Here is a 57671-nt window from a genome sequence, read left to right as displayed (position 1 = left end):
TCGTCCTGTTCTGCACAGTACCGTTCTATTGCTTCCATTGATGATGAAACTTTTGCCTGTGTTTCAGTTGCCCCTTTACCGGCGTAAACACTTATAGCTCCCTCTTTAGCCTCGGGTCGTATTGAGGAATAAACAGGTACCCCAATTCGGTCAAGTCCATCAATTCTTGCGGTTCTTGTCACACCAATCCTTTTTAAAATTGGTTCAATTTTTTCAAGGGTTTCCTCTGGAGAACACAACCTATAAGCTGCTAATGTGTAATTTATTTTGGTATTTTTTTGCAAATTATCCATACTATCACAATAAATATTTTATCATTATAAACGTATATATTTATAAATTTTATATAAATTTTATATAAGTTTAATCAAGTTAATCAAGTTAATCAATTGAGTTTAGTAAATTTAATTTTTTCAAAATCGTATTTTTATCCAAATCTTTGAAAAACAACGTCTTTTGACTATTTGTAGAGCCAGTTGCTATTTCTACGTCTGTTTTTAGATTTAATTCTGATTTTATAAATTTTAATATGGCTTTATTTGCCTTACCTTCAACAGGTTGCTGTTTTATACGTATTTCCAACCTTTTTCGCCATTCGTTGATTTTTCCGATTTCATTTTTTTTGGCATTTGTGCTAACGTCGATATTAACATATACGCCGTTGCTGGCTTCTTTTACAACTTCATCCAGTAATTTTGTCAGTTCTGCGGATTTACTCATCTTATCTCTTTTAATATCGTTTCAAAGAATTTTGATAATACTCATAATATTATATCTCATTTAATAATGTATAAATTATCAAATATCTTGTATAAATTATTAATTATTAATTATTAATCATTAATTATTAATAATTACTTATCGTTATTTTAAAAAAATAAAAATTAAAAAAATAACTAAAAATAAATTTAAAATTTAAACTTTAAAATTTAAAAATAGAATTAATATTTACAAAATAAAAAATAATTGAAAAATTATAATAAATGATTTGGCACCCTATCTTTAGCAATTAAGTCTGATAAGGACTCTCTTTCACGTATTAAGCTAATTTCATTTTCATTAGTTAAAACCATTGCTGGTTTTCCTCTTGAATTGTAATTATTTGCCATACTGATACCGTAAGCACCTACGTCAAGTACTGCAACGTAATCTCCAACTTGGATTGTAGGAATTTTCCTATCTTTTCCGAAAACGTCTGAACTTTCACACAAACCGCCTGCAATATTTAAAACTTCCTCAGTTCCTTCTCTGATTGTACAAGGCGTTATTTCGTGGTATGCTTCGTAAATTGCCGGTCTCATCATATCGTTCATACCTGCATCAATCATTATCCAGTTAGCCACTTTTGTTTCTTTTCTGTGGATTGTTTTACCAACTAAAATACCTGAAGTACCTACAATACTCCTACCAGGCTCAATTATCAAGTTTGGAAGCTCTATTTTATCGCTGTAGGTCATAATCGTATCAATTACAGCTTTTGCGAGGTCATCTTGAACTGGGATTTTTGTATTTTTATCGTATGGGATACCTAAACCTCCACCGATATTAAGGTCTCGCATTTTTATTCCTTCTTCGCTTAATGAAACAATGAATTCCATTAATTTATTTGCTTCTTCAATGAATGGGTCAATTTGAGTTAATTGTGAACCAATATGACAGTGGATACCTACTACATTTACATTTTCCATTTCTAATGCCATTTTAATAGCTTTTAATGCAGTTCCGTCTTCTATATCCAATCCAAATTTATTTTTCTTTAAACCAGTTGAAATTTTAGGGTGTGTTTTTGGGTCTACGTTTGGATTTACCCTAAATGAAACATTTGCTATTTTACCCATTTCTTTGGCAGTTTCGTTAATAAGGATTAAATCGCTTATACCGTCTACATTAAAAGCTCTAATATCAGTTTCGATTCCCATTTTTATTTCTTCAACTAATTTACAGTTTCCGTTAAATACTATTTTATTTGAAGGCACTTTGGATAATTTTGCGATGTAGAGTTCTCCGCTACTTACCACATCCGCCCCACAGCCCATTTTATTCAAAAGTGTGGTTATTGCAAGATTTGTATTTGCCTTGTATGCAAATGAAAATATTACTTCTTTTCCTGTTTCTTCGGTGTATCTATTAAATGCTTGAGTGTATTTTTCGAAATTATTTTTTATTTGCGTTTCACTCATAATATACAAAGGAGTACCGTATTTTTCTGCAATTTCTTCTATTTTATAGCCGTCAATATGCAATATACCGTCTTTTTTGGATATCATCTCATTTCCGAGAAAAACATTTTCTTGTGAATTTTTTACCACAGTTTCACCATAAGTAGTTTCTAAAACATTTGCATAGCAAGTATTTAAAGTTTTTGTAGCCTTCTTATTAAATTTTTATGGAGAGTATCTTCCTATACACTTGTGTATAAGGGCATATGATAAAGTATATAACATATGATAAACTAATTATATAATCTGTAATAAAATTGAAAAGACATAACTATATTCAAAAATTAAAATTTAAAAATATATTAATGTGCATATATAAATAAACAAATGTATATATCACAATATTTGGTAATTTAATAGTTATAATAGGCTGAAAATATGGTTTCTCAAGATAAAATATTAACCGAATTCTATAAAAACGATGGTATTCTGTCCACAAATGATTTAAAAGAATTAGTGGGCGTTTCTAAGCACGAAACACTTCGAAATGTGTCAAAATCTATGAACACATTAATCTCTAAAAAAATTGTTGGAAAAGTAAGGGGTCCAAAAAATACCTCCATATATTTTTTAGTAGCCCCTTATGAATTTATTATGGACGAAAAAGAAAAAAATAAACTAATAGAAGACTTTTGTATGAATATTATTAGGAAAGTTGCATTAGAATACAATAATTGCAAAACTTTTGAAAAAAATGGAACTATTATTTTAAAATATGGTAATTCATATCAAATAAAAAATTATTTAAAAATCTTAAAATTGATTATGGATTATTTTAATAAGCCTATTACATATATACTCCACGATAATTACCTTTTAATTACTAAAAACTTACATATTGAGATAGATGTTTATAATGTTGAATCATTAATCTCAGAAATGGATAAAACACTTGAAAAAAATAAAAAAGGATTAAATTTACTCAATACAGACGTAAAATACACATTTAATCGTAAAAAATCATTAGAAGAATAAAATAATAAATAATAAATAATAAAATAATAATAAAATAATAATAAAAAATAAAAGTTATTTTAAATTAATATACTGTTTTTTTATTTAATTTATAATTTAAAGTATCTAATAGACCCACACAGCCAGTAATCATTACATCACCACCAGAATAGGCGTATTCACCATAATCTTTGAATATACGTCGGTTAGGTCCTGCAATATAAGTTTTGGTCAAATTTGTATTTAGAGATTCTAAAGAACAAGCTCCATGACCTTCGTCATTGTATATCTCTTCAGTTGTTAGAGTACAGTTTTTAAGCTTTTCGTTGTAATCCAATAACTTTTCTGTAGTCAATAAACGAGTATGGTGTTCGTATAACCCGTAAATAAGATTATTTTTAATCGAAACTCCTAAAGTATGACCATTTCCGATATCTAAACCGATATATTCATTTATTTTTTGTTCATTTGCATAGTTCATAATCCCACAAACTGATGCTATTTTACTGTCCATTACAAAACCCTTGTAATTTTCGTTTTCTGATTCTAAAGAACTTAATATGGCATTAAATCTTGTAAAATACCCAGTTTTCGAATTTTCAAAATAAAAATCATATGGATTTCTCGTTTCTGAAAGTTTTTCCTTAAAATATTTAAAGCGAGTAATTCTATCACTTTGACCTTTTACAAAACCGTGGTCTTGACAAGCTACACATACGTAATCAGGGTCAAAATCCATATTTAAAGTACTAAAAATGTTTTTATAGGTGCTAAAATCTAAGTCTTTCAATATAACATTTGGATTTTCAATATTATCCTTTATAATAACTCCTTTTTGCCTAACTTGGTCTAAATCATCCCTTATCGTCCTTGCGCACCTTTCGGAAATTTCTACAGTATAACCCTGTTTAATTTTTTTTAATATTTGAAAACTTACAGCACCGCCACCCATTATTTCACCATCAATTCTTAAGTTTTCCTTTAGTTTAGATATTTTACTACCAAGTATTTGAGTAGGAGATGGCAATATTAATTTTACGGCGTTTTCGATGTTCTTTTCATCGTTGTAGTATAATATATCCTGAGTACCATTTCCGATATCTATGCAAAAAACATTCATAATCTCACTCCTAATTAATTACTTCATACAATCAATAAAATTATATAAACTTTTATAAATTATACAAAGTATACAAATTTTAAAGTATTTTTAAAACATTTTAATTATATTATTTACCCTATAAAAAATATGATGTTCTGTAATTAATTAATATTACAAAAATTAAAAAATAGTAATTATTTTAAGTTATTATCGTAATTTTTGATTTAAAGTATTATCTTAAGTTATTTGGCAAATAATTAATTAAACTTAAAGGCATACTTAAATGACGTCTTGCAGAAGGTGGCACTTCGTAAAATCCTTCTCTTAAATTTCTAACAATTTGTATTTTTGGAATTTCATCATATTTTAAACGCTTACCACATTTATTACATTTATAACCGCTTGATACGCCCTTAGATTTTAGAGTACCGCCACATTCACACTTTTTAACTTTTTCATAGAGATTATTCAATTTTACAACGTTTATTTTTTCAATATTTAACTGATAAGGTTCTTCCCTAATTGTGCCATAAACAGTTATTAAATCACCGATTGCCAATTCTCTTATGATGTGCCTAAATTTTTTAGTTGGCTCATATGCAATACAGTTTATACTACCAGTACTATCCGTTAGTTCAATTAACACGTGTCCGCCGGTTATTTCGGTGAATTCCTCACTAATGTATCCCGATAAGATTGCTCCCGTATTTTCCCTTGCGTCTGCAATATTCATTATCCTTAAATGGTGGTCAGTTCCCTGATTTGTCCGATATATCATATATTTATCAATATTTTCAGATTCCACAATCTCTTTTGCATTAAAAAGTATTTCTTTTGAAACTCCCCTTATGCCATACAAAACCGGACATTTTGTATTTGGAGCAATTATATTTTTATTATTGTCCACATTATTAAAAGTATATGGATAAGTCATTTTATCCATTTCCACTACCGAACTGTCGATTACATATCGTTCAGTACCCCATTTATCATTTTCTCGGTATGCCAAAAGTTCATATGTGTAAGTTTGATTTTCTGAGAAATAGGAGGAGATTGCACCTAAAGAACCGATTATACCGAGTCCTTTTTTATATTTTATATATTCTGCACCCACTTTTTTAATGATAGCTTCAGCTTCATCTAAACTTACAATTTCGGTTAAAACACTGTTATAATAATTTTTTAATATTGCCTTTTTTTGCCTTGTTAACCTTGAATTTATTAAAACAATTCCGGGATTAGTTGTGGAACAGTCAAAATCAGTGTATTTTTCCACAATACTTGATACAATTGTTTTTACTTCTAAATATTCAGATTTTGATAATTTATAACTTTCTTCAGTGATTTCAGGATTTAGTGTCGTCCTATATGACTTAAGTGATTTAAGTGATTTAATGTGTGATTTCAAGCTTGATTTACAATTGGATTCTTTTGAAAGAGCTTCATAATCAATATTGCCTCTGTTAAAATCTTCGAGTGCTTGTTTATAGTCATATTCTATATTTTTGGGAGTACCATTATTAGAATTATTTTTATTAGAATTATTTTTTTTAGTATCTTCTGCCCCAATTTTTCCAACAATTTTAAGGCAAACTCCACCATTTCCCCGGGTTTTATACTTCACCATAGGGTTCATTCTTATTAAACGAGGTTCTTCAAGTATATAACCTAATTTAAGTAGTTCCTCTACGATTAAAGTACCCACATATGTAGTACAGTACTTTTCCCTACTATCCGTGTCGTCAATTCCAATATACATTAAATCACCACGTAATATTTTATCAGACATATTATTTTTAGTATTTTTTAATATTATTCCCATTTTTATTTTGTTTTAATGACCTGTACAATACCATATTATATTGAAGTAAATTATAATACATCATTCACTAAAAATTATCAAAGATATCTAATATCTAAAATCTAAAATATAAAATATAAATACGTCATTTAATAAATCGTAATACAAAATATAATAATTCGATATGATAATATTAAATTTCTATTATATATATTTATATTATATTCATCCTAACTAAATAAAAATAAAAATAAAATTCAGTTTAAATTAATTATTTTTTCTTTTTTATATTTTCTTTTTTATAATTTCAATTTCTTGTTTTTTAAATGCAATCGTATTATTCTCGATATCTTTATCAACTATTGTATTTGCACCTATCCACGAATTACTTCCGACTTTTACCCCGGGCATAAATGAAACTTGTATGCCGGTTTTTACATTATCACCCATTATAACCCCCATCTTGCGAGTACTTGGTGTCGGAACTCCTTTTATAATGACTTTCGGAGGTTTGTCATCAAATCGCAAATTTGCAGTGATGGTATTACATCCAAAATTACAATTTTTGCCGACGATACTATCGCCCACATAGGATAAATGTGGAATCTTACTACCTTCCATTATAAGCGAATTTTTAATTTCAGAGGAGTTTCCTGCGTGAGTATTTTCCATAAGTATTGTATATGGTCTAATATGTGCCAAAGGACCGATATCTGCACCTTTTTTTATAATTGCGGGTCCTTCAATTACAGTATTTGGTCGTATTATGGCACCTTTTTCTATTATTACATTGCCCCTAATTACGACGTTTTCTTGAATTTCTCCCCTAATATCGGGCTTTATATTATTTAAAAGCTCCTTGTTTGCCTTTAAAATATCCCAAGGTCGTCCAATGTCATCCCAATAACCATTTATGGTTATTGCTTTTATTTTATGGGATAATATTAGTTCATCGATTGCGTCAGGTAGTTCTATTTCATTTCTAAGAGAAGGCTTTAAATCTTTCAAAATATCGAATATATCTTTTTTAAATCTATATATCCCCGCATTAACTAAATTAGAGTTCAAAGAAGGCAATTCCTCTTTTGAAGGTTTTTCTACGATTTTTAAGATATTATTATCATTATCGGTGAGTATTACTCCAAAATTTTCAGGATTAGGAACTCTTAAAGCACCCATATAGTTTTTAGAATCATCGATATCTTCATTTATAAAGTCATTGAGATTATCTTCAAATACTATGTCCCCATTTATCACTAAAAAATCATTTAAATCTTCCAAAGCATTATTACTTTCCAAATATTCTTTTAACATTAAAACAGCGTGTCCCGTCCCAAGCTGTTTAATTTGCTCAATAAACTGAATATTGTAGTTATAATATTCCTCATTTGATGTAAAATAATTAATTATTGCTTCTTTTTGATAACCAACGAGTATATAAATATTGTTTACACTATCCTTTATTTTATCAACCAAATGCACAACTATAGGTTTTCCAGCTATTGGTATCATTGGTTTAGGCGTATTGTCCGTTAAAGGTCTTAAACGAGTTCCTTTACCTGCACATAATATTAAAGCATCCAATTTAGATGTTTTAGCATTGTTAGTATTTTTAGCATTATTATCATTATTGATATTATTGGTGTTGTCATTTCCCTTTTTAATCATAATTTCACTTTACAGTTATGATACATTAAAAATTATATCTGTAATTTTTCATTGTTTAAATTATTTAAATCGTGTATATCACTGCCTTTTACAAAATTTAAAGATATATCTTCATTTTTTGCTAAATTAATCCAATTTTGATAAGGCAAATTATATTTTGAATTTATTTCAAGTAATATTTTATTTTTCTTCATCGTAATAAAAATTTCTTTTAAAATATCTTCATCTAATTCATTTAACAAATTAGGATTTTTTTGGAAAAATAAACCAGGATGTGCCCAAGTGTTTAATCTCTTTGCAAATTTAGATTTTGAAACAATACCATTCAATGTTTCAAGATATGTAGTAATATCTTTTGGAAAACCGTGATATGCAAAAATAGGATAATCCACAGTATTTAATATATCATCTAACACGTCAAGAGTCCCATCTGGCAATACCTTTGCTTCTAAACCACTTAATATTATCAAATCAGGAAATTCATTCTTACAAGTATCTATGTCAGTCAAAAAGTCGTTAAAATCATAATTAAGATTTTTTCGAACGTGTTCAGTGAATGCAATCAACGGAATATTAAGAGTAGTTGCTTTTTCGCACAAATCTTTAACCGTATTTTTTCCGTCAGTATAATTCGTATGCACGTGCCACTCTCCTGTTAAGAGGTAATCTTCGTATTTTTCCCAAATTTTCATAATATAACCAAATTATTATTATTATTATTATTATTATTTTATAATTAGTTTATAATTAGTTTATAATTAATTTATAATTTAAACTCACCTAAATCATTTACACCGATTCCGCCCCAATATCTATAAAATTTCGTATTCCATTGGACATCAAAACTTGGTATTTTTTCATCTAAAGCCATCTTTATAGAGCTGTAAATGATATTTGCGTTTGCAAGTGTCGACATTACCATAGTACCTTGAATTCGTGGATTACTCTCTAATATCTTTGGAACGTTGTCTTTGTCTAATTTAAACTGTAATCCTGTGCAATATTCTAAGTTTAACTCTTTTATAAGCTTTTGAGAGTATTCTATCAAATCATTATTTTTTTCAACAGTCCCATTAAATGTAATTCCTGAACGTATTAAATCCCGTTTTCTCGGGATAATCGTTTCAAAATACTCATTATTTGAAGTACCTGAAAAAATATCGATTGTATATTCTTCATTTGGCAAATATTCGGTTGCTATCAATTCAGGGAACTCATCGCCGATTATATCATAAAGTTGAGCAATCGTAATATTTACATTATTTGGCTTTTCGTTGTAAAAAGCTTTTTTCTGGTCAAATTCTTTGTGAATAACTCTAAAACCTCTCATACCATTAGATACGGGCGGTTTTACAATAAATGGAAATTCTAATTTTTCGGCTGCTTTTTCTAACTCATCCCACGTTTTAACGAGATAACATTCTGGATATGGGATATCGAGCTTCTTACACGTTTTTATCAATTCAAATTTATCATTTGCAAATTTTATTGATTTTTCGCTGGAAATTGCGATTTTCGTTCCGTTTTTATTATCTTCTAATTCATTGAATAATTTTTTATTTTTAGATAAAGGCAACAATTCATTTGTCACTTGCGGTAAAATTACATCAATTTCTTCTTTTTTGCAAATATCTATTAATTCATTTATAAACTCTGTTTCATCTTGTGGATAGGGCACTTTTAAGGTTTTATCGCATAAATATTTCCCGATAGTGTCTTCTTTAACGTCAGTACCGATAATATTCAACTTCCTATTATCATAATTGTTTCTTAATGAGTAAAGACTCCCTGCAATCCCCGGAGCTCCTGCACCAGTAATTAATACGTTTAAATCATCCATCTTACCACCTCAAAAGCCTCTGCATAATCGTATTTAGTTTGAATTCCTCTCGTTCTTGCCCATCCTTTGATAAACTCATCTGCAAAATAACTCCTATTTAAAATCAGTTGACTTTTATAATTTTTTAGAAGTTCTATTTTCTGATTCACTTGATTTTCTGTAAGCCCTACAAACAGTTGAGTATTAAATTTAACGTGATTCCAAGGTAATTCATAACTTATTATTGAAGCAGTTGTCTTAAAAGCTCGTATCATCTCATTTGCAACTACCTGGTGGTCTTGATGGTGGTCATTTAATGAAGGGCCCACTATAAGGTCAGGATTAAAATCTTTTCTCATTTTGATTAACTCATCGAGTACTTCTTGTCTATGCTCATTTAATCTTCTGACTTTAAAGTGATTAATCACATATTGACTTTCTTTTAAGCCTATGCTTTTTGCAACGTCTTCAAATTCATTTTGAAGCATATCCTTTGGTTGACCTTCAGGTACACTGTCCTCAGACGTTGAAAAAACCATCCATTTAACATTGTATCCCTTTTCAAGGAATTTTAAAAGAGTTCCGCCTGCCCCCAATTCTACATCATCAGTATGTGGCGATAAAAATAAAACATTCATAAATACACCCAAGTTCCATATTTTATGTTCGTATATTATATTACGTTATAAATTGTATACATCATATAATTTATTATATTTAAAAGATATAAAAATATTATCATATAATTTTAATTATTCTTGGATATTATTGGAATTAAACAATTCAAAATCTAATTTATCAATCAAAACAGTTTCTCCGCAAGTATCACAATTTACAGCAACATAATCCGTGGTTTCTTCCACAATATTATTTAAATCTAACTTTAAACCACATTTACATGCAAAACCCACTAATTTAGCAGGATTTCCGACAACTAAAGCATAATCTGGGACATCTTTTGTTATTACACTGCCTGAGCCGACCATTGCATATTTACCGATTGTATTGTTGCATATAATTGTTGCATTTGCCCCGATACTTGCCCCTTCTTTTACGAGTGTTTTTTCGATTTTCCAGTCATTATTAAACGCTCTTGGGTATAAATCATTTGTAAATACCATATGTGGCCCTAAAAAAACGTTATCTTCAATTTCTACACCTTGATAAATACTTATACCATTTTGAACCTTTACACCGTTGCCTATTTTTACATTTACGTCGATATAACAGCCTTTTCCAACGTTGCAGTTATCCCCAATTTCACTATCTCTTCTAACGTGGCAAAAATGCCAAATATTTGTATTTTCACCTATTTTTGCGCCTTCTTCCACAATTGCGGTCTCATGAATCATATTACTCCCCCTGCAATGGTATTTTAAAACAATAAATGTATATCTCCAATTATTGGATATAATGTTATTGTAAACTCATTATACATTATTATAAAATTATTATAAAATTATTTATATAATCTTTTATATTATAAATACTAAATAAATATTCTAATTACAAATATAATTAATTTATTAATTTTGATTGGTGGATAAATTGGTAATGATAACAGGTGGTGCAGGATTTATTGGTAGCCATATTGTCGAGGAAATACTCAAAAATTGCCCCGAATGTGATATATCAATTTTGGATAATTTAAGCTCTGGAAATATAAATAATTTAAAAGATTTGGAAAAATTAAGCAATAATAATAGTAATAAGGATAATAAGGATAATAAGGATAATAATGATAACAATTGTAATGATAAACGCAATTCAAAAGTAAATTTCATAAAAAACAGCATATTAGATGAAAATTTAGATAAAATATTTTCTGAAAAAGAATATAGTACTGTTTTTCATACTGCTGCCCAAATTAGCGTAAGTAATTCACTTAAAAATCCATTAAACGACGCCAATATAAATATTATTGGTATTTTAAACTTATTGGAAGCAATGCGAAAAAATGATGTTAATAAAATAGTATTTTCATCTTCCTGTGCAATTTACGGAAATCCACAATATTTACCAATAGATGAAAATCATCCATTAAAAGCACTATCGCCCTATGGATTAAGCAAAATAACTGGGGAAGAATATATTAAGCTTTATAGCGAACTTTACGGGATTGATTATACAATATTACGATACGCTAATGTCTATGGAGAAAGACAAGACCCTTATGGCGAAGCTGGGGTAATTAGCATATTTATAGACAATATGCTAAACAACAAGATTTCCAAGATATATGGCAATGGTGAACAGACCAGAGACTTTGTAAATGTTAAAGACGTTGCAAAAGCAAATTTAATGGCTGTTAATTGGAAAAATCAGATTCTTAATGTAGGTACGGGCTCTAAAACCACCATTAATGAATTATACGCAATTATTTCCAATATTTTGGAATACGGAGACTCTCCAGAATACTGTTCTGAACGAGAAGGCGATATAATAGATAGCTACGTAAATATTGATAAAATCAAAAGTTTAGGTTGGAATCCATCTATTACCTTAAAAGAAGGTCTTAAAAATACTGTAGAAAGTTTTAAAAAATAGAAATATGATTATTTTTATTTCTCTTTTTTTATTTTATATTTACTTTGATTTATTTTTATATTTATTTTATTAGTTTATATTTATTTTATTAGTTTATTTGTATTTGATGTTGTAATATTTTTCAATATAATTGATATGTTTATTCATAAATCCATTTTGCAAATCATATTCTAAGAATTTTCTAAACTCTTCGGAATCATAATACCAATATGTAGCGTCATAATAAGTATCCATCTTTATTAAAGGCTTTTCAAGTTTATTATTGGCCAAATTAATCATTTTATTTTTAAAAGCTTCGTAATACTCACCAAATTTACAAACTTTTGCAGACTTGTAGCAATCAACACCCCAACCGGATTTGTTTATCCCTGCGTATTTTGGGAATCTATCAATTAAATATTTCTTATACATATGGTGTTGTGTCTTTAGACTATCATCAACCTTTAGGGCTGTTTCAAACATTCTGTATGCAAAGAATGGGTGTATAAATTCTGAAAAGCTTCTCGTTGCCAAACATCCGTTTAAAACGTGCCTATAAACACGTGTTAAATATTGAAAATGAAGATATACATCCAAATAATTTTCATAAGTTATTTCATCCATAATATTATTTATTTCATTTTCAACGATTTTTCTTAAGTTTATTTCTTTAAAATCTTTGTATTTTTCCTTTAAAATTTTTTCTTTACTAATTCCCAAATTTTTTAAAATTAAATTTATACAATCCTCTTTTGTATTTATCTCCCCAATTAAATCTTTCAGAAATACTATTTGGTCAAATATACTTTTAATATCAAAATTACGCCTTGTATAAAAAGTTCCGCCAAGTACTGCATCACCAGCATAACCATTATACAAATAACGTACATTGTTATTTACCGCCCAATCTTTAAAATCTAACAAATAATCGCATTCAAAATTTTCAAATCCTTCATTGATATTATAATATTCTTCTGCATTTTTGATGATATTATCTTCGGTTAATTCATTAATCGTTAAATTATTAGTATTATTTGACAAATTTGCTATTTTAATTGCCAATTTTGTTTCAGCACTGTTTTCATGACCCATATTTAATAGAAATGGTTTTATAGTTAATTTATGCATTTGTGCGAGTATATATCTTGAATCTAAACCGCCAGAAATCATAAGTCCGGTATTCTTTGAATAATTACTTAATAGAGTTTTTTGAGAATCGTCAAATATATCAAATAATTCAGCGAATTTTTCTTCAGTCATTGACTCTTTTTTATATTTTTTTGTATAATCATAAGTGTAATACCTTGAAAAAGATATTTCCTTAGATTTTAAGTCAATTGTTATTTTTCTACCTTGTTTTAAATATTTTATTTCCTTAAAAAACGTATAATCGCCAATAAAATAACCACAAGATGCAGATAAATATTTTCCAGTATTATCTTCGATTAATGTCTTATCAATAGCTTTTAAACGTTCTAAAATTGGTTTCATCTTTGTTGCGATTATAAAAATATCCTCGTCTTGATAATAATACATTGGCAACATTGCAAAGATATCATTGTAAATAGTTATAGAATTTTGATTTTTATCAATATTAACTATATTGAACGCCCCATAATCAATATTCTCCGTATCTTCTGGATTAAAACGTTTTTCCGCAGGTAATATTTCGCCATTTAAAATTGAAATCTGTGTCGGGTTTTTAATATCGCTACTGTTAGGTTTATTTGTATTTATGTTATTTTTAATTACAGAATCAACTTTCCAATCAAAATCATAGAAAAATATAGAATAATCTTCCGTAATTTCTTCAAAAGAATTATGTGGGACGTAAAATTTAAAATTGGGAGTATATTTTTTAAATTCATCTGTTTTTACGCTTTTTAAGTTTTTTAAGCTTTTATTTTTGTAATATTCAAGATATAATTCGGGCATAAAATCACCAAATTCGCTAAATTGCTAAATCACCAAATAATAAATTAATTATTAATTATTAATTATTAGTATTATTAATTATTAATTATTAGTATTATTATTATTATTATTATTATTATTATCCTTATTCTTAATTATTTAGGACTTATTTCCAAAATTAAAACATTTCGCATATGTGGGAAGTTATCTACAATATTTCTGAACAGTTTTCCTTTAAAAGTTAATTTATCAGTACTTGCTCCCGAATTAGTATATGTAATTTTTTTAACATTGTAGCCAGAAAACTCGCATAATTTCGTAAGTGTCTTTGCAGAAGTCCAAAAACAATGGTCTGGGTGAACGCTTTCTTCGTTCTTAAAATGGTTTTTTAACTCCAAAATCGACCAAGCATTTGGTGCAGTTATTATTATTCTTGTGTTGGGATTACAAAATTGAGTTAAGTTTTCAAGAGCTTGCCCAGGCTTAGATAAATGTTCTATCACGTCAGGGAATACGATTATATCGAATTTCTGAATAATAATGTGTTCATCGTATTCATTTTCTACAATATCGCCGTAATAAACGTTATTTACATCATTTTCACGTAATATTTGTATGGCATCTCTACTTATATCTAAACCAATTACTTCCGCAACTTTATTCAATTTTTGGTGAAGTAATGTACCTTTTTTTACTCTTTCTTCGTGGTAAGGGTAATCACTTGCTCCGATATGCAATACCTTTTTACCCTTGCACGCATTTATTAAATAATCGTGTTTATACTTTGATATTAAATCATTTGCCATAAATTCACCGATAAAATATAATTCCTTAAAAATAATTGAAAATTTAATGTAATTATTAATTATTGATACTTATTATTGATACTTATTATTGATACTTATTATTGATACATAATTATTAAGTAATAATTAGTAATTATTAAGTAAATTGATTTTTGTGGTTGTAATTTTAAAGCCTGCACTGAATAAGGGCATAATAAGGTCTTTCTTTATTCTTTGCCATCATACAATTTTTACAGAGGTCAATACTCTTTATATCTTTAGATACTAAATTTCTAAAGTTTTTATACTTCTTATTTTCCCATATCTCTTGTATAGTGTTTTCATTACAATTTCCAAGTTTTATTTTGCCATCAAAATCCAAACAACAAGGTACTACATCACCATTTCTTAAAATAGTCATATATTGATAAACGTCTATGCAACCATTTACATTGTTGTTAGCTTCTTCAGATGACCAATTATGTAATTTTTGAATATTTATTCCATTTACAGAATTCCAACTGTCCGTAAATTCTTTTAATTTCTGTTCAGATATTTCCTCAGGGTCATAAATTGTATTTAATTTGATAACCATTTTTGAATTTCTTTTATTTCGCTCAGAAACTGTTTTAATTATCTTTTCTTTAATATTTTCATATTTGAAAGGAGTTCTGTAAAATTCATAATGTTCTTTTGAAAATCCATCGAAAGAAATTTGTAATTCGTCCAATTTCGAATTTAATAACTTATCGATATTTTTATCAGAAAGTGCAAAACCGTTTGAAATTATTGTAATATATATTTCATCATCCAATTCCTTAATATAATCAATTCTTTCGGCGATTTTTGGGTCGAGGAGGGTTTCTCCAAAGTTAGTTAAGTGTACTGCCTTAACTCCCCAGTTTACAAGCTCTTTTACAACTTTTTTAAATAATTCGTCGTCGATTAATCCTTTTTCACGAGTCATCGTAGGATGAGGGCAATATTTACACTGCGAATTACAATAATTTACAGTTTCGATTTTTATGAATAGCGGTTTTTTGGGCTTTTTATTATTTAGTACAGGCAATAAGACATCGTATGCACATTTTCCCAGTGTTAAATCTACTTTTCGATTGTATATTTTTCGGATTAAAGTTCCCATACTCACAGTATCACTCAATAAATTATAAAAATTAACATTATTAACAATAAAATTACATTAAATTACATTAAATTACATCAATATTGATTAAATTAATATTGCTTAAATTAATATTGCTTAAACTAACATTTAATCAATATTGAAAGTATATTTTTATATAGATTATATTTTTTTATATTTTATATCAATTAGTTAAGATATATTCATTAATTCAGTATTTTGTAGTTAAAATATATAAATGATAGAGGGGAGGATATTAAAGCATATAACGCATTATTTTTTATCTGTAGTCCAGTCGTGATTCTTTTTAAGGCCTACAAATGTAGCAACTCGTCTTAAAAAACTACGGTTAATCATAAATAATGGAGAAGGTGCTTCACATTTTGCGGTTGGTATATAAGTATCGCATTCTCTACATTGATTGTTGTCTGTTAACCTTCCATTTAATATATTTTTACGTACTTGAATGTATTCTTTGGAATTCCAGATTTTTTTAAGGTCTGTTTTATTCAAATAACCCATTGGCGTGTCATCATCGTTATTACACAAATAAACACCGGTATCGGAATTTATAATTACGTGTTGCCAAGGCTGTAAACAGTAATTATTTTCATTTGAAATTTTATGATTTTTTAAATTTGAATCGTACTTCGAAATATCTACTCTACCAGCCCAGGTGTTTAGTACACCAAAAAGGTACTCGATATTGTCATATTTATCAAAATAACTCTTGAATTTTTCAATTTCGCCCTGTAATTGGGGCATATTTATTGTTCTGATTACTACTTTTGTTTTTTTATCCCTATTTTCTAAGAAATAATTGATATTTTTTAAAACTACTTCCAATTTACCATTTACACATAATTTTTCATATCTTTCAGAGTTTAAACTATAAAGACTTAATATTATCTGTGTTGGAGGATACTTTATAAAGGTTTTCGCCATTTTCTCATCCAATAATGAGCCATTTGTAGTTATATTCCAATCGATTCCTTTTTCACATAAGTATTTAACGAATTTTTCAAATTCTGGATGCAAAAGTGATTCTCCATGACTTGCAAGACCTAAATCATCTATTAAATGACCGTATTTATCCACAATATCCTTAAAATCTTCAAAAGACATATAGGTTTTCTCACGCACAACTTTTCGCCTAATTGTTTCATTTTCTGAATTCATAGGACAAAATTTACATCGATAATTGCAGTCGTTTGTAAGCTCTACTATAGCTACTTTTGGCATATACGGAAGCTTTGAAATTCTAAAGTTAAAACAGAATAGTGAAAGCATTGTTTTTAATTTTGACTTTAATTTAGACATTTAATACACCAACAAATATATTCAATATATTATTTTAATTTTTAATTTTTAATTATGTATTTTATTATTAATTAATTTATTAAGCTATTATTTTATTTTAGTTTATTACATCAGCATATTCTTTTAATATTTTTCCACATATTGTTTCCCAAGAAAAACTATCCGCATATTTTGAAATCTCAATATAATCAATTAATTTTTTATTAAGATATGTTTCATTTATTAAATTAAATAATTCGGCTTCATCTTTAGGATTTTTTAAAATTTTCCCATATTTCTCGTCGTATAATATATTTGGAATTCCTCCAACATTTGAGCCAATCATATATTTATTACAGCCCAAAATTTCAAACATTACCGTGGGATTTCCTTCATTTAAACTCGGTAAAACAAACAAATCACAACAATTCATCCAATTAGGTATTTCATCGTGTGGTATTTTACCCAAAAGTTTTATGTTATCGTTTAAATCATATTTATTAATCAAATTAATTAAATATTCTTTTAAATGACCTTCCCCAATAATATAACATTTAAAATTTTTCGTTTGATTTTCTTTAAAGAGTTTTAACGACTTTATAAGTGTTTCTTGGTTTTTAATTTCTATTAAATTACCCACTGTTAATATTATATATTCATCTTTCGGAATTTTTAATTTATCTTTGAGTTTTTCAATTTGGGACTTTTCAAAACTTTTAAACAAAGTATTGTACCCATTTGGAATCATTTCTGCGTTAAATCCCAATTTGGATATGAATTCAACGTTTTTTTCAGATACTGTAATTATTTTATCAGCTTTTTCTAAAATACTTTTAATCTTAGAATTCCAGTAATCATTTCTAAAAGGTAAATCATAAACGTCAAAACCATGACCTGTAATTATCAGCGGTTTTTTGTATTTTTCCTTTAATTTAGAGCCCGTATATCCCGAACCCCAAATAAATTGCGAGTGAATTAGGTCAAAATTGATATTTTGATTTTTTAACAATTTATCAATTGCTTTAAATTGGTTATCGCCCATTTCATTTCTAAATTTGGATATTGGGAGATGCAAATATTTAGGATAGTAAACTTCGACATTTTTATATTTGTAATTTTTTAAATCTGGTTTTATGTCTAATTTATTAGTAATAGGACTCAAAAATTTTAAATTTTTTAAAGTAGATACTGCCGGAACGTAGGGGATTGGAGAAACTACGTAAATTTTATTAAAATTTTTTGCTAATTCGTCCACTTGTCCCTTTACAAAACTATCGCCAATGATTAAATTTTCGCCATCAGGGTAAAATCGAGTAATCACAAGTAAATTTTTATCTTTAAAATTTGTCAAAGTTTCCCTCACTATGTTAATATATGCAAGTATAAAATTAAAATTAAACGTATAATGAATTAAAATAAAGTAAAATAAATTATAATTCATTTATAAAATCCGTAGGATAATTAATAAGTACGGCTTTATTGACTCCATAATATACAAATAAACTACCTGCGGCACACGCTGAAGCCCCTGCTTGTAGTGCGTCCTTAAAATCTTTGGTACTACTTGCACCGCCGAGTGCTATTAATGGTATAGTCAGTGCGTTTGATAATTCATTGATTAAACTTAAGTTATATCCTTTATAAGTACCTTCCAAATCGACAGAATTAATAAGCAATTCCCCAGCACCTAAATTTTCAAGGTTTTTCACATAATCTAAGATTTTATCATTTATAGAATTATTTTTTGAACCGTTGTATACTTTTAACTTACCAAATAAGTTTTTTTTCACATCTACAGATGCCACAATACTTTGAGAACCGTATGATTGAGACAGTTCAGTTAAAAGGCTTGGTTTTTCAAATAAAACGCTGTTTAGTGAAATCTTTTCAAAACCCAACTCAAAAATCTTGCTTGCTTCTTCAAAAGTTTTGATACCGCCCCCGTAGCAAAGTGGCATAAAACTTTGAGATGCAATTTTATCGAGCAAATTGTAATTTATTGAAGTGTGTTTTTTGCTACACCCAATATCTAAAAATATTAACTCATCGACCTCTTTATCATTAAATATCTTTACTGCATTTATAGGGTCGCCAATATAATTAGGATTTTTGAATTTTACAGTTTTAACGAGCCTATTATTTTCCATTAACAAAGTAGGTATTATACGAGGTCTTAAATTGTTCATACTATCACAAATGTTGTTATTTTGAGTTTTGAATCAAATTTTTGGATTTCAATATCGCTTAATATATTTTATAATATTATTTTAGTATTAGCTTATTATTTTATTTTTTAGTAGTATTTTCATATTATAAATTTATAAAATTCTCCATTAACCTCATACCAAATTTATGACTCTTTTCAGGGTGAAATTGAGTTGCATAAAGGTTATTTTTATTTATTGAGGATGTAAAATCAATCCCATAACTTGTAGTAGTTAATATATCCTCTTTAATATTACATTTTACATAGTATGAGTGTACAAAGTAAAATCTGGGATTTTCATACATATTGTTATATAAGGGTGTTTCTTTCTCCACGTTTACGTAATTCCAACCCATATGTGGCACTTTTAAATTTTTATTATTATTATTATTATTAGTATTATTAGTATTATTAGTATTATTATCATTAAAAGCTTTTGAAAAAGATACTGTTTCTGCATCTATCCAACCCAAACCTTCCTTTTGACCTTCATCACTTCTTTTTGTTATTAACTGCATTCCCAAGCATATGCCCAACGTAAGCACTTTTTCGTCGAGCACTTTTTCGTCGAGAATATTTATTAAATCCATTTTTTCTAAATTATTCATTCCTTCGTCAAAAGCACCTACTCCTGGTAGTATAAGCTTTTTTGCATTTTTTATATCCTCTTTACTCGATGAAATCGTTGGATTTCCGCCCATTTTTTTTATAATGTTTGCAACGGATTTTAAATTTCCTAACCCGTAATTTACGATTGTAATATCCTTTTCTGACTCGGCAGTCTGACTAATCTCGGTCATAATTTCACTTGATTGTTTGGCACTATAATTTCATATTACTTTCATATTATTTATTATTTTAATGGCATTTTATAGATTATTTGATAAATTAAAACTATTAACTTATTTAACAAAACTATTATAAAAAATATACTAAAGTAAATTTTGTTGATTCGGGGTAAAAATAGAATATTAGTATTTAAAAAAATATTAAAAAGATTAAAAAGATTAAAAAGATTAAAAAATAATGTAAAAGTAATTATTCATCTAATCTAAAGTATTTAGTATTGTTTAAATTATGATATACTTTCTTCATTTTAACTAATATGGGATTTGTATCGTATGAGGGGTAATCAAAGTACGTTTTATTAGGTAATTTCATATATTTTTCAAAATCATCTTTTGTAATTTCTAATTTATCACATACATATTCAATTGTTTCATTCAATTCCTGAGGCGTGTATATATCTTTTTTCAATTCTTCGAGTGCTTCGTCCCTTGTAAGCTGTCCTGAACATATTAACGCAGACATATACGATTTTCTCTTATCATAACCGAATTTAACCGGTAAAATATATGATTGAATGAATTTTGTATAAACTGACTCACCGTGCTTTACAGGGTAAGGTTTCCAGCCTAATTCTGTGCTTACAATTTCAGTTGCATCTTTTTTATTGTAATCTACGTAATCTAATATATTAATCCGCTTAATTTTTAATATGAACTCTTGAATTCCGATATCAATTAATGAACGATGAGGATAATTCTTTAATTTCCGTGTACCGAAAGTTTTTTGGATATAACTGATATATTTCCAATCGTGTCCACCGTTTGACCAAGTGGGTGGTAAAATAGACTCGGTTTTATAATTATAACCACTTAATATATATTTAATGTTGTTCTTTGAGGCTATCTTAAACATTACTGCATATATGGCGTGGTCAGTTGGTACTTCCAAATCTGGCGTTGATGACTTTATATAAGATAATTGCAAGTCCCTAAATTCGTCCCAATCTAAAACGTGTGTGTATAATTCAATGCCCAATTTATTTAATGTATTTTCAATGTTTTTAACAGATAAATCGGAATTCCAGCCGTTATCTACGTGTACAGCTAATGGTCTTAACCCTAATTTTTTTACGAGATAAGCCACATAAGTACTATCTGCACCACCACTTACGCCAATAATACAGTCGTATTTTTTACCTTTTCCGTCTGCTTTTATTTTATCCACGAGTTTTTTTAATTCAGTTTCTTTTTCTTGGTCATTTAAATTAAACGGATAGCTATTCAGGTTTTTTAAAACTTTTGTACAATGATTACAATACCCATTTTCGTCAAATGTGATATTTTCGTCAGTGGTATCCATCACACACCTTTTACAAATTCTATATTCATTATTCATAATTTAATCTCCACATCAGTTATTATCTAAATTAAGGTTTAAAGTTTAAGATTTAAGATTTATTATACCTTTTTTATAAAGGTAATTTACCCATTCAAATATACTTGCTCTAAATTTATTATCTTTTCGAATTTTTTCCCACAATTCAATTGTTTCTTTTATTTTTGGATTATTTGTTTTTTCATATAAATAATTAAGTTGTTTTAACTTAATATCTACATAATCACCATCTGCAAAGAAAAGAAGATTATTATCGTACCTTAACCATTGTAAATGTTTTCCATTGTACGCAATATTATCAATGTTATTCAATAAGGTATTAAAACCCTTATCAAATAAAACTTTCGCTTTTTCACGTATAGCTTCTGGACCATACTTAGAAGTTTCATAAAGTCCTATTAAAGCACTTAAAAAGCCATTGTAAACTACAGGTGAGTCTTTTCCGTAAGAATATTCCAAATACCAAGTATTTATCGTTCCGTCAGTATTTTTTTCTTCTTTTAAGACTCCGCCATCATCAGAAAGTGTTTCAAAGCTATTTAACACATACTCGATTAAATTTTCCACATCTTCAGATGGTTTAAGTTGATAATACCTAATCATTAAATTTAAAGCCCTACCTAATGATAATGCAGAAAATGACCTTTTAGGCTCTGGATAACCTTTTAAATGAACGCCATAACCCAATTTCCAGCCTGCTATTTTTTTAACATTGTTATCCGAGTCAATAGTTTCATTTATCTCTATACAATCCATTAATTTATTAAATTCCCTGTAAAGACCTTCCAAATATTTTTTATCGTTGGTTCTTAAATAATCGTTATAACAAACCAATGCCAAAGTCATATTTGCTAAATGTTGATAGTGTAATTCACCAGTTTTTCGACTTAGCATATATATACTACCGTCATCACCAATGATTAAACTATGGAATAATCTTGAAACTACCTTCTTTTTTAAAGAATTATGGTAAACGTCGATTAAATTATCACTTGTGTAATCTAATTCGGGAACTATTTTTGGAAAAGGTCCTATCATATTATTCACTCACATTTTAGTTTTAAAAAATTTATAAAAGTTATAAAAGTTATAAAAGTTATAAAAAGTATTCAATTATAAAATTATAATAGTATAGTATAGTATAATATATTTAATAATATAAATATATTAATAACATTATAGTACTTTTATAAATTAAACAATAAATTAATATCTTGAAATAATTTCTGCAATGACTTTTGAAGCATTTCCATCTCCAAATCTATTTGTTTTAGAATTCTTGTTAATTTCAAATTCTTTTATATTCTTCAATATTTCATCCTTATTTGAACCAACTAACACGTTATAACCGTCTTCAAGTGTTTCAATCCATTCAGTATTCTCACGGAGTGTTATGCAAGGCACGTCTACGAAATAAGCTTCTTTCTGAACCCCTCCGCTATCGGTGAGTATTTTTTTAGCGTATTTCTCCAATAATAGCATTTCAAGATATCCAACTGGTTTAATTATCGTTATATTAGATTTTTGTACTTTATCATAGAGCCCATATTCTTTTAAATATTTTTCCGTTCTTGGGTGAAGTGGAAGAACGATATTCTCATTTGATTCCATCATTGCTTCAAATATATTGGTTAATTTTTCTTTATCGTTCGTATTTTCAGCTCGGTGAATAGTTGCAAGCATATACTGTTTACATTCGTGATTTTTTAAACCCAAATCATCAAATAATTTTGAAACACCGATTTTATTTTCAGCTATTTCTAAATTATTTAATACTGCATCGTACATTACATCGCCAGTTAAATAAACACCCTTAGAAACTCCTTCTACTTTTAAGTTGTCTACGCCTGTTTTAGTAGGTACAAACAATAAATCGCTTAAATGGTCCGTTGTTATTCTATTCAATTCTTCAGGCATTCTCCTGTCAAAACTTCTTAATCCTGCCTCAATGTGGGCTACTTTTATATGTAATTTTGAAGCTGCCAAAGCTCCTGCAAGCGTTGAGTTTGTATCTCCATAAACGATTAAAAGGTCTGGTTTTTCATTTAATAACACGTCTTCTATTTTTTTAAGCATTTCCCCGGTTTGATGCCCGTGATTACCAGAACCTACGCCCAAATAGTAATCTGGTTTTGGGATATTTAGCTGTTCGAAAAATATCTTATTCATTTCATAATCATAATGTTGACCAGTATCCACAAGTATTTCATCGTGATTTTTTCTTAATTCTTTTGAAACGGGGGCTAACTTAATAAATTGAGGTCTTGCACCGACTACTGTCAAAATTTTCATAATTTCACCGATATTTATGATTTTTAAACATTATTAAAATTATAGATATTATTAAAATTATAGATAATGTTGATATTATTAAAATTTAGTATTATAAATTTTCTTTAATTCTTCAACCTGTTTATCCCATACGTAATTTGGATAAGCGTCCACTGCATTTTTCGACAACGTATTAAAAAATTCCTTATCAGATTTTAATTTTAAAATTGCTTCTTTTACAGACTTTTCATCAAAATCTACAGTTAAACCACAGTTATTTTTTTCCACAATGTCACCCATTACACTGCCTTTGGTAACAATAATAGGTATGCCCATACACATCGACTCAAACAACTTATTTGGAGTTGCGAGTTGATTATTACGTATAACTGGGTCGTAAATTGCAAAATTTAAACTGTAATTGTTCATTTCATCTAAAAGTTTATCGTGAGGTAATTTTCCTAAAAATCTTATGTTTTTACTTTCTTTAGAATGAGCGATTATTTCATTTTCCAAAACGCCCATACCCGCAATAGTCATTTTAATATCTAATTCTTCGCAAATATTAATCATTTCCATAATATAACGAGTTTTAGATAAAACCCCTCCGTAAAATACCATAAAGTCAGGCTTATCGGCGGGTGATTTTAAGGTAATTTTTGGTGGATTTATTGTATTTCTAACAATTTTTATTTTACCCAATACTTTTTTATCATTTATTCTTTCGTCGATTAAATTGATAAATTTTTCATTTACAACGATTAAATCGTCTGCGTTTTTCATTAATATTACGTCCATTTTGGAAATTAATTTCGCCAAATTTGGGTTATTTTTTTCAATAAAACTCTCATATAAGTCGTGAATGTCATATACCCATTTTATCGGGTTAGTTTTGTTAGTATTTTTTTTACCTTGTTTTTTTATAACATATCCTAAAAAAGCAGTATCAAAATCGTGAGTATGTATTGCATCAAAATCTAATTTTTTTAATATTTTGTAAGCTTTTTTGTAAAATAACGGCAAATTTTTTATAAAATCTTTCATACTACCATAAGATGCCTTAACTGGAATTCTTATAATTTCTATACCTTCTTTTGTAGTTTCAGACGGATTTTTACAATCCCTATCCCACGCAACAATTGTTATATTGTGTCCTGCCTCGTTGAGGGCTTTTGCTTCTTTTATTATTCTCGGGTCGTTCGTTACAGGATTTGTTGCAGTCATTACTATTTTCATAATTTCAATCCTTATAAATCTCATAAAATAATTTTTAATATATATTTGTAGTATTCCATCTATTCATAGTAGTTTAGTACGATATTTTTTGATTATTTATTAAATATATTATTAAAATATTAATAAGTATTGTTTTAAATTTAATTATAAATTCAAATATCTGATTTCAGCCTTAAGGTTTCAATTTTTTAAATCATCATTTATTTAAGTAAAGATATCAATATAATTAAGAAAGATATAATTTTAGCAATTGGAAATGATAATGTGAATGAAAAATATTTAATGAATGTTTTATCAAAAAACGGGATAAAAAGCCTTCGACCCCCTCAAAAAAAGGTATTAACTGAAGGAATCCTCGAAAAAGACAAAAATTTTATAATTAGCATACCTACGGCGTCCGGAAAAACCCTAATTGGGGAAATGGCATTTATAAATCACGTTTTAGAAAATAGCCCTAAAAATGAGTTAGGGTATATACCGAGTGGTAAAAAGGCACTCTTTATAGTTCCATTAAAAGCTCTCGCTACGGAAAAATTTGACGAATTTAGGGAAAAATATAACAAATTTGGCTTAAAAATTGGCATATCAATTGGTGATTATGATAGTAAGGAAAATTTATCAAGATATGACATCATAATTATGACGTCTGAAAAACTTGATAGTCTTATGCGGAAAAAAAATACAACTTGGTTAAATGACGTTTCAGTTGTTATAATTGATGAAATACACCTATTGGGAGATAAAGAACGTGGTGGAACTTTAGAAATAGTTTTAACAAAATTAAAAATGTTGCCCATCCAAATAATCGGGTTATCTGCAACCATTGGTAATTCTGAAGAGCTTGCCAACTGGCTTGATGCGAAACTCGTAGTAGATACTTGGAGACCTGTGGAACTTAAAAAAGGACTTTACCACCCCGATGAAAATAAGGTTAATTACTATACCATTGAAGATTACAAGGTAGTTAACGGCGAAAATGGGGAAAATAAACAAATCAAACCATTAAAAAATTTTGGAAGCTCCAAAAGTGAAATATCCAATTTAATAGTGGATTGTGTAAAAAATAGTGGTTCTTGCTTAGTATTTTGTAGTTCAAAACGGAATGCAGTTTCAGAAGCCAAAAAGAACGACCTCGCAAAATATTTAACAAACGACGAACAGGGGGAATTAAATAACCTTAGTTCTGAAATTTTAAATGTTCTTGAAAAACCTTCTAAAACTTGCGAACAGCTTTCTGAATGTATTAAAAAAGGTGTAGCTTTCCACCACGCTGGTTTAGCAATGAAACAGCGTAAATTGGTTGAAGAAGGGTTCAGAAAAAGAATTATAAAGGTTATATGCTGTACTCCAACCCTATCCGCAGGGTTAAACTTACCTTGTAGACGTGCAATAATTAGGGACACTAAGCGTTTTGATGGAAAAGGGTTTTCAAACATTCCCAATATGGAAATACAACAGTGTATAGGTCGTGCTGGACGTCCTGGCCTTGACCCATATGGTGAGGGGATTATTGTAGTTAAAAAATCTTCAGAAGTCGGAGATAACCTTTATATGTTGCGTGGAAAACCCGAAGAGATATATTCTAACATATCTAATAAAAAGACACTTCGTATATTTATTCTCGGGAGCATCTTTTCGGGGGAAATTTCTTCTTTCGGAGAATTAAAACAGTTTATGAAAAACACGTTTTATGCTGTCCAATATGGCGATTACGAGAAAATTGTGGAAGATATAAGGGATGAAGTCATATTTTTAATGGAAAATGGATTTATTGAGTATAACTTTGATTTTGACGATTCAGATAATTTTGATAATTTTGATAAAAAAGAAGACTTTCCTCAAAAAATTGAAAATAAAGGCTCTAAAATTGAATTAAATTTGGACGATAAAAATGATGAATTCAAAATAAACAGTATTTCATTTGATGAAAATGGAAATTTGATGACTGGTAAAAATAAGAATAATAAGAATAATAAGAACGATAAAAATAATAATAAAAATAATAAAGGTAAGAATGGAAAAAAATTCAATTACGAAGAATATGAACTTATAGAAGATGCAAGTACCACATTTAAGTCTACAAAATTAGGTAATGCTACAGCACAGCAATATATAGACCCATTGAGTGCCAAATACATTTCTAAGGGTATTAAATCAATTTTTGAGATGAAAATTAATAATAAATTTGAAATTAATCAAAATACTGAAAATATTGGTGATATTGAACAAAGAATTATATATATGATTTGTAAATCTACTGAATTAAGACCTTCATTGCGAGTAAATAAATATGAATATGATGATTTAGTCGAAGAAATGATATCGCTTAAAATATACGAATATGAGGACTATGACAATATTTGCGCCTATAAAACATCTAAAATGATTAAAGACTGGATAAACGAAGCTTCCGAGCTTGAAATTCACGAAAAATACGGTGTAGAGGCAGGTATTTTAAATTACAAAATTGAGCAAGTAAAATGGATTGCTCACGCCACTCGTGAAATATTTAGGGCTTTGGAACTATCCGGAGCTTTTGAAGAATACGATAGCGTTAAAGGTTTAAAAACTTTTATTAAACGGATTATTGAAGATTTACAGTTGCGTATTGAATACGGGGCAAAATCTGACTTAGTAGAATTGCTTGGAGTTAAAAATCTTGGTAGAGTAAGGGCAAGAAAACTATATGATGCCAATATAAAGACAGTTGCCGATATAGGAACTAACCGAGAGTTTGTAATTAAAACTATTGGTAAAATAGGCTATAAAGTATTTGATGAGTTAAAAATTCCATATGGCGATTTATCGATAGTAGATGCCGATAAACTAAAATCAACGTCTTCAGATAAAACCGAGGGTAAACCTAAAAAAATTCAAAAAACATTGGATAATTTTTTCTAATATTTTAATTATTCTTTTATTCTTTTATTCTTTTATTCTCTTATTCATTTATTCTTTTAATATTTTTATAATTCTTCTTAGATTATCATTCTATTTTTATTCTATTTTTATTCTATTTTTATTTAGGTTATTTTAAATAGCATGTTTAATATATTAGAAATTATCAAATTATAGACTATATTCATTAAAATCCGTAAATATCATAAATTAAAAAGGATTAAACACATTATAAATTTATAAAATAATTTAAGGGATATTTTGAGTTATAAACAAAAAGCAGTTAGAGGAATTGGTTGGAATTTTTTATTACTGGTATTGGCAGGTCCTATTGGCTATGGGGTAAGAATGCTCTATGCAAACTACTTGCCAAAAACAGAAGTAGGTTTATTCTATGCCATATTAGATTTACTTAGTATATTAGCTGTTTTTAGAGGTTTGGGTGTAGATGTAGCACTTACGAGATATATACCAAAATTTAAAGCAGAAGGGGATTATAAATCCATTAAATCGTCGGTAAATTTTTCATTTATATTTCAAATAAGCTTTACATTAATAATGGTTGCCATACTATTGGCCTTAAGCCCCTATATTGTTAATAATTATCTTAATAGTGCTGGGCAATATACGAACCATTTGTTAGTTGCTTCGGACGCTTTTATGATAATGGTAGTAGTATATTTCATATTTGAGGGAATATTAGCAGTATTATATAATATATTGAGAGGATTCCAAAATCAGAAGTATTTAGCAACAATTACGCCATTTAAAATAAGCTTCATATTTGCAATATCCTTGATATTAATATTTTTGGGAATAAACAACGCATTTGTACCAGTTTTGGCTTATTCGATTGTTCCAGTTATTGCAGTAATTATGTATGGATTTATTGTATTCAAAAAAGTTTATCCGGATTATTTCAAAATAAAATCTAAAATATCCAAAGATTTAATTGTTAAAATATTTAGACAGGGCATACCTGCTACTTTAACTAATTCTACATCTGTATTAATGAGTTATATTGATGGGGTATTTTTAACAATATTTACAGGATTAATTGCAGTTGCAGAATACCGTAATGTTGCAACACCAACTATTACCTTGCTTAATGTAGGAGTTGGAGCTATATCTATTGTATTATTACCATTAGTATCAGAATTGTGGACACTTGGGAAAGTAAAAGAATTAAACTATGGAATTACAAATATATTCAAATATATGATGGCCTTAACTTTGCCGTTGATTATTTGTTTGATTTACTACACCCCAGAATTTATAAATGTATTCTTCAATTCCAGCTATTTACCAGTTAGCAACGCTGTCAGAATATTAATGATTAGTGCAATATTCTCCTCTTTGAATGTTATAAGCTCAGATATATTAGTAGGCGTGGGAAAACCGCAAATAGCTACCAAATTTTTGTATTTTGGGGCGATGGTAAACGTAATACTAAATATATTACTTATACCACAATTTGGAAGCTTAGGGGCTGCAATAACTACTTTGATTAGTTATTTTGCAATTCAAATGCTTATGGGTAGGTATATTAAAAAGAATATGAATTTACAAATTAAATATAAAGAAACATTTAAATTATTGGTTGTAGGGCTTTTTAGTTTAATACCTGTGGTAATATTATCAAATTTCGCAATGAGCGACTTATATCGATTAATAATAGGCTCAGCGAGTTATTCGATATTGTATGTATTGCTGATATTTGGACTGAAGATAATTGATATTGAGGAAATTGTATCAATTGTCAAAAAATAAATAGAATAGTTTATTAAAAATTAATATAAATTATTGAATAATTGTATAATAATTGTATAATAATTGTATAGTAATTATAAACCATTAAATAAAATACATATTAACCCAATAATATTAAATTATGATAAAATAATATTAAATTATGAGAATATTATAAAATATATTAAGTAATATTACATAGTTATAGGGCTTAAAGGTGATAATGTGTTAAAAGTTGGCGTTATTGGCGTGGGAATGATGGGATACAACCACGTTAGGATTTATAAGGAATTAGAAAAAAGTAAAGAAAAAGATATAAAATTAGTAGGCGTTTCAGATACGAATGCGGAAAGAGTTAACGAAATTGCAAAACAGTTTGATACAAAGGCTTTCACAGATTACAACGAACTCATTAAAGAAGGCGTTGACCTTGTAAGCATTGTAGTCCCTACTTTCTTACACAAAAAAATTGCAAGTGATTTTATAAAAGCTGGCGTTAATGTACTTGTAGAAAAACCTATCGCTGACAGTATTGAAAATGCAAAGGAACTTATAGAGCTTGCAAAGGAAAATAACGTTAAATTAGCTGTTGGGCACGTTGAAAGGTTTAACCCTGCGGTTTTAGAGCTTAAAAAACATATTCAAAATGGAGTACTCGGAGATATTGTAACGATGACTGCTAAAAGAGTTGGACCTATGACTTCCCGTATTACCGATGTTGGAGTTATCCTCGACCTTTCAGTGCACGATATTGACGCTATGCACTTTTTATGCGGTTCAAAAGTAAAAGACGTTTATGCTAAAGCTAAAAACGTAAAACACCCCTCCGATGCTGAAGACTATGCACTTATTATTGCAAGTTTTGAGAATGATGTCGATGGAATTATTGAAACAAACAGACTTACCCCACACAAAACCAGGAGTTTAAACGTTATTGGAACCGAAGGAATAGCTTATTTAGATTATATAGAACAATCACTTACAATATATGACGATGAATGGGTTAAAAAGGCTAAAATAGAACATTCCGAACCTCTTAAAAATGAGTTATTAAATGTGATAGAAAGCGTTGAAAGTAATGTGGAGCCTCTCGTATGTGGCGAAGATGGACTTCACGCTTTAGAAGTTGCTCTCAAGGCTTTAAATAGTTCAAAATAATAAAATACGTAATATAGTACTATAAAATAATAATATAATAAAATAATATTAATAAAATAATATTAATAAAATAATATTAATAAAGTAGTGTAATAATTTATTATAATAATTTATTATAATATTAATAATAAAAATAAGGGTAATACAATGAGTATGTTAAATTTATCAAAAGAAGAATTTAAGAATAAATTTAAAAATGGAAAAATAACTGTTGCAGTATATGGGCAAGGTAAAATGGGTTTACCACTTGCAAATGTCTTTGCTGAAGCTGGTGTTAATGTAATAGGCGTTGATATTTGCGAAGAAGTTGTCGAAAACTTAAACAAAGGTATAAATCATATCACAGAAGAACCATTTTTAAGTGAATTGGTGGCTAAAAACGTTAAAAACGGAACTTACTGTGCTACAACCGATGGAAAGCTTGCCGCTGAAAAAGCTGACATTATGATTATACTCGTTCCAACACTTACCGATGAAAAAGGTAATATTAAGCTTGGTCCTGTGTATAACGTTGCTGAAATAATAAGTAGTGGATTAAAAGAGGGCAATATTGTAATTACCGAAGCTACAATGCCTCCATCCACTACAGAAAGTCTTATAACAATCTTTGAAAAAAGCGGTTTAAAATTATCAAATGGGGATTTTGGGCTTGCTCACGCTCCTGAAAGAACTATGACAGGTACCGCACTTAGGGACATTAAAGGTCAGTATCCGAAAATTATCGGTGCTAATGATTCCAAAACTCTTGAAATATTAAGCGGAATGTATGAAACAATAAATAATGCTGGTATAGTACCTATTAGTGGTATTAAAGGTGCTGAAGCTGTTAAAGTATTCGAAGGAGTTTACAGGGATGTTAATATTGGATTAGCTAACGAATTAGCACTTTGGTGTGAAGAGCATAATGTAGATGCTCTTGAAGTATTTGAATCAGCTAACACGCAGCCATACTGTCATATTCATACCCCTGGTGCAGGTGTTGGAGGTCATTGTATTCCAGTTTACCCCTGGTTTGTTATAAATTCCTCTGAAAAACTTAACCCCCGTATTACAAAAACAGCACGAGAATTAAATGATTATATGGCTCACCATATGGTCGAATTAACTATTAAAGGTCTTAATAGCTTTGAAAAATCACTTAAAAACGCTAAAATTCTTGTTTTGGGCTTAACCTTTAGAGGGGGCGTTAAAGAATTTATGAAAAGTGCAGCTATTCCAATTATTTCCGAACTCAATGGTTGGGATGCAGACGTTTACGCATTTGACCCATTATGTGATGAAACAGATGCTAATAGATATGGTGCAAAATGGGCGGAAATGGAATCATATAAATGGGATGCCGTTATTATTACCTCTGACCACGTTGAATTTAAAAATATGGACTTGGACAAGTTAATGAAGAATGTGAATATTCCTTTAATTGTTGATGGTAGAAATACAATTGACCCAGTTATTGCACGTGAAAAAGGATTTAAATATCTTAGCGTAGGTAATTTTAAATTATAACTTATAAAATATAACTTATAATGTATAACTTATAAAGTATAACTTATAAAGTATAACTTATAAAGTATAAGTTCTAACTTTTAAGTTTTTTTATTTTGGTTTTTTATTTTTATATTATTTTATTAGTATTGTAAATATTATTGATTTATATATTAAAAATAATATACTGTTTGTTGCAATAATGATTTAAAATATTTGATTAGTGCAGTACTACATAAATTTTAATAAATACTTATATCATAAAAATTTACACAATATATTTAATTTACAAAAAAAAGAAAAAATAATAAAATGCACAAAGGTATAGTATGAGTATAGATTTATCCGCATTCATTAACCCATTTATTGATTTTGGGCTTTATTTAGTGCATAAATACGGTCTTTGGGCAATTTTTTTATTAGGATTTTCAGAATCTATATTTCAACCCTTTCCAACTGAAATATTTATGATTCCAGGGCTTACAATTGGTTTAAACTGGTTTTGGGTGCTTGTAGCGTCTACAGTGGGCAGTACACTTGGTGCAGTTATTACATACTACCTTGCTTCAAAATATGGTGAAAGACTATATCGCAAATTTTTTAAGAGCGACAAGTACTATGACAAAACTAATCGTTTTTTGGAAAAATGGGGGCCTATGGGGTTAATAATTGTAGGGATTACGCCCATACCATTTGAACTAATCTGTTGGTCAGCAAGTGCTTTTAAAATGCCATTTAAAACATATATTATTGCAGTATTTGTAAGCAGAGTATTAAAACACGGGATAATAGTTGCACCGTTTGGATTATATGCTTTCTTAAAATCTTATGGGATTTGGCCATTTTAAGTTAGGTAGAATACGGCAGATATTAATTAGTAATTAATAATTAATAATTAAAAGTTAAAAGTTAAAAGTTAAAATACAATATACTTTTTTACTATTTTTACTATTTTTATTAGATATTATAAAAAAATTGAATCCCTCATATTTAAATATTTTAAAAAACTATATACTTGTAAATTAAATTAGGTGGTAGTAAATATGTGTTTGGCAATACCTTCAAAAGTTATAGATATTTTTGAAGAAGATGGGGAAAAATACGCAGTTGCAGAATACAAAGGCGTTAAACAGAAAGCTAAATTAGCTTTACTCGAAGATGTGAATGTTGGGGACTATGTATTAATACATACCGGCTATGCTTTGGAAAAATTAAGTGAAGAAGATGCTAAAATAACCCTTGATACGTGGGAAGAATTATTCGATGCTTTAGATGAAATGGAAGGTAAAAACGAGAATATTAATGTTCCAGAAGATTTAAAGGAAATTATGAAAAAAGAATAATTTAAAACATTTAATAACTTACAAATTACTATTTTAAATTTTATTTAATCATACAATAATTAATAAATTAATTTATTAATTTAGTATTTACTAATTCATTAAAATTTTACGAGGAATAATTTGGTTAAAATAACAATAGACTATAATCTTTGTAATGGCTTAGATTGTGCAGAATGTGTAAATACCTGCCCTATGGAAATATTTGATATTTCAAACGATAAAATAATAATTGTTAATCCTGAAACTTGCGTATGGTGTAAGGTTTGTACAGATGTTTGCCCAAATAACTGTATACTTTTGGATTTAGAATCTGAGTAAAAAAAATAATATTTATATTTTATTTATATTATATTATAATATATTATAATATATTATACTATATTATATTTCAATTACATTATTTTAAAATCTTGTAATGTTTGGATTTTTTAAAATTCTCTCAACATTCCAAAGTTCATTTAAAATTTTAGAAGTTAACGAAGTTTTTATAATTGGTACTTTAAATCCTATTGCTAAATGAGCAAAAGATGTATTTTCTGAATCTATCATTGGCGTTATACCTGCATTTGTCATATAACTTACCAAATACTTCATTTCAGTTAAAGAACCTGTTGTGTATGGATTTATTTTCGAAATATCGGCTTCTTCGTCCATATTCTCAGTACATAATAATCCATCAAAATCAACAATTTCATTTGTTTCCAAATAGTCCAAACTTTCTATCCGTTGGTCATAACTCGTTATTTTTGCACCCATTAAAATATCTAAGTCTTCATCTTCTGCAATATTTGATATAATTTCCGAAAAATCGTCTATATTGTCAAAAACAGACTTACAAAGGAATTCACCTTCCATATTTCTGGATTGATATTTTGGGTATATATTGTCAATGATAAACTCGTACGTATGTATCATTTCCCCGATTGATTCAGCCATTGGAAATACAATTAATTGATTACCTTTTTTATCCGCTAAAATAGGACAACTTACTACAGGTAAATCAGCCGATAAAATACCGCCTATATGTTTAAACATTGGTATATTGATACTATTTGATGCAGCCCTTGCGACACTAACTGATGCACTCATTGTAATCATAGGATTGTCAACGTTTGTGTCGCAGATTATTGCATCGATAAAATCTTGGTCGTATGCAGGATATCCTATTATTTCGGGAGCTATCACATTTTCGATATCTGAAATTACATATTCTGGATTATCCACATCTATAACATCGTATCCTATCCCCTTTTCAGTTATTGTGGATATTTTTACCTGAATTTTGGAATTTTTGAATACTTTCTTTGCAGTTATTCTTTTTATAGCTGTTTCATATTCCAAATAAATCCCCTACTTCGATTTTTAAATTATTGCAATTATTAGTATTGATTAAATAATAAATAATTAGATAGGTTGTTAAAATTAGGCGAATTATTAAATAAATAAAATATTAAATAACTATATTATTTGATAAATAATTAATAAAAATTGAGAAAATTAATAACATTGCAAATTTGCAAATATGACATTTTATGAAAATTTATATATAAATTCCCATATAAAAGTGAATAATCAAATAAAAGAAAAACACTTTTTATCAGACTATTATTCATCTAATTTAATAACTTTAGGTTTTTTGATTGTTAAAGGTACAGCACCTTTGCTTACCTCTTCAATTGCTAAATCTAAAGATGAACTACTGTCAGAATCTACAGTAGTTGGTGCTCCGCCTGAAATTTGCAAGGCTCTTGAACCTATTAATCTCGCTTTTTCAAATTTTGTATAGCTCAAAAAATCACCCGCACGAACTTTTAACATTTTTGATTATAGAATTATGGATTTTGATTAATGGATTATTAATATTTTATTTATATTCCATTACATCGTCAAATAAATCCTTGTCGTTATGTAATCTATGGGATGCAAACATCCTTCTGCAACAATATTTTGTAATATCTAAATCGTCTAAAATCTCGTCTGATTTTTCCCCATTTGTAAGTCTTTCATGGTATTCTCCATACACTTCTGAAACAACTGTCCCACAAGAAAAGCATCTAACCGGAAACATCATATGTTATCACCTTTTTACCGGTAAAAGTGTTTAAAATTATAATATTCGTAATTACAGTATTGAATTATTTGTATTTCATTTTTAGGATAAATATGTTTTATACCATCAAATATTTAAAATTATTTAAAACTTAAAATTAAATCTGATAAAAAACTTAAAAACTTAAAAACTATACGGTTAATACTCAATAAATTTGTAATAGTAATAATAAAATCTAAAACTTAAAAATCAATAATTATTTCAATTATTTAATTTAGTATATAATATTTACATATTAACATACTTAATATATACTCAATTTTAAAAGTAAAATCTAAAAGATAAATAGTAAATAATTTATCTGTATGATTTTTGTCTTTTAGCTCTTGGACCTTTTGAAGACTTACTTGGTTTGTGCGGTTCAGTTCTTCTTGCATCACTAACTAACATTGTTCTGTCGTAAGCTAAGTACTTATCTTTTAATTCGAGGTTTCCTACGAATTCTACGATTGCTTTACCTAAAGCAGTTCTTACTGCTTCTGCTTGACCAACAGCACCGCCACCTTTAACGTCGATGTCGATGTTAATGTTGTTTAATTCTTCACCAGCTAAAATTACAGGCTCCATTAACTTCATTTTTAAGTATTTTGAGTCTATTAATTCTATAGGCTTTTTGTTAATTCTAATTCTTCCGTTTCCTTCTTTAGCAGTAGCTCTTGCAACTGCAGTTCTTCTTTTTCCTACTGTATTGATAACTTTCACGCTAAATCACCTCTAAATTAAAATTTAGCACCTAAGAAGCTACTTAATTCTCCCAAAGTTACGTACTTGTTTGTTTTTGGTATTGAACCTAAAACAATGTCTGCTTCAACACCTGCAGGAGCTCCTACTTCAACTTTAATTTTTTTGAATGCTTCTACTCCTCTTGGCTTTTTGTAAGGGAGCATGCCTCTGATAATTCTTCTTAATATATCTTCTGGCCTTCTTGGGAATTTTGGACCCATCTTTTTAGGGTTGGAAATACTTTTTCTGTTTCTCAATTGCACGTATTTTTGGAAAATAAATTCTTTATTACCAGTCATAATTGCTTTTTCAGCGTTGATAATTACAACTTCTTCACCGCTTAATGCAACTTTAGCAACATATGAAGCTAATCTTCCAACTACAGCGTTTTCAGCATTAATAACAACCATGCTTATCCACCTTTCGTGTTTATCGTTCATAAATATGATTATGAGGGCATATAAATGTATACGCCATAATGATAATAATTATCTGATAATTAGATTAATTTTAGCATTTAAATAATTAATAATGAAATAACATAATGAATAATAATATAATAATATAATAATATAATACAATAATTACTATAATAAATTATTATAATATTATACTAATATAATTATCTCAATTATGCCATAATAACTACTTTTGAACCTTTTGGGTTTTGTTCTACGAGTTCTGGGATTGTAATACATTTACCACCAGCAGCTTCGATAGCTAACTTTGCAGAGTTTGAGAAAGTGAATGCAGCTACAGTAACGTTTTGTTTTAAGGAACCTGCACCTAAAACTTTTCCAGCTACTACAATTGTATCGTTTTCTGAAGCGTATCTGTTTATTTTACTGATGTTTACTTCTGCCCTTCTTCTTGAAGGTTTTGCCATTCTTTTAGCAACGTCTTTCCAAATTGGTGCTTCATTTTTAAAAGCTGCTTCTTTTAAGAACTGTACCAATCCGTGTACTTCAGGGTTTGTTGCAAGTAATTTTCTCATGATTTTCACCATGTCATGTTTGATTATCTTATCATATTTCTAATATTAAATATTTATGAATAATATACTAATATTATATCAATATTATTAAATATAGTAAATAATCTCAAAGATTATAAATATTATTGGTTCGTGAAATTTTTGGAGTTAATATATTTAATTAACGTTATTTCGAGTAATTAATAAATTAGTAATACAATATTCGATTAATAAATATACTAATAATCATATTAATAAACTATTAATCAAATACATGACTTTCTAATTCAATTAAACATGTTTCAGCTTTATTTTTAAGAATCTCTAATGCAGACCTTATTAAATCCTCAGCTTCCATGTTTTTATGAGATTCAATTTTAAACTCTACGAGATTATCTCCGAGTTCTTTGTAAACCACATTACATGGTTGCCATTTTGAGTGAATTTTACCGGTTCCTACCAATGCTTCACATTCAGCCTCTAATTTCTGACCTTCTGCTAATTTAACCAATGGTACATTATCAAAAGCAGATTCTCCCACTTCTGAGTTTAAATCGGATGAATAAACTGTACAAGGTCCTTCTTTAGATACTACAAATGTTATTAACTCATCAGAACTTACAGGTTTTCCTTTTATTGGTACCATACCTAACCTATGAGCTAAAACTTCATCGTACATTGAAGAAGTGTTTTCATAGAAAAAAACATTTTCTATGGCATAAGTTGGTAATTCTGATATCATTATTCTTCTTAATGCACTGGAAAAAGATAAAGGAGCTTCAACTTTCATAGTTATGATTTCTCCAGTTCTTTTTACCTCTTTTTGCATATCAGTTATCAAAAAAATCACCAAATCAATTTCATAAATATTTAATAATTATTTAACAGGTATTTACTAAATTAATAGATTACCGTAAATTATTATAAATTTTAATCCAAAATATAAGAGTATTAATAATAAATTTGAATAAATTTATAAATTAAATTAATTATCTGTTTTTCCTTTTAGGTGTTGTACCATCGTGCGGAATTGGCGTAGCATCTTCGATTCTACCGATTCTAATTCCTGCTCTTGATAAAGCTCTGATAGCTGCTTGAGCACCTGGTCCTGGATTTTTGGATTTTTGTCCACCAGCACCCCTTACTTTAACGTGAACATGGTCAATACCCTTATCTCTGATTAAATCAGCGATTTTGAATGCTGCCTGCATTGCTGCGTAAGGTGATGATTCATCTCTCTGGTTTCTTACAATCATACCACCAGATACCTTAGCAATTGTTTCTGAACCTGTTACATCTGTAACATGAAGTATTGTGTTGTTGTATGATGCGTATATATGCACTACTCCCCATTTTTGACTCATTTAATCACCTTATTGTTTTTCCTCTACGGCTTTTGCCCTTTCAGGATGATTTTCGGCAGCCAAAGGTGAAATACCAACGTATGAAATAGCATCTGATTCTTCAAGTTCTACTAAGTATGAAGGTGATGATACTTTTCTACCGTTAACTGCAATGTGGCCGTGTACGATGAATTGTCTTGCTTGTTTTGGTGTTCTTGCTAAACCTTTCTCGTAAACGATTGTTTGTAATCTTCTATCTAAGATGTTTTCGATGTTTAATGACAAGACGTGGTCTAATGTAGGCTCTTGTTCATTTAAGATACCATATCTTTTTAAAACAGCAAATAACTGAATAGCTTCCTTAACACCTTGCGCTGTTGTGTTGCTGATAAGTTTTCTTGCTTGTCTTCTATAGTTTCTTAATTGTGTTTCCATTTTCCACAATTCTTTCTTGTTTATTAAACCGTATTTTTGGCTTAAATCTCTTTCCTTGTTTATTCTTTCGCCAATCCAAGGATGATTAGGTGTGTCGTATTTTTTACTTAACCTTCTTGGGTCTCCCATGTTTTCACCTTTTTGCATTTTGCATGTGCATTTGCTTTATTTGCATTTGTGCATTTGCTTCCTGCTATGCTTAGGTCATTGTATAATAGGTCTTATCGACATAATTCATATGATTCTAAGTACATTACGCTTTTAAGCATTCGTTTTTAATAATTAAGTTAATATTGACTATTTGGCTTATTTAATACTTATTTAATATTTATTTAAACCATTTAATTAATATTACTTAATTATTTTCTTCTTTTAACGCCCATTGAGCTACCTTTTCTGAATGAACCTCTTGTTCTTTGGCCCCTACATGGTAATCTCAATTCGTGTCTGATACCCCTATAACATCTGAGTTTCTTCATTGTTGTGATATCTTCTTGAACGGTCATTGTTAAATCTGTTTCGATAAGGTGTTTGTCTAACCCTGAGTATACATCTTTCTTTCTGTTAAACATCCATGATGGTATACCGTGTTTTGCTGGGTCTTCCAATACTGACTCGATTTTAGCTACTTCTTCATCACCGATATAACCAGCTTGAACTTTAGGGTCTAATTCGGTTAATCTGATGATAGCTCTTGCCATTGCTCTACCAATACCTTTTATTTCTTGAAGAGCGTATTCTAAAGGACTTTCCCCTTTTAAATCTGTTTTAGATATTCTAATTCTGTGTCTAAATTCTGTTTGAGTCACTCTTGCACCTCCAGAGATCTTCGTGTTTGATGACTGTAAAAAAAATAAAAAAGTGACGCAGAGAGGGGGATTTGAACCCCCGAGAGGCAAAGCCTCATACGGGTTCCAGCCGTACGCCTTTCCGGGCTAGACTATCTCTGCACATCAACGTTTTTAAGTTTTCATTCGCTGTGCTATATAAAAGTATTTCAATTGTTAAGCGATAATTAATAAACTTATTAAACGAAATATTAAATAACTATTATATTTATATGCTCAATTTACCAACCATACGACATTAAGGTTTCTGACTTCAACCATTTAATTAGTATGACCAATATGATTCTTGTTTAATCACGTATATTGGGTACCTAAAAGGCAAATACCCGTATATTCACTTTATTATTAGATTTACAGACGTAGGAACCTATCCAATCAGTCAAAATATAAATCATACAACCATAATCATAATTACACTGAAAACTAATATATAAATCCGAAGGTAATACTAATATAATACCATTTAGCCTATAAATCAGCATTTTTGAGTAATTAATTGTTAATTGTAATCATATAACATATATAATTGTCTGTGTTTCAGTCCCTTAATACTTCATCAAATACTATGTTAACTTTATTTATATAGATTTCGATTTAAATCTATCTCTAACCTTAGTTATTGTATAGATTAACGTGTTTCTCAATTTCTTTAGTATAATATATATTATAGGAATATAAGTTATGATATATAAATCTTTTTAAAAAGCGTATATTGGAATATATAAATTTATAAGTTATTTGTTAAATTATATGGAAAAGAATAGAAAGAATAGAAAGAATAGACATTATAGAATGTATAAAACATTTTAAATCAAAAATAGTATTGTTATAAAAAATAGGTAATTAAATAATCAAAATAAATAATCAAAAAACTTATATAGTATAATAGTATTTCTAATAATATAACTACATAATAGAAAAATTAATGTATGTTATAGATATTAATAATTTTATTAACCCTAAAATAAAAAATAATGAAATAAATGATGAATTAAATAATGAAATAAATAATGAAATAAATAATGCGAAAATCGTCAAGGTAGTCTAGTCCGGCCAGGCAACGGACATCAGATTCGTGCAACAGGGGTTCAAATCCCTTCCTTGGCTTTTTTTCGAGGAATAACTTACTAAAATTGTACCAATAAAATTATATATGTAGATATATGACAAATTATAGAAAACTTTATATAGTAGAATAGCCCTCCTATACTTGTAAATAAAAGAAATAGATTAAACACGCAAGTGCCAAGGTAGTCTAGTCCGGCGAGGCAGCGGACTGCAGATCCGCTTCAGAGGGGTTCAAATCCCTTCCTTGGCTTTTTTATTTTAGGCATATATATTTATTAATTTAAATTAACTAATGTTTTTTAGTATTTATATTATTATTAGTATTATTATTTAGTATATTTTTATTGTTATTTTTATTGTTATTTTTTAAATATCAAAATTTATAGTTAATCTTTTTATAAAATTAATACATAAGTAATTAAAATCACTTATTTTAAGATTTTTTATAACGTCTAAATTTAATATTTTATGGAGGAAAAACATGTACTGGGCAGATGCTACAGCTGAAAAAATAATTAAAAAAAGAGATAGGGATGGAATCGAAGAATATGTTGTATCAAGCGGTATAACCCCATCGGGTCATATTCACGTTGGAAATGCAAGAGAAACACTTACTGCAGACGGTATTCACCAAGGACTCAAAAAAGCAGGTAAAAAATCAAAATTAATTTTTGTTGCTGACGATTACGACCCACTTAGGAAATTATACCCTTTCTTAACCGAAGAATACACAAAATACATTGGTATGCCATTGAGTGAAATACCTTGTCCTGAAGGATGTTGTAATAGCTACGCAGAACACTTTTTAAACCCTTATTTAAACAGTTTAAAAGATTTAGGTATTGAAATTACTACATATAGGGCAAGTGAATGCTATAAAGCGGGTATGTACAACGATGCAATTATTAAAGCTCTCGATAACAGATTAAAAATTAAAGAAATCCTTGATGGATTCAGAAAAGAGCCTCTTGCTGATGACTGGTATCCTTTAAACGTTGTTTGTGAAAAATGCGGTAAAATGATAAATACCAAAATATTGGGGTACAATAGCGAAGATAAAACAATTACATATGTTTGTTCTGATTGTGGATTTGAAAACAACGTCCAACCATTTAATGGAATCGGTAAATTACCGTGGAGAGTTGACTGGCCTGCGAGATGGCAAATATTCGGCGTAACTGCTGAGCCTATGGGTAAAGACCACGGTGCTTCCGGTGGTTCATACGATACAGGCGTTAAAATTTCAAGAATGGTTTATGGATACGTCCCACCTGAAAAAATGATTTACGAATGGATTCAGTTAAAAGTAGGCGACAAAGCTGTTCCTATGTCCTCGTCTGCCGGTGTTGTATTTGCAGTTAAGGATTGGAATGAAATTTGCCATCCAGAAATCTTAAGATTTTTATTGGTAAGAAGTAAACCTTCAAAACACATTGACTTTGATTTAAAAGGAATTCCGAATATTGTAGATGACTACGACGAATTAGAAAGAAAATACTTCGAATTAATTGAAAAACAAAAGAGCAGTTCAGAAGAATTGAATACAAATGACCTCGATAAAATTAGATTATATGAGGTTATTACAACAAATATCTCCGAAAAATTGCCTGTTCAAGTTGCATACAAATTCTGTTCAATTATCGCACAAATTGCAATCGCTGATAATGAAGAAATCGATATGGAAAGAGTATACGACATTTTAGGAAGAAATGGCTACAATGTAGAAGAATTTACCGAATTTGACAAAAACAGACTTATTGCAAGACTTGAAATGAGCAAAAACTGGGCTAAAAACTACGGTGAAAAATTAAACATCAATACAAAAGAACAAGCAAAAATGGAGTATGAAAAACTTTCAGATGCTCAAAAAGAATGGGTTAATACATTTATTGAAAGATTTGAATCTCTTGAATCCAATGAAATCACTGCAATGAACTTGCACGAATTGATATATGAAATAGCTAATTCATTGGAATTGAGCCCTAAAGAAGCATTTGGTGCTTCATATGCCATATTATTAAGTAAAAAATACGGCCCTAAATTAGGTAGCTTCTTAGCTTCGTTGAGTAGCGAAAAAGTAATCGAATTGTACAAATTAAATTAAAAATAGATAAAAATAGATAAAAATAGATAAAATTTTATTTTTTATCATTATTCGTTTTTTATTATTATTATTATTATTATTATTGGTATTGATTTTTGTTTTATTATTTTACTATTTTGGTTTATTCAACAACTTCTTTAAGAATTTTTAAAAATCTTTCATTTTCTTCAAAGGTTCCGATAGATACCCTTACATAATACGGCTCTAAACCAGTGAATGAATAACAATCCCTAACGATTACGCCTTTTTTAAGCAATTCCTCTGCGAATTGTGATGAATTCATACCATTTTTAACCTTTATAAGCATATAATTTGCTTCAGTAGGGTAAACTTCTAACTCTTTGAATTGCTTTATTCCTTCGTATATCATTTCTCTGCTTCTTATTCCATCGTCAAGACTTTTATAAATGAATTCCTTGTCTTGGAGTGTTGCAATTGCTGAAATTTGTGTGGCTCTTGTTAAACTGAATGCGGGTCTTATTCGCATCATATAATCGATTATTTTAGTACTTGAAACTCCATATCCTATTCTTTGACCCGCAAGTCCTAAAACTTTTGAGAATGTCCTTAATACAAGCACATTATCGTATTTTAAAGCCCAATCTGTTAAATCGTATTCCTTTCTTGAGTATTCTATGTATGCGTGGTCAATCATTACCAAAGCGTCAGTAGATTCAATTATTTTCTTAATATCTTCGTTTGGAATTATATTTCCTGTTGGATTGTTTGGAGTGCATAAAAAGATTACTTTTGTTTTATCAGTTATTTGACTTAAAACACTGTTAACATCTAACTTAAACTCGTTTTTCTCGTCATACTTAGCCCATTTTATATTTGCACCGTGTATTTTTGCAGAAATTGCATATTGGGTAAATGTAGGTATAGGGATTATTACTTCGTCACCTTCGTCGATTAAAATTCGCATTATGAGGTCTATTACTTCATCAGCACCATCTCCACCCACGATTAAGTTTTCTTTTGGCACTTTTGCAAAATCAGCGATTTCCTGCAATAAAATTGGGTTTATTGATTCAGGGTACTGGCTAAATTTTGGCAATTCCTCAAGCAATCTATCTTTAATCATAGGTGAACATCCCCAAGGATTTTCATTTGAACCCAATTTTATAATTGTTTCAGGATTTAAATTGTACTTTCTTGCGATTTCTTCCTTTGATTTTCCTGGAACGTATGCTTTAAATTCCTTTACTACATTTCTTATTTTATCGTCAATCATAAAGTATCATCTCATATAATAAATTAAATACCAAATAATAATTAAAATAATAATTAATAAAATTAAAATTATTATAAAAATTAATTTTATATTAAGTATATGGCGTTATAAAACTTGTAATTCTTCTAAAGGCAATTTTTTAGCACCATATAATGCTTCTGCTCTTTTTAATATTAATTCATCAGCTTTATCGCCTTCTTTTACAACTACATACACTTTTGAAGGTTTTTTATTAGCGATTATTTTTTGTATGTTTTCCTTTGTGATAGCACATTTCTTTTCAATACCTTTTAAAGCTTTTTCAGGCATTTTTGGATTTATAATAAGCATATCTTCGGGTTTTAAAACTCCATCTGTTGAAATAATATTCAAATTGGTTTTTAAAGTAATACCCATTGCTTTATTTGCTTCTTCGTTTATTTCATTTAATATTTTTATTAATTTCTTATTACTAACCAAATATAAAGCATCAGAGTCCAAATTTATAATATTTTTCTCTTGTTCAAATCCAAAAGCTTCTAAAACGGTGCTTAAACTCTTTTGAGCGCCCAATATTATTTTTGTAAATTCTTCAGCTTCTTCTTTTGTCAATTCGTGATTAGGAGCCTTTTTATATACATACTCGTCAGCATCTATTAAATCATAAGCAGCTTTTTTAAGCTCTGCTATATCTATAATACCCGCTTCTGCATCTTTATACGTTTTTTCATTCTTTTTAGCAGTTTCCTGAGTATTTTCCGACATATTGCCCATATCTTGCTTTTTAATTTCTATCAATTTCTCTTGTTCCAATTTTGAAATTGATTCTATTGATTTTTTGAGCAATTCCTGCGAATTTTTAAGTTGTTTAACCATATTATCATCCAAATTATTATTATTATTATTATTATTATTATTATTATTATTACTCTTTATTTTACAGTATATTATTTTATATTATTTTATATTATTATTTATTTTCATTTTCCAATTTTTCCAATTCTTTTGCAAGTAATACTAAAAATACGCCTATATCGGTCACTACACCAATTGCTTGAGACGTCCCCCTATCCATTAATTTTGTAACGGTTGCAGGTAAAATATCCACACATACGGTTTTTACAGAAGAAGGCATTAAATTACCCGTTGCTATTGAATGCAAGAGCGTTGCCATCATAATAACCATTTTTTTGTCCATTACCATATTTCTCATTATATCTTGAGCTTCTACGGAGTCAGTAACTACATCAGGGAGTGGTCCATCGTCTCTTATACTTCCAGCCAATATATATGGCACATTATTATGTATACACTCGTACATAATACCCTTAGTAAGTATGCCTTTTTCTACAGCGTCTTTTATACTACCTGCTTTGTTAATCTCGTTTATGGCATAAATGTGGTGCTTATGACCTCCTAAAACGGGATTTGCAGATTCTATATCAATGCCCAATGACGTACCATATAATACGCTCTCTACATCGTGTGTTGCGAGGGCATTTCCTGCCAAAAGACCTTGAACATAACCCATTTCCACAAGTTTAGCTAAAGCTTCGCCTCCGCCTGTGTGAATAATAGCAGGACCCCCCACTATTGCGATACCACCTTCGTTTTTCCCTTCTTTTAAGTTTTTCTGGTATTCTTGTTTTATTTCGAACATTTCTTTTGCAATTTTTCTGATTATGGCCTCTTTTGGCTTTTCAGAGGAAACTTCGGAGTTCATAAACTCAAATAATTGACCAGCTTCTCGTGGTTTTTCAGGAGGTACGATTCTAATACCACTATGACCAACTACAACGTAATCGTCCGCCTTAATTTTCCGTATTACCTTTGTTTCAGCGGTTTTTGTAGTTGGGTCTACAGTAATTACCGCATCCATTTTTGGGTGTCCTACTTTAATCCATTCTCCATTTAATTTAACAAAGGTCTGGTGATTAGTTGTAGAATAAAATCCTTTAGGCAAACATTGGTCTTTTTCAGCTTGTTTTAAGTTAACATCTTCAACTTCCGGAATATCTGCACCGATGTTTTGCAATTCCTCTAAAATACTCTCGAGATGTTGCTGACTCTTAGAAGAGATTATTAATAGCTTTGCGTAAGAAGGGTCGGTTTTTTCTTTACCCACTTGAAATTCTAAAACTTTGTAATCCCCGCCTAAGTCTAAAGTCTTGTCAAATGCTTTAGTCATTATCATACTGTCTATAATATGCCCTTTTAGTTCAATTTCTTGCATAAACATTATTTCACCAAATTTATTATTTTATTATTGTTATTAGTATTACTATTGTTATTAGTATTATTACCCTATTTGAATATTAATTGATTGTACCTTAATCATAAGAATTTAAAAATATCTATTGAATTCCTGTGTATTCTTGTTATGTGCTAAATTATATAAAGATTTTTGGAAATAATATTTACGAAAAAAAGAAATTATTTTAAAAATAATAAAATAAGAAATAAAAAGAAGAAATAAAAATATAATTTAAGATATAACCTTAATTTATAAGTTTTTAACAATTGTTTCAGCTACGCTTTTCCCATCTAATTTATAATATTCCAATAATTCACCGGCAGGACCTGATTTACCAAATGTGTCGTTAATACCTATTCTTAAAACCTTTTTATTAAGACCTTTTGATGAAACTACTTCGGAAACAGCCCCACCTAAACCACCGATTACGTTGTGGTCTTCTAAAGTAATAATAATATCTTTTGCAAATGATATTGCAACTTCATCGATAGGTTTTATCGAAGTCATAGATACCACTTCAGCACTTATTCCTTCATTACTTAAGTATTCTGACGCTTTTAAAGCTTCTGGGACTACTTCACCAGTTGCGATAATTGTAATATCGGTCCCTTCTTTTAATTTTCTTGCTTTTCCTAACTCGAATTTTGCATCTTCTTCGTTATCGAAAATAACTTCCGTATTTCCCCTTGGCATTCTTACGTAAACGGGTCCTTCGTAATTTGCACACCATTTTATAACACTTTTAGCTTCATAGTAGTCTGCTGGAGCTAAAACAACCATATTTGGTATAACTCGCATAATTGCTAAATCTTCAGTCATTTGGTGGGAAGCTCCGTCTTCACCCACTGTAATACCACTGTGAGTTGCACATACTTTTACATTTAATTTAGGGTATGCAATCGAGTTCCTTATTTGTTCCCAAGCCCTACCAGTTGCAAACATTGCAAAAGTAGATGCAAAAACAGTCTTTCCAGTTCTTGCGAGCCCTGCAGACATTCCTATCATATTTTGCTCTGCAATACCTGCGTTAAAGAATCTTTCAGGGTACTTTTTTGAGAAAAGAGCTGTTTTTGTAGAACCTGATAAATCAGCATCTAATACCACTATATTCTCATTTTTTTCGCCTAATTCCACTAATGTTTCACCGTAGGCTTCTCTCATTGCCTTTTTAACTCCATTCATAATTTCACCGTTATTCTTGGTTTAACTGGATAAATGATTATAATTGATTAAAATTTTAATGTATTATTTAAAAAATTATTATTAAAATATGTTAAATTTGTAATATTTTAAAGTATATTAAATTTTGAAATTTGCAGAAGCCCTTAAATCTTGAACAGCTTTTACAACGTCGTCTTTTCCATAAATTGCAGATGCCGCTATTAATGCGTCAGCTCCAGCTTCAACAACTTTAGGAGCCGTTGTCGTGTTTATACCGCCATCTACGAATATCTTTGTATCGTATCCTTCTGTAAGTATTAAATTTTTTAATTTATCAATCTTTTTTAACATTGGATTAATAAATGATTGACCGGAAAATCCTGGCTCAACAGTCATTATTAATACACCATATAAGTTTTCGAGAACGTACTCGATGTTTGAGATACTTGTAGACGGGTTTAAAGCTACTATTGGCTTTGCACCATTATCTGCAATTAAATCAACTGTTCTAAACAAAAACTTTGTAGCTTCTGCGTGAAATGAAACCATATCGGAAGCTTCAGCTATTTTGGGGATAAATATGTCGGGGTTTTCAACCATCAAGTGCACATCTATTTTAGTTCCGTGTGTAATATCTTGTAAATATTCGGGTACTTTAAGACCCATACTTAAATTAGGTACAAAATGACCATCCATAATATCAACGTGGAAAAAGTCAACTTTTGCCTCTTCTGCTCTCCTTACTTCCTCTGCCATATGTCCATAATTAGCAGAAAGTATTGAAGCTCCAATCATAACCATTTAATCACCAATTCTTATAAAATTAATTTTCCAATTTTATATTATTGTTCTATTGTTATATTATTCTTATTTTTATTTTATCTTATTATTTTATCTTATTATTTTATCTTATTATTTTATCTTATTATTTTATCTTATTATTTTATATTTATTTGAGTAATTAATTACTTAATTCGTTTAAAGCTTGCTCTAATTGTTCTGCATTTGGTGCTTTCCCGTGGAATCCTACGTTATTTTCCATAAATGAAACACCTTTTCCTTTAATAGTGTTTGCAACTATTGCAGTAGGTTTTCCGTTTTTAAGTGCTTTTGCAGTTTCTATGGTTTCAATTATTGCTTTATAGTCGTGTCCATCAATTTCAAAAGTATTCCAACCGAAAGCATCAAATTTAGCTTTAACGTCGCCTAAACACATTACATCTTCAGTACATCCATCAATCTGTAATTTGTTTCTGTCAACAATTGCGATTAAATTATCTAATTTGTAGTGATGTGCAGCCATTGCAGCTTCCCATACTTGACCTTCTTGGCATTCTCCGTCGCCTAAGAGTGTAAAAACGTTATTTTCATATTTATCTAATCTACAACCGAGTGCAACACCTACTGATGCAGAAAATCCTTGACCTAATGAACCAGTGTTCGCTTCGATTCCAGGTATTTCAATTGTAGGGTGTCCTTGTAAAAGAGCTCCAACTTGTCTAAGATTCCATAATTCATTTTCTGAAAAATAGTTCAAACTTGCCAATGTGGCATAAACTGCTGGACAAGCGTGTCCTTTACTTAATATAAATCTGTCTCTATTTGGCATATTTGGATTTGAAGCATCTTGATTCATAACTTCATAATAAAGTGTAGCTACTACATCAATAGCAGATAATGAGCCTCCAGGGTGTCCTGAATTAGCTTTCGCTATCATTTTAACAATGTTGTATCTCAACTTTTTTGTTATTTGTGTTAAATCTTGGACTTTTTGTTCCATAGTTTTTGTATTTTTATTTGTATTTTTATTTTCACTCATAATTACACCGCATTATGTATTTTTTGCCTTTAAATTATACTATTTTAGTTATCATTTATCTTAATATTTGCAATAAGGATAATATTAAAAATAATAAATTATAATTCAGTAATTCATTTAATCATTACTTATTTATATACTTAATATATGTTCAAATTATTTAATATTATATTTTGATATTCAGATTAATTTATATTTCCTATTTTAATTTATATTTCCTATTTTAATTTATATTTCCTATTTTATATTATTTTAATTCTATAATTTATAAGTACAATAGTACTGCAATAATAACAATATTTTAATCAAGGATTATATTTAAATACTTAATTAGAATATTTGATGTTAACGAATACATAAATAATACATAATACTACAACGTACTAAAAATTACTATAAATATTATATTATTATATTATTATATTATTTACATACACATCTGCTCCTATGTAATTATAAATACAATTGAAGCAATAAATAAATATGTAAATATTAATACAAATTTATATATTGAATATTATAAATCATTAAATTAATAAAATAAATTAAAAATTAAAAAGACCGAATACCATAAAAATGAATATCAAAAAATTATCATATATTTATACTACGGTGAAAGAATGAAATTAATAGCTTGGTTAGATGAACTAACAAATGAAGATGTAGATATAGCAGGCGGAAAGGGTGCTTCATTAGGTGAAATGTGGAACGCAAAATTACCCGTACCTCCTGCATTTGTTACTACGGCAGTCGCATACAGATATTTCATTGAAGAAACTAACTTAAAAAATACTATTAAACACATTCTCGAAGGTTTAGATGTAAACGATTCAAAAAAATTAATAAAAGCTTCCGAAGATGTTAGAAAAGCTATCGAAACGGTGGAAATGCCGGAAGATTTAAAATTAAGCATTGTCGAATCATACAACAAATTAGGCGATGGCGAAGATATTTTTGTAGCAGTTAGGAGTTCAGCCACAGCTGAAGATTTACCTGATGCAAGTTTCGCGGGACAGCAAGAAACATTTTTAAATATGAAAGGTAATGACGAAGTTCTTGACGCAGTTAGGAAGTGCTATTCATCATTATTTACCCCGAGAGCTATTTTTTACAGAGAACAGAAAGGATTTGACCACTTTGAAGTAGCTTTATGTGCAGTAGTTCAAAAAATGGCTGATGCAGATGAAGCAGGTGTAATGTTCACAGTTAACCCAATTAATCAAAATCACGACCAGATGGTTGTTGAAGCTGCTTGGGGATACGGTGAAGGTGTTGTAAGTGGTACAGTTAGTCCAGACACTTATTTAATAGCGAAAGGTGCTGAAAAAATTACCGATATAAATGTTGCAAGCAAAGACACAATGTTTATTAAAAATGAAGAAGGAAAAACCGAAGAAATAAAAACACCAGCTGAAAAAGTAGATTTACAAGTATTAAATGAGACTAAAATTTTAAAACTTGCGCAAGTTGGTAAATTAATTGAAAAACACTATGCTCAACCTATGGACATTGAATGGGTTTACGAAGGCGATGAATTATACATGGTTCAAGCAAGACCTATTACCACATTGGACAAAGAAGGAGCTAAAAAAACGACAGCAGAAGAACAATACGATGCTGAGATATTATTAAAAGGTATTGGTGCTTCACCAGGTACTATGTCAGGAGAAGTTAAATTAATATTGGACCTTGACCAAATCGGGGACGTTGTGGACGGGGATATATTAGTAACAAAAATGACCACTCCAGATATGGTTCCAGGAATGAAAAAAGCTGCTGCAATTATCACCGATGACGGTGGTTTAACTTGCCACGCTGCAATCATATCAAGAGAATTAGGTACTCCTTGTGTAGTAGGTACTAAAAAAGCAACCCAAATTTTGAAAAATGGCGAAACTGTAACCGTAGATGGTGAAAAAGGTATTATTTACTCAGGTGCAGTTGCTAAAAAACAGAATAATATGGAACAAGGACAACAGCAAGTCATATATGAAAGCAACCCAATAATCACAGCTACAGATATTAAAGTTAATGTTAGTATGCCTGAAGTAGCTGAAAGAGCTGCAGCGACTGGTGCTGACGGTGTAGGATTATTAAGAGCTGAACACATGATTTTAGGAACTGGTGTTCACCCAAGTAAAATATTAAACGAACAAGGTTCTGAAGCACTTGTTGAAGTATTTATCGAAGGAATTAAAAAAGTAGCAGATGCATTTTACCCAAGACCGGTCACATATAGAACTTTAGACGCTCCAACAGATGAATTTATGGGTTTAGAAGGTGGGCAAGATGAACCACACGAACAAAACCCAATGATGGGATGGAGAGGTATCAGAAGAGGTTTAGACCAGCCAGAAATCTTAAGTTGCGAATTAAAAGCAATTAAAAGACTTAGAGAAGATGGATACAGAAATTTAAACATAATGATACCACTTGTCACAAATGTGGATGAAATTAGAAAAGTTAAAGCAATAGGTAAAGAAGTAGGTTTAAACATGAGAACCGATATTGAATTTGGTATTATGGTTGAAACCCCGGCTGCTGCTTTAATTATTGACGATATTGTAAAAGAAGGTGTTGACTTCGTTAGTTTTGGAACTAATGACTTGACACAGTATGTAATTGCAATTGATAGAAACAATGAGTTTGTAGCTAAATACTATATGGAAAACCACCCTGCAGTTTTAAAATTAATTGAACACGTTATAAAAATTTGTAGAGAAAACGATGTTAAAACATCAGTTTGTGGACAAGCTGGAAGTAGACCTGCAATTGTTGAGAAATTGGTTGAATGGGGTATTACAAGTATTTCCTCAAACATTGATGCTGTAAAAACCATTAGAAGCGTAGTTGCAAGAACAGAACAAAAAATAATTTTAGATTCAATAAGAAATGCTAAAAAATAACTAAAATAACTAAAATAATTAAAATAATTAAAATAACTAAACTAACTAATAATTAAATAAATAAAACATAATTTCTTTTTTTATAATTTTCTTTTTTAGAGTACTCTCAATTTATTATATTATTTTAATGTAGATGTATCAAAAATTAAATAAAGAATAAAAATAATAAGAATAATAATATGAATTTAAAAAATTAAAAGAATAAGGATAATTAAAAACTACACATTAAGGTACAAAAATGAAAATATCCAAAATAATGAATATAAAAAATACCACAAATAAATTGGAAAAAAATGAATCAAAATCAGATTTATACCCTAAAAAAGTTGTAATAGGCGGTACTTTTGATATAATACATAAGGGACATGAAAAATTGCTAAAATATGGTTCAAAATTTGGTAAACTTTATATTGGAATTACGAGTGATGAGTACCTTAAAAAATACGGCAAATATGAAAAACACGATATAAATCCGTTGATAATTAGAATTAAAAAGTTAGAAACATTTCTTTCAGAAAACGATATGGATTTTGATATACAAATCATAAATGACCCTTATGGCGATACTTTAGAAACTGACTACGATTATATTATAGTTAGTCCGGAAACACTTTCTAATGCCGAAAAAATAAATGAAATACGTGTTGAAAAAGGAAAAAAACCCCTAAAAATAGAATTATGTGAATTCGAACTGGCGGAAGATAATAAACCGATATCAACAACTCGAATAAGAAATAACGAATTGGATAAAAATGGACATACGATAACATACAATGAAGAGTAAAAAAAGGATAAAAAATAAATGAAATAATAAAACCATTAAAATAATTAAAATAATTAAAATAATTAAATAAGGCGAAATTATGGATATAATGATAATAATTGTAGCTTTAATTTTGGTTGGATATATTGCAAAAGTAAGCAAGATATTAAGCGAAGACCATATTTTAGCACTTAATAACATAGTTATTTACATGGGCATACCTTCCACAATATTTTTAAATGTACTTGAAAATGTAAGAGTTGACCAACTTTCAGAATTTTTAAAATTACCGATTTTGGTATTTTTAATGTCTGCATTTTGTATAATAACCTCGTATTATGTAGGAAAAGCTTTAAAAATGAGTGATAAATCACTTGGTGCATTTATACTATTGTGTACACTTGGAAATACAAGCTTTATGGGTTATCCTGTGATAAATGGATTTTACGGGGCAGAAGGACTTACAAGAGCAATATTTTGGGATATGGGTAGCGTAATTGTCATTATGGGACTTGGTACGTATATCGGTCTTAAGATGTCTGGAGCTAAAAAAAATGTTGCTTTGGAAATTATGAAATTCCCGCCGATTGTAGCGGGGGTTTTTAGTACTTTACTTGTTGTACTTGGATTTAATTTATCATATATGCCCTCAATTATTGTTGAAACGCTTACGTACTTTTCACAAGCCACCATCGCTTTGATTATGATATCCTTGGGTTTGTCGTTATCCCCTTCAGCCCTTAAATTTGGGATGTTCTATGGATTAGTAGCTTCTGTTATTCGTTTATTACTTGCCCCTGCATTCACTTTTGGGGCTTCAGAGTTCGTATTAGATAATACGTTGGACAGAAACGTTGCAGTATTACAATCTGGGACTTCTTCAGCTATGATGAGCTTAGTATTTGCAATACAGTATGATTTAGATATTAAAATGATAGCTTCAGGTTGCTTTATTACCACCGTCGTGTCTATTGGTACTCTTACGGCGTTATATCACATTTTGAATTTTATATAATTCATTTACTTTTTTAATTTATTTTTAATTCTTTTTTAATTTATATAGTATTATTACATATTTTTATAGTATAAAATCGATAGATAATTTAGTTAATATCAATTTAAATTTATAAAAAATTAATTTACAATTGTGATATCATGAAATTAAAAATCGGTATTTTAGAGATACTCGTTATCCTCTCGATAGTTATTACGGCAGGAGTTTTGGGATATAACTTTTTAGGCTCAAATACGACTAAATACGACTATAGTGGAGAGGAAATGTATAAATGTGCGTGGGTATCTGAAAATATCTTAAAAAAAGGATTTATTTTAAATGCGGAAGTAGATGGAGAATGGACTGCGGATAAAAGTCCATTCAAGGATACGGTGCGAATAATTGGTGCAAGCGGGGGAACCCTTACTGTAATCTATGGCGATAAGGAATACGAAATGGGCGGTAGATTAGCATCTAAAGAAGACGTTGCAATAAAATACATAAAATTAGTACCTGCGGGTAATTCAATGATTACTTATAGGTTAAATAGCGTACAAGCAAGCTCTTATGCTGATTTAAAATCCAAAATTGAGCAAGAAACTGCAATAACTGGATTAACTCCTGAATATATTATTATTGAAGGTTCAATCGCTTCAGATGGAAATACATTGTTACCTACAACACAGCAAGAGATTAGAAATGTTTTCAAATATGAAAAATTAATGCCTACATTCAGTATATTAATTAACGGTACTACAATGATGGGAGAATTCGAAATTACTCATTTTGAGTCTTTTGATGAAATTTTACACCCGAATAATGTATTAACATCAGATTTAAAAGTTTCAGTAGTATATTCAGAAACTGAAGCTGAAATAACTGAAAAAATTGGCGAAGATGTTAAATTAAAAATTAGTTCTTGGAAATAATCAAATAAATAATAATAATAATAATAAAATTTAATAAAATATAAATAATATCTATTTATTAATTTTTAATTCTTAATTCTTAATTCTTAATTTTTTTAAATAATGATTATTAAAATTTACAAAAATACAAATATACGCATATATACATTTAAAGATTAGTGATAAGATGAATTTAAACTTAAATTTAAAAGAAAAAGTTAATCCACATGATATTTTTGTTCTTATAAGTTGTATGTTCGTAATACTTGCATCAAATATTTCAATAACCACTGGGGCTATTGTATTATTTTGCGCAACTTTCCTCTACATTTCGTTTATTGTTGGAAAAAGATTAATTAAATTATATATGACCTCAGATGATAATGAAAATGATGATAATGAAAATTTTCTTACAAAGCTAAAACAAAACATTAACTATGAAAAGCAAACTAAAATAGGCTTGTTATTAATTACAATCGGTGCTTTGTTCACCGTTGCAGATTTAATCTGGGTGAGTGGCGTTCCATTATTTGACCCTGCTTCAAGGAAATTTTTGAATGTTGGATTTACTGCATTTGCACATCTTTTACCATTAGGTTGGGCGATTGTAGTTTCTTGTGTGGAAATGAGTAAAAAAAAGGTATTTACCTATTCATTAGTATTTGCAACGTTAATTGCGTTATTAGGGTATAGGACACAGGTTATTATATTGCTATTATCTACAATATTTGTAATGTACTATAACAATAAACTATCAAACAAACAGGTTGTTTATCCGGTAGTTGGGCTTGCCTTGATTGTATTAGTTATGTCAGTATTGCGATTTTACGCATTAAATATCGGTGGAAATCCTATTGTATCACGTATACAACTCACTATGAACATACTGGATATGGTAATTCAAAATTTTGAGGGTAGTCTTCAGGGAATTTTGCATACTGCAATATTCTCATCTTACGGGCTTATTCCCGGTGTTAGCTCTGGTCCTCGTACCATAGTAGCAAATAATCTTGGAATAGAGGGTGTCACAATTACACCCACAATATTTGGGGCAGTTTTCGCAGACTTTGGATACTTAGGTTTAGTTTCATACTTTGGACTGTTAGGTATGTTCATAGGAGCACTACATTACATTAGCAGTAAACTTAACGGTATATTTATGGGTATTTATGCCATATTAATAGCTTATCTACTTGCAGGAATTGAAACAGGTCTATTGGACCTTGATGTGGTATGTTTCTTTGGATTAGGTGCTTTTTCATTGCTTTATGTAGTATATGAAGTTCATAAATTAAAAAATAAAGCTAAAAATAAAAAATAACTAAACTAATACTAAAATAATAAAATAATTAATGTGTGATTCTATGAATTCAAATTCTCATAAAAATTCTAAAAAATTAGGTCAATGCTTTTTAAAGGATAAAAATTTCGTAAAAAAAGCAATAAATCGTGCAAATTTAAACAATGATGATATTGTACTTGAAATAGGTCTCGGGGAAGGCGTACTCACAAAAGAACTTGCAAAAGTTGCTAAAAAAGTTTATGTAATCGAACTTGATAAAAGACTCGAAATATTTGCCAATGAAGTAATTAAAGAGTACCCTAATGTAAGTATAATCTGGGAAGATGCTTTAAAAGTAGATTTGGATTCATTAGACTTTAACAAGATAGTTGCAAATTTACCATATCAAATTTCATCACCGATTACATTTAAATTTTTAGAACGTAAAAAAGGTTTTGATTTAGCCATACTTATGTATCAGTATGAATTTGCCAAAAGAATGGCGGGAAAAGAAGATACAAAGGAATATGGTAGACTTAGCGTAGCAGTTCAGTATTCTGCAGATGTAAAAATGATATGCAAAGTTCCACCGACTGCATTTTCACCTAAACCAAAAGTAGACTCAGCAATTGTTAGTTTGGTTAAGAAAAATCCAGAATATGACGTTTTAGACGAAAAAATGTTTAAAAACTTGCTTAAAGCACTATTTCAGCATAGGAATAAAACTGTCGGTAAAGCACTTGTTAATTCAGCACACGAAATTAAACTTAGTCGTGAATCGGTGAAACAATTTGTAGAAGAGTATTCTGAAGCATTTGACTTTAAAGAACGAGTTTTTAAATTGCCAGGTTTTAAAATAGGAGAATTAGCTAATTTATTAACCAAATTCAATTCTTAATTAATCTTTTAACTTTTATTTTTAGTTTTATTTTTAGTTTTATTTTTAGTTTTATTTTTAGTTTTATTTTTAGTTTTATTTTTAGTTTTATTTTTAGTTTTATTTTTA

General features: G+C 29.0%; 53 protein-coding genes and 2 tRNA genes (1 of these 55 running past the window's edge). 17 read left to right on the top strand and 38 right to left on the bottom strand.

What is annotated here, in order from left to right:
• The 3 genes from J3E06_RS05605 to lysA form a co-directional block, all read right to left on the bottom strand.
• Positions 1-293 carry the beginning of a YcaO-related McrA-glycine thioamidation protein gene (locus tag J3E06_RS05605; RefSeq protein WP_013179641.1) on the bottom strand. 1039 nt of this gene lie to the left of the window's left edge, so 293 of the gene's 1332 nt are visible here — the first part of the coding sequence; the start codon lies at positions 291-293; the stop codon falls past the left edge of the window.
• A gap of 88 nt (positions 294-381) precedes the next feature.
• Positions 382-720 (bottom strand): DUF167 domain-containing protein, encoded by a 339-nt coding sequence (locus J3E06_RS05600; RefSeq protein WP_013179640.1) that lies wholly within the window; start codon positions 718-720, stop codon positions 382-384.
• Between the two features lie 254 nt (positions 721-974).
• A complete protein-coding gene (lysA, locus tag J3E06_RS05595; protein WP_048187324.1) occupies positions 975-2267 on the bottom strand; it encodes a diaminopimelate decarboxylase in 1293 nt (430 codons plus the stop codon).
• Between the two features lie 330 nt (positions 2268-2597).
• On the opposite strand from lysA, the gene J3E06_RS05590 reads away from it, so the two are divergent.
• Positions 2598-3194, top strand: coding sequence for a MarR family transcriptional regulator (locus J3E06_RS05590; protein WP_013179638.1), 597 nt, complete (start codon positions 2598-2600; stop codon positions 3192-3194).
• Positions 3195-3258: 64 nt separating this feature from the next.
• On the opposite strand, the gene J3E06_RS05585 is transcribed toward J3E06_RS05590, so the two are convergent.
• From J3E06_RS05585 to J3E06_RS05555, 7 genes are all read right to left on the bottom strand, one after another.
• Positions 3259-4293 (bottom strand): DUF1786 domain-containing protein, encoded by a 1035-nt coding sequence (locus tag J3E06_RS05585; RefSeq protein WP_013179637.1) that lies wholly within the window; start codon positions 4291-4293, stop codon positions 3259-3261.
• Between the two features lie 214 nt (positions 4294-4507).
• Entirely contained in the window at positions 4508-6034 is a 1527-nt protein-coding gene (locus J3E06_RS05580) for a tRNA(Ile)(2)-agmatinylcytidine synthase (RefSeq protein ID WP_013179636.1), read from the bottom strand.
• Between the two features lie 327 nt (positions 6035-6361).
• Positions 6362-7660, bottom strand: coding sequence for a bifunctional sugar-1-phosphate nucleotidylyltransferase/acetyltransferase (gene glmU / locus J3E06_RS05575; protein WP_013179635.1), 1299 nt, complete (start codon positions 7658-7660; stop codon positions 6362-6364).
• A gap of 116 nt (positions 7661-7776) precedes the next feature.
• The gene (locus J3E06_RS05570) at positions 7777-8436 is read right to left on the bottom strand and encodes a PHP domain-containing protein (RefSeq protein WP_013179634.1); all 660 of its coding nucleotides are present in this window, start codon (positions 8434-8436) and stop codon (positions 7777-7779) included.
• Positions 8437-8507: 71 nt separating this feature from the next.
• The gene (locus tag J3E06_RS05565) at positions 8508-9584 is read right to left on the bottom strand and encodes an ATP-grasp domain-containing protein (protein ID WP_013179633.1); all 1077 of its coding nucleotides are present in this window, start codon (positions 9582-9584) and stop codon (positions 8508-8510) included.
• Positions 9572-10201: a PIG-L deacetylase family protein gene (locus J3E06_RS05560; RefSeq protein WP_013179632.1), complete on the bottom strand. Its 630-nt coding sequence runs from the start codon at positions 10199-10201 to the stop codon at positions 9572-9574. Before J3E06_RS05560 ends, J3E06_RS05565 begins: the two co-directional genes overlap by 13 nt.
• A gap of 114 nt (positions 10202-10315) precedes the next feature.
• Positions 10316-10915, bottom strand: coding sequence for an acyltransferase (locus tag J3E06_RS05555; protein ID WP_013179631.1), 600 nt, complete (start codon positions 10913-10915; stop codon positions 10316-10318).
• A gap of 202 nt (positions 10916-11117) precedes the next feature.
• On the opposite strand from J3E06_RS05555, the gene J3E06_RS05550 reads away from it, so the two are divergent.
• Positions 11118-12110, top strand: a complete 993-nt coding sequence (locus J3E06_RS05550) for an NAD-dependent epimerase/dehydratase family protein (protein ID WP_013179630.1) — start codon at positions 11118-11120, stop codon at positions 12108-12110.
• 93 nt (positions 12111-12203) lie between these two features.
• Here J3E06_RS05550 and J3E06_RS05545 read toward each other — a convergent pair whose 3' ends face one another.
• The 11 genes from J3E06_RS05545 to J3E06_RS05495 all read right to left on the bottom strand — a co-directional run bounded on the left by J3E06_RS05545 (position 12204) and on the right by J3E06_RS05495 (position 25128).
• Entirely contained in the window at positions 12204-14024 is a 1821-nt protein-coding gene (locus J3E06_RS05545; RefSeq protein ID WP_013179629.1) for an asparagine synthase-related protein, read from the bottom strand.
• Positions 14025-14158: 134 nt separating this feature from the next.
• The gene (locus J3E06_RS05540; protein ID WP_259164591.1) at positions 14159-14809 is read right to left on the bottom strand and encodes a class I SAM-dependent methyltransferase; all 651 of its coding nucleotides are present in this window, start codon (positions 14807-14809) and stop codon (positions 14159-14161) included.
• 166 nt (positions 14810-14975) lie between these two features.
• The gene (locus J3E06_RS05535) at positions 14976-15932 is read right to left on the bottom strand and encodes a radical SAM/SPASM domain-containing protein (protein WP_013179627.1); all 957 of its coding nucleotides are present in this window, start codon (positions 15930-15932) and stop codon (positions 14976-14978) included.
• Between the two features lie 273 nt (positions 15933-16205).
• Positions 16206-17252 (bottom strand): radical SAM/SPASM domain-containing protein, encoded by a 1047-nt coding sequence (locus J3E06_RS05530; RefSeq protein WP_013179626.1) that lies wholly within the window; start codon positions 17250-17252, stop codon positions 16206-16208.
• 97 nt (positions 17253-17349) lie between these two features.
• Positions 17350-18582, bottom strand: a complete 1233-nt coding sequence (locus J3E06_RS05525; RefSeq protein WP_052297118.1) for a glycosyltransferase — start codon at positions 18580-18582, stop codon at positions 17350-17352.
• Positions 18583-18661: 79 nt separating this feature from the next.
• Complete coding sequence (locus tag J3E06_RS05520) at positions 18662-19417, bottom strand: AglZ/HisF2 family acetamidino modification protein (RefSeq protein WP_013179624.1); 756 nt, start codon at positions 19415-19417, stop codon at positions 18662-18664.
• Between the two features lie 124 nt (positions 19418-19541).
• On the bottom strand, positions 19542-20237 hold the full coding sequence (gene hisH, locus J3E06_RS05515; RefSeq protein ID WP_013179623.1) for an imidazole glycerol phosphate synthase subunit HisH: 696 nt from the start codon (positions 20235-20237) through the stop codon (positions 19542-19544).
• 238 nt (positions 20238-20475) lie between these two features.
• The gene (locus J3E06_RS05510; RefSeq protein WP_013179622.1) at positions 20476-21621 is read right to left on the bottom strand and encodes an N-acetyl sugar amidotransferase; all 1146 of its coding nucleotides are present in this window, start codon (positions 21619-21621) and stop codon (positions 20476-20478) included.
• Between the two features lie 45 nt (positions 21622-21666).
• Positions 21667-22659, bottom strand: coding sequence for a D-glucuronyl C5-epimerase family protein (locus J3E06_RS05505; protein ID WP_013179621.1), 993 nt, complete (start codon positions 22657-22659; stop codon positions 21667-21669).
• A gap of 168 nt (positions 22660-22827) precedes the next feature.
• On the bottom strand, positions 22828-23913 hold the full coding sequence (gene wecB / locus J3E06_RS05500; protein WP_013179620.1) for a non-hydrolyzing UDP-N-acetylglucosamine 2-epimerase: 1086 nt from the start codon (positions 23911-23913) through the stop codon (positions 22828-22830).
• Positions 23914-23991: 78 nt separating this feature from the next.
• Entirely contained in the window at positions 23992-25128 is a 1137-nt protein-coding gene (locus J3E06_RS05495; RefSeq protein WP_013179619.1) for a glycosyltransferase family 4 protein, read from the bottom strand.
• Positions 25129-25410: 282 nt separating this feature from the next.
• Between J3E06_RS05495 and J3E06_RS05490 the strand changes: the two genes are divergently transcribed.
• From J3E06_RS05490 to J3E06_RS05460, 7 genes are all read left to right on the top strand, one after another.
• Positions 25411-28029, top strand: coding sequence for a DEAD/DEAH box helicase (locus tag J3E06_RS05490; protein WP_048187319.1), 2619 nt, complete (start codon positions 25411-25413; stop codon positions 28027-28029).
• Between the two features lie 258 nt (positions 28030-28287).
• A complete protein-coding gene (locus J3E06_RS05485; RefSeq protein WP_013179617.1) occupies positions 28288-29796 on the top strand; it encodes a flippase in 1509 nt (502 codons plus the stop codon).
• Between the two features lie 204 nt (positions 29797-30000).
• Positions 30001-30933, top strand: coding sequence for a UDP-N-acetylglucosamine 3-dehydrogenase (locus J3E06_RS05480; RefSeq protein WP_013179616.1), 933 nt, complete (start codon positions 30001-30003; stop codon positions 30931-30933).
• 147 nt (positions 30934-31080) lie between these two features.
• Positions 31081-32439, top strand: a complete 1359-nt coding sequence (locus tag J3E06_RS05475; protein ID WP_013179615.1) for a nucleotide sugar dehydrogenase — start codon at positions 31081-31083, stop codon at positions 32437-32439.
• Positions 32440-32747: 308 nt separating this feature from the next.
• On the top strand, positions 32748-33266 hold the full coding sequence (locus J3E06_RS05470) for a YqaA family protein (RefSeq protein WP_013179614.1): 519 nt from the start codon (positions 32748-32750) through the stop codon (positions 33264-33266).
• 195 nt (positions 33267-33461) lie between these two features.
• Positions 33462-33761, top strand: a complete 300-nt coding sequence (locus tag J3E06_RS05465) for a HypC/HybG/HupF family hydrogenase formation chaperone (protein WP_013179613.1) — start codon at positions 33462-33464, stop codon at positions 33759-33761.
• 120 nt (positions 33762-33881) lie between these two features.
• Complete coding sequence (locus J3E06_RS05460; RefSeq protein WP_013179612.1) at positions 33882-34079, top strand: 4Fe-4S dicluster domain-containing protein; 198 nt, start codon at positions 33882-33884, stop codon at positions 34077-34079.
• An 84-nt stretch (positions 34080-34163) separates the two neighbouring features.
• Here the strand turns inward: J3E06_RS05460 and J3E06_RS05455 are convergent, their stop codons facing one another.
• The 11 genes from J3E06_RS05455 to J3E06_RS05405 form a co-directional block, all read right to left on the bottom strand.
• Positions 34164-35102, bottom strand: a complete 939-nt coding sequence (locus tag J3E06_RS05455) for a hypothetical protein (protein WP_013179611.1) — start codon at positions 35100-35102, stop codon at positions 34164-34166.
• 264 nt (positions 35103-35366) lie between these two features.
• Positions 35367-35552, bottom strand: a complete 186-nt coding sequence (locus tag J3E06_RS05450; protein ID WP_157209392.1) for a DNA-directed RNA polymerase subunit K — start codon at positions 35550-35552, stop codon at positions 35367-35369.
• 73 nt (positions 35553-35625) lie between these two features.
• Entirely contained in the window at positions 35626-35832 is a 207-nt protein-coding gene (locus tag J3E06_RS05445; protein ID WP_013179609.1) for a DNA-directed RNA polymerase subunit N, read from the bottom strand.
• Between the two features lie 336 nt (positions 35833-36168).
• Positions 36169-36573, bottom strand: coding sequence for a 30S ribosomal protein S9 (locus J3E06_RS05440; RefSeq protein WP_013179608.1), 405 nt, complete (start codon positions 36571-36573; stop codon positions 36169-36171).
• A gap of 17 nt (positions 36574-36590) precedes the next feature.
• Positions 36591-37004 (bottom strand): 50S ribosomal protein L13, encoded by a 414-nt coding sequence (locus J3E06_RS05435; protein WP_013179607.1) that lies wholly within the window; start codon positions 37002-37004, stop codon positions 36591-36593.
• Between the two features lie 221 nt (positions 37005-37225).
• Positions 37226-37588, bottom strand: a complete 363-nt coding sequence (locus J3E06_RS05430) for a 50S ribosomal protein L18e (RefSeq protein ID WP_048187036.1) — start codon at positions 37586-37588, stop codon at positions 37226-37228.
• Between the two features lie 241 nt (positions 37589-37829).
• On the bottom strand, positions 37830-38396 hold the full coding sequence (locus tag J3E06_RS05425; protein ID WP_013179605.1) for a DNA-directed RNA polymerase subunit D: 567 nt from the start codon (positions 38394-38396) through the stop codon (positions 37830-37832).
• 160 nt (positions 38397-38556) lie between these two features.
• Positions 38557-38931 (bottom strand): 30S ribosomal protein S11, encoded by a 375-nt coding sequence (locus tag J3E06_RS05420; protein ID WP_013179604.1) that lies wholly within the window; start codon positions 38929-38931, stop codon positions 38557-38559.
• A gap of 9 nt (positions 38932-38940) precedes the next feature.
• Positions 38941-39474: a 30S ribosomal protein S4 gene (locus J3E06_RS05415; protein WP_013179603.1), complete on the bottom strand. Its 534-nt coding sequence runs from the start codon at positions 39472-39474 to the stop codon at positions 38941-38943.
• 230 nt (positions 39475-39704) lie between these two features.
• Positions 39705-40154, bottom strand: a complete 450-nt coding sequence (locus tag J3E06_RS05410; RefSeq protein ID WP_013179602.1) for a 30S ribosomal protein S13 — start codon at positions 40152-40154, stop codon at positions 39705-39707.
• A 56-nt stretch (positions 40155-40210) separates the two neighbouring features.
• Positions 40211-40295, bottom strand: a tRNA-Ser gene (locus J3E06_RS05405).
• A gap of 1142 nt (positions 40296-41437) precedes the next feature.
• Between J3E06_RS05405 and J3E06_RS05400 the strand changes: the two genes are divergently transcribed.
• Together J3E06_RS05400 and lysS are read left to right on the top strand one after the other, a co-directional pair.
• Positions 41438-41511, top strand: a tRNA-Cys gene (locus J3E06_RS05400).
• A 231-nt stretch (positions 41512-41742) separates the two neighbouring features.
• Positions 41743-43365 (top strand): lysine--tRNA ligase, encoded by a 1623-nt coding sequence (lysS, locus tag J3E06_RS05395; RefSeq protein ID WP_013179601.1) that lies wholly within the window; start codon positions 41743-41745, stop codon positions 43363-43365.
• 121 nt (positions 43366-43486) lie between these two features.
• Here the strand turns inward: lysS and hisC are convergent, their stop codons facing one another.
• The 6 genes from hisC to J3E06_RS05365 form a co-directional block, all read right to left on the bottom strand.
• Positions 43487-44599, bottom strand: coding sequence for a histidinol-phosphate transaminase (gene hisC / locus J3E06_RS05390; RefSeq protein ID WP_013179600.1), 1113 nt, complete (start codon positions 44597-44599; stop codon positions 43487-43489).
• 105 nt (positions 44600-44704) lie between these two features.
• Positions 44705-45454, bottom strand: a complete 750-nt coding sequence (locus tag J3E06_RS05385) for a DUF2100 domain-containing protein (RefSeq protein ID WP_013179599.1) — start codon at positions 45452-45454, stop codon at positions 44705-44707.
• A 94-nt stretch (positions 45455-45548) separates the two neighbouring features.
• Complete coding sequence (locus tag J3E06_RS05380; protein WP_013179598.1) at positions 45549-46817, bottom strand: TIGR00300 family protein; 1269 nt, start codon at positions 46815-46817, stop codon at positions 45549-45551.
• 264 nt (positions 46818-47081) lie between these two features.
• On the bottom strand, positions 47082-48014 hold the full coding sequence (locus J3E06_RS05375; RefSeq protein ID WP_013179597.1) for a transketolase family protein: 933 nt from the start codon (positions 48012-48014) through the stop codon (positions 47082-47084).
• A 117-nt stretch (positions 48015-48131) separates the two neighbouring features.
• Positions 48132-48794, bottom strand: a complete 663-nt coding sequence (rpe, locus tag J3E06_RS05370) for a ribulose-phosphate 3-epimerase (RefSeq protein ID WP_013179596.1) — start codon at positions 48792-48794, stop codon at positions 48132-48134.
• A 160-nt stretch (positions 48795-48954) separates the two neighbouring features.
• Positions 48955-49812, bottom strand: a complete 858-nt coding sequence (locus J3E06_RS05365) for a transketolase (protein ID WP_013179595.1) — start codon at positions 49810-49812, stop codon at positions 48955-48957.
• A gap of 620 nt (positions 49813-50432) precedes the next feature.
• On the opposite strand from J3E06_RS05365, the gene ppsA reads away from it, so the two are divergent.
• The 6 genes from ppsA (at position 50433) to rsmA (ending at position 57563) form a co-directional block, all read left to right on the top strand.
• Positions 50433-52718 carry a phosphoenolpyruvate synthase gene (gene ppsA / locus J3E06_RS05360; RefSeq protein WP_013179594.1) on the top strand — a complete coding sequence of 762 codons (2286 nt, stop codon included), beginning with the start codon at positions 50433-50435 and terminating at the stop codon, positions 52716-52718.
• 238 nt (positions 52719-52956) lie between these two features.
• The gene (locus tag J3E06_RS05355) at positions 52957-53502 is read left to right on the top strand and encodes a phosphopantetheine adenylyltransferase (RefSeq protein WP_013179593.1); all 546 of its coding nucleotides are present in this window, start codon (positions 52957-52959) and stop codon (positions 53500-53502) included.
• A 79-nt stretch (positions 53503-53581) separates the two neighbouring features.
• Positions 53582-54496: an AEC family transporter gene (locus tag J3E06_RS05350; protein WP_013179592.1), complete on the top strand. Its 915-nt coding sequence runs from the start codon at positions 53582-53584 to the stop codon at positions 54494-54496.
• A 140-nt stretch (positions 54497-54636) separates the two neighbouring features.
• Positions 54637-55404, top strand: coding sequence for a TrmB family transcriptional regulator sugar-binding domain-containing protein (locus J3E06_RS05345; protein WP_013179591.1), 768 nt, complete (start codon positions 54637-54639; stop codon positions 55402-55404).
• Positions 55405-55570: 166 nt separating this feature from the next.
• A complete protein-coding gene (locus J3E06_RS05340; protein WP_013179590.1) occupies positions 55571-56704 on the top strand; it encodes an oligosaccharide repeat unit polymerase family protein in 1134 nt (377 codons plus the stop codon).
• Between the two features lie 43 nt (positions 56705-56747).
• Positions 56748-57563: a 16S rRNA (adenine(1518)-N(6)/adenine(1519)-N(6))-dimethyltransferase RsmA gene (rsmA, locus tag J3E06_RS05335; protein ID WP_048187034.1), complete on the top strand. Its 816-nt coding sequence runs from the start codon at positions 56748-56750 to the stop codon at positions 57561-57563.
• The last annotated feature ends 108 nt before the right edge of the window (positions 57564-57671 follow it).

The organism is Methanococcus voltae (assembly GCF_024807655.1).
Lineage (GTDB): Archaea > AGJL01 > Methanococci > Methanococcales > Methanococcaceae > Methanococcus > Methanococcus voltae_D.
This window is presented reverse-complemented; position numbering and strand designations above follow the sequence as displayed.

Coding starts and splice junctions, on each gene's coding strand:
- J3E06_RS05510 (WP_013179622.1), bottom strand. CDS start 21,621: ATGAATAATGAATATAGAATTTGTAAAAGGTGTGTGATGGATACCACT.
- hisC (WP_013179600.1), bottom strand. CDS start 44,599: ATGATTGACGATAAAATAAGAAATGTAGTAAAGGAATTTAAAGCATAC.
- J3E06_RS05560 (WP_013179632.1), bottom strand. CDS start 10,201: ATGAATGTTTTATTTTTATCGCCACATACTGATGATGTAGAATTGGGG.
- J3E06_RS05550 (WP_013179630.1), top strand. CDS start 11,118: ATGATAACAGGTGGTGCAGGATTTATTGGTAGCCATATTGTCGAGGAA.
- J3E06_RS05475 (WP_013179615.1), top strand. CDS start 31,081: ATGAGTATGTTAAATTTATCAAAAGAAGAATTTAAGAATAAATTTAAA.
- J3E06_RS05380 (WP_013179598.1), bottom strand. CDS start 46,817: ATGTTTATGCAAGAAATTGAACTAAAAGGGCATATTATAGACAGTATG.
- J3E06_RS05340 (WP_013179590.1), top strand. CDS start 55,571: ATGAATTTAAACTTAAATTTAAAAGAAAAAGTTAATCCACATGATATT.
- J3E06_RS05415 (WP_013179603.1), bottom strand. CDS start 39,474: ATGGGAGACCCAAGAAGGTTAAGTAAAAAATACGACACACCTAATCAT.
- J3E06_RS05425 (WP_013179605.1), bottom strand. CDS start 38,396: ATGCAAAAAGAGGTAAAAAGAACTGGAGAAATCATAACTATGAAAGTT.
- hisH (WP_013179623.1), bottom strand. CDS start 20,237: ATGACCGAGATTAGTCAGACTGCCGAGTCAGAAAAGGATATTACAATC.
- rpe (WP_013179596.1), bottom strand. CDS start 48,794: ATGGTTATGATTGGAGCTTCAATACTTTCTGCTAATTATGGACATATG.
- J3E06_RS05585 (WP_013179637.1), bottom strand. CDS start 4,293: ATGAATGTTTTTTGCATAGATATCGGAAATGGTACTCAGGATATATTA.
- J3E06_RS05375 (WP_013179597.1), bottom strand. CDS start 48,014: ATGAATGGAGTTAAAAAGGCAATGAGAGAAGCCTACGGTGAAACATTA.
- J3E06_RS05530 (WP_013179626.1), bottom strand. CDS start 17,252: ATGTCTAAATTAAAGTCAAAATTAAAAACAATGCTTTCACTATTCTGT.
- J3E06_RS05555 (WP_013179631.1), bottom strand. CDS start 10,915: ATGATTCATGAGACCGCAATTGTGGAAGAAGGCGCAAAAATAGGTGAA.
- J3E06_RS05385 (WP_013179599.1), bottom strand. CDS start 45,454: ATGGTTAAACAACTTAAAAATTCGCAGGAATTGCTCAAAAAATCAATA.
- J3E06_RS05600 (WP_013179640.1), bottom strand. CDS start 720: ATGAGTAAATCCGCAGAACTGACAAAATTACTGGATGAAGTTGTAAAA.
- J3E06_RS05430 (WP_048187036.1), bottom strand. CDS start 37,588: ATGAGAAAATTACTTGCAACAAACCCTGAAGTACACGGATTGGTACAG.
- J3E06_RS05465 (WP_013179613.1), top strand. CDS start 33,462: ATGTGTTTGGCAATACCTTCAAAAGTTATAGATATTTTTGAAGAAGAT.
- J3E06_RS05495 (WP_013179619.1), bottom strand. CDS start 25,128: ATGAAAATAGTAATGACTGCAACAAATCCTGTAACGAACGACCCGAGA.
- J3E06_RS05345 (WP_013179591.1), top strand. CDS start 54,637: ATGAAATTAAAAATCGGTATTTTAGAGATACTCGTTATCCTCTCGATA.
- J3E06_RS05490 (WP_048187319.1), top strand. CDS start 25,411: ATGAATGTTTTATCAAAAAACGGGATAAAAAGCCTTCGACCCCCTCAA.
- rsmA (WP_048187034.1), top strand. CDS start 56,748: ATGAATTCAAATTCTCATAAAAATTCTAAAAAATTAGGTCAATGCTTT.
- J3E06_RS05355 (WP_013179593.1), top strand. CDS start 52,957: ATGAAAATATCCAAAATAATGAATATAAAAAATACCACAAATAAATTG.
- J3E06_RS05520 (WP_013179624.1), bottom strand. CDS start 19,417: ATGAACAATTTAAGACCTCGTATAATACCTACTTTGTTAATGGAAAAT.
- J3E06_RS05445 (WP_013179609.1), bottom strand. CDS start 35,832: ATGATGTTTCCGGTTAGATGCTTTTCTTGTGGGACAGTTGTTTCAGAA.
- J3E06_RS05350 (WP_013179592.1), top strand. CDS start 53,582: ATGGATATAATGATAATAATTGTAGCTTTAATTTTGGTTGGATATATT.
- ppsA (WP_013179594.1), top strand. CDS start 50,433: ATGAAATTAATAGCTTGGTTAGATGAACTAACAAATGAAGATGTAGAT.
- J3E06_RS05505 (WP_013179621.1), bottom strand. CDS start 22,659: ATGATAGGACCTTTTCCAAAAATAGTTCCCGAATTAGATTACACAAGT.
- lysS (WP_013179601.1), top strand. CDS start 41,743: ATGTACTGGGCAGATGCTACAGCTGAAAAAATAATTAAAAAAAGAGAT.
- J3E06_RS05435 (WP_013179607.1), bottom strand. CDS start 37,004: ATGGTTGTTATTAATGCTGAAAACGCTGTAGTTGGAAGATTAGCTTCA.
- J3E06_RS05570 (WP_013179634.1), bottom strand. CDS start 8,436: ATGAAAATTTGGGAAAAATACGAAGATTACCTCTTAACAGGAGAGTGG.
- J3E06_RS05545 (WP_013179629.1), bottom strand. CDS start 14,024: ATGCCCGAATTATATCTTGAATATTACAAAAATAAAAGCTTAAAAAAC.
- J3E06_RS05365 (WP_013179595.1), bottom strand. CDS start 49,812: ATGAGTGAAAATAAAAATACAAATAAAAATACAAAAACTATGGAACAA.
- J3E06_RS05590 (WP_013179638.1), top strand. CDS start 2,598: ATGGTTTCTCAAGATAAAATATTAACCGAATTCTATAAAAACGATGGT.
- J3E06_RS05420 (WP_013179604.1), bottom strand. CDS start 38,931: ATGAGTCAAAAATGGGGAGTAGTGCATATATACGCATCATACAACAAC.
- lysA (WP_048187324.1), bottom strand. CDS start 2,267: ATGATATCCAAAAAAGACGGTATATTGCATATTGACGGCTATAAAATA.
- J3E06_RS05540 (WP_259164591.1), bottom strand. CDS start 14,809: ATGGCAAATGATTTAATATCAAAGTATAAACACGATTATTTAATAAAT.
- J3E06_RS05470 (WP_013179614.1), top strand. CDS start 32,748: ATGAGTATAGATTTATCCGCATTCATTAACCCATTTATTGATTTTGGG.
- wecB (WP_013179620.1), bottom strand. CDS start 23,913: ATGAAAATTTTGACAGTAGTCGGTGCAAGACCTCAATTTATTAAGTTA.
- J3E06_RS05565 (WP_013179633.1), bottom strand. CDS start 9,584: ATGGATGATTTAAACGTATTAATTACTGGTGCAGGAGCTCCGGGGATT.
- J3E06_RS05580 (WP_013179636.1), bottom strand. CDS start 6,034: ATGTATATTGGAATTGACGACACGGATAGTAGGGAAAAGTACTGTACT.
- J3E06_RS05535 (WP_013179627.1), bottom strand. CDS start 15,932: ATGGGAACTTTAATCCGAAAAATATACAATCGAAAAGTAGATTTAACA.